The following is a 57,671-nucleotide window of genomic DNA, read 5'->3' as shown; positions in this document are numbered from 1 at the left end:
CCGACGAGGACTGGTCGTTCGCCGTCAACCCGGGCACCCCGGTCGGCGCCAAGTTGCCCGGCGAGCAGATCGTCGCGTTGGCCAACTGGGCCGCCGAGGTGGGGCTCGGCGACGACCTGGAAGTGGACCAGGTGGAGGCGCCGGCCGTGGCCGAACCCGCCGCCCGCCCCCGGTACGCCCCCGCGGCGGTCGACCCGACCCGGCCGACGGTCATGCAGAAGGCCATCGCGCCCAGCCAGCTCGCGTACTACCTGGATCGTGGGTACGACCGGGTGTCCGGGTTCGTGCACCGGGCCGGTGAGCTGTCCCACCTGACCACACCGGCCCAGCTGCACGAGGCGCTCGGCCTCAGCTACCCCGGGTCGCCGTTCGCCCCGGACGCCGAGGAGATCTACGTGTTGCGCTGGCCGGCGCACCGGCCGAGCCTCTACCGCATCCCGTACGGCGGTCAGAACGAGCCGGCGATGCGGGCCATGGAGGGCTGGGTCATCGAACGCCCGCCGTTCCGGGGCAACGGCTTCGCCCCGGGCGAGAGCAGCGACGTGGTGGCGGAGTTCAAGGTGGACAGCGCCCGCCTGCCGCACGGGGCCCAACTCTGGCGGATCGGCGCGGACGGCACCGAGCGGGTGGTCGCGGAACTGGACACCGACTCGGTCACCTGGCGACGCGTCGGGGAGGCGTGATGCGCGACGGTTACGTGGCCCGTTGGCAGGGCCGGGAATACCAGGCCAGCCCCGACGGCGACGACATCCGCCTCTACCAGCCCGAACCGGGCGAGGGCTTCGAGGAGGTCCGCGCAGGCCGTTACGTCCGGGTGCTGCCGGCGAGCGAGATCGAGGACCTGGCGTACGTGCGGACCACCTGCACCTGGCAGGGGCAGCCGTTCATCGTGCTCGGTGAGCACGACGCCTGGCTGCGGGTGGAGTACACGGGTGGTCGCTGGCCGGTGGCCGAGGCGATGCGGCTGGAGGTCTTCGACTTCGGCGTCTACCAGGGTTGGGCGCCGGCCGCGGAGGTCACCGACCTGCGGGAGCAGCGGGTCTGACCGATCAGGTCTTCGCCCACCGCAGGATCTCGCCGAGCACCAGCTCCGGTGCCTCCAGGTGCGGGAAGTGCCCCACCCCGTCGAGCAGTCGCCACTCGTACGGGGCGACGACGTACCGGCCGGAGCCCAGAGCGGTGCGGGGCAGGGAGGCGGTGTCCAGGGCGCCGTGCAGTTGCAGGGTCGGAGTGGACAGCGGCTTCTGCATCAGGCGCACGAACCGGTAGCCGTGCAGCCGCAGCAGCGAGCGGAACGCCCAGCGGTACCCCTCCAGCGCGCAGAACGCGGCCTGCGGGATGCACATCGCCTCCCGGCACCGCTCGGCGTACGCCTCGAAGTCCGGCCCGGCCACCCACTGTGGGCCGCCCCAGCGGCGCATGATGTCGCCGACGGCCGCCGCGCCATCGCGGGTCAGCACGTGCTCGTAGCGGGGTAGCTGGAACTTCAGCGCCGGGGTGGAGGCGGTGAACTGCCCGCGCGGGTCGGCGAAGATGGCGGCGCGCAGTCGCAGCGGGTGCGGTGCCCCCAGCACGACGAGCCGGCGGACCAGCGACGGGTGGAACGAGGCCACCGTCCAGGCCACCATGCCACCGAGGCCGCTGCCGACGATCGTCGTGGATCGTTCGCCGAGCGCGCGGATCAGCCCGGCGATGTCGGCGGCGAGGGTGTAGCCGTCGTACCCCCGGGGTGGTTTGTCGCTGGCGCCGTAGCCGCGCAGGTCGACGGCGACCGCCCGGAAGCCGGCGTCGGCGACCGCCGGCAGCATCTGGTGCCAGGCCCACCAGTGCTCCGGGAAGCCGTGCAGGAAGAGCACCATCGGTCCGGTGCCGGCCTCGACCACGTGGAACCGGCTGCCGTTGGCGCCGACGAAACGGTGTGTCCACGGCCCCTCGGTGAGGACACGGGACTCGTCGACGGCTCCGTCGCGCTGGTCGGTCATGGCAGACAGCCTAGGACCCGGTTGCCGCAGGTGGCCCCGGTGGTCGCGTTGAACAGGGGAAAGCCCCGGGTTGTCCCGTACCGGGGCCAGGGGAGCTGGCTCGACAAAGGGGCGACGCCCGGGCAGATGAACCTGCCCGGGCGTCGCTGGTTGGTGCGGGATCAGTGGTCAGCTGACCCGGATCTTCATCGAGGTGCCGTCCTGCTCCACAACCTTGATCTTGACACCGGCTGCGGGGAGCTTGACGCCGTGGTTCGGCAGCTCCTCGTAGAAGTACTTCTTGGTGTCGTCGAACAGCGGCTCAGCGGCCTGGCCACGGATGTACTGCGGCTGGCTGTTGAGGTGCAGCGTGAACGAGTCGGCCTTCTTCAGGCTGAACGGTGCGTCGTACACCTGGACGCGGGCCCGCCACGGAGCCCCCGTGAGGTTGTAGATCGGGCGCGGGTGCGCGTCGATGTACAGGTTGCGGCCCTCACCCGGGTGACCACCCGGGTTGGACTCCGACGCCGGGGCGGTGTTGTTGTCCGACCAGCGGGTGTTCCAGTACGAGATGAGCAGGCCCTCCTGGTACGCGTAGTGGTCCACCCAGTCCGGGCGGGTGTTCGCGTAGCCGAAGAAGTACGGGCCGGTCTTCAGGTACTTGTCGTACGAGACGTACGACCGGTTGCCGGCGATGTAGTAGTTGTCGAACAGCCGGGTGTAGGTCGCCCCGACCACCTGGAAGTCCTCCAACGCCCAGCCGGCGTCGGTCTCGGCGCCGTCGCTGAACACGGTCTGGCCGTCGGCGGTCACGGTGATCGCGTCGGCGAAGAAGCCGCCCTCGGAGACGCCGAGGTCGGTGACGTAGTGCAGGCGGACCTGCGCCACCTTCCCGGCGACCGAGGTCAGCGGGATGTTGATGTCCGTCCAGGCGCCCTCGCTGCTGCCGGAGAGGGCCGGGCGGCCATTGCCGTCCTCTCCGATCGGCGAACCGTTGACAGTGCCGTCCAGGTCGGTCCAGGTCACGCCGCCGTCGGTGGACGCCTCGAAGTAGAGGTAGTCGTAACCGGCCTCGATGCTGTACTTGCCCTTCAGCGACAGTGCCGCCGAAGACTTCCCGGTGAGGTCGAACGTCCTCGTCATGGTGCTGTCGAGATTGTCCTCGTTACCGGAGAAGTACTGCTTCGAGCCCTCGATCGGCGCGCCGTAGTCGAAGGTGTACTCCCGCTGGGGCAGCACGACCACCGCGGCCTGCGCCTTGTCGGAGTTGTACTCCTGCGGGCCGAGTTCCAGCGTGCGCTTCTGACCCGCCACGATGACCTCGTAGTCGAGCCAACCGAGCTGGAGCTTGTTCCACGCGCCGAGGTCGCCGCCCCGGTCGCCGATGCCGACGTCGTTCTTGGCGGCGAGCCGGCTCTGGGCCATCAGGGTCCAGTGCTCGTTGTTGTTGTCCGCCGGGCCGTAGTCGTCCGGCAGGCCCAGGTCGTGGCCGTACTCGTGGTAGAAGACGCTGCGGCCACCGTTTTCCGGCTGGATCGTGTAGTCGCGGATCCAGACGCCGGTGTTGCCGATCTGGGTGCCGCCGATCGGAAGGTTCGGCGGGCCGACGGGCGAGCTGTTGTAGGCCGACCAGCGGTGGCTCCAGATGGCGTCCTCACCCTGCTGCGGGTCACCGTCGGCCTGGTCGCCGCCGGAGTGGACGATCTGGAAGTGGTCGATGTAACCGTCCGACTCGTTGAAGTCGCCGTCACCGTCGTAGTCGAACCGGTCCCACTGGTCGAAGGACCGCATCTCCTCGGCGATCTGCGCGTCCGTCCGGCCCTTGGCCTTCTGGTCGGCGACCCACTGGTTGGCGGCGTCGCGGACCAGCGCCCAGGTGTTCGAGCAGACGTTGTCGGGGCAGACGGCCAGATCGTCCCGCGGGTCCGGCTTCTGGCCGGGCTTCGGGTCCGGGATCGGGTCGTCGGAGCGACCGTAGCGGGCCTCGTTGTACTTGACCTTGACCCAGTCGGTCACCTCACCGTCGACGGTGTAGCGACCCGAGGACTGTGCCTCGTAGTACTGCTTGAGCGACTCGTCGCCCGGGTTGGTGCCGAAGTAGACCTGGCGGAAGTGCTCCGGGCTGAAGTCCGGCTGCCAGATGGTGGAGTTGTCCACGGCCCGGTTGGGCTCGGGGATCTTGTTGTGCAGCGGTCCCTCGAACGTCGTCGGCCCGGCGATGTCCGGGTTCATGTCCTTGTCCGGGTAGGACGGGTGCCGCTCGTCCCCGAACTCGGCCAGGATCACGAAGATCTTGTCGGTCCGCTCACGCTTGAGCTCGATGTACTGATCCTTGGTCTTTTTCGCGCCAGCGGCGGAGCGGGCGCCGAAGCCCGACCCGCTCGTCTCGCCAACCTTGACAACCGTGCTTCCGTTGCGCTCGATCGGCTTGCTACGCCCACTCAGCACGTCGCTGAGCCCCTGCTCGCGCAGCGCGCGGCGCTTGTCCTCGAGCTTGTCGGGGAGCTCATCCTTCAGCGCCTGTGGTTCGGCAGCGGCCGGTGCTGCTGCCGGCAGTTTGGGCTGAGGCGCCGCCGAGGCGGACGGGCCGAAAGCCAGGCCCGTCGCCGTCAGTGAGAGCCCGAGCAGACCCACTGCGACTTTGCGCACGTGGTACCTCCGGTGTGAGGGAACCGGCCCAACGGGGGTACGGGCCGGTGGGAGATCGATCCCACTAGTGGGACCATTGGTGAACATAGTTACTGGCGGGACGGGTGGGAAGACGAACGCGTCGATTTGTTGCAAGATTTTGTTGGGAATGGTTTCTGCCGTCACACCCCAGGTTGTCGCCAGGCAGTGTGAGCTGGGTGCACCGCTCCCGATTCCAGGCGCGGGGTTGGGTGTCGATCAAGCACCGGAAGCGGCGCGAGGGCAGATGTCGGCCCTCCGAGTCCGGACACATTGCTCCGCGGACCGGTCTGTCCATCCACGGGCGTCGTCGCCCTTGATCGCTTGGTTTCGAGCTCGGATAGCCGCCGTCTATTACCCGCACGCCGGGGTGCAGGACGGCTGAGCGCGCACGCACTGGTGGTAGTCGGGACCTGACCGAAAGCTACCAGGGGTGTTGACGGGCAAGGCTTTGATCGTTGAGGATCAATCAATCATCGCAGCGAGTCACGGGGGCTTCGCCGCGCGCAACTCCATATCGTCCTGGGCGGCATGTCCAGGACGGGCCTCCGTGACCCATCTCTAGGAGGCCGAGTGGCCGCAGCGCCCGCAGATGTCACACCCCTACTACTGATCCTGGCGATCGCCGCCTTCGTCCTGGTAGGCGTACGCCGCAAGTCCACCTGGCCGGTCCGACTCGCCCTCACCGTGGGCGCGGGCCTGTGGATCGCCCTCGCCGGCGGGGCCATGTGGATGGTCAGCCAGGCCACCGCCGCTGGCACACTCCCGCCGAAGGCGGGTGCTCCGGTCAACCCGTGTGTTACCGGGGCGCCGGCGAAGGCGTTCAACGTCTCGCTGATCAACCTGCCGATCTTCCTCAACCGGTTCGGGGACGTCGTCCCCGAGGGCAGGATGTACATCCTTGACTCGAACATCGCCACGGTGCGGGCCAACTTCAAAAGCGCCGCCGACCCGTCCAAGGCGAACCTCGACGATTTGATCGAGCCGCTCACGCTGCGGGTCAACAAGGGCGACTGCGTCACGGTCAATTTCACCAACCGGCTGAACGAGGCCGCGCCCACGCTGGACCGTACGGTCCGGGACTCGGCGATCTACACCCTGCCGGGGGAGATCAAGAAGGCTGCCGGTTCGAGCACGTTGGGCGCTCGGGAGTTCGCGCCGGCGCTCTCCGCGCCCAGGATCGACTTCGATCCGACCAAGGCGCCGAACGCCTCCATGCACTTCGACGGTCTGGACTACGACGTCAAGACCGGGGACGGGACCGTGGTGGGCGACAACCCGGACTCCACCGCGGCCCCGGGGGGAAAGATCACCTACCTGTTGCACGCGCAGGCCGAGGGTGAGTACCAGTTCAAGGACGGCGGCGACTTCACCTCCCGGCAGACCCGGCCCGAGGATTCCACCGGCAAAGTGAAGTTCATCGGCTCACACGCCTTCGGGGCGTTCGGTGCCATCGTGGTGGAGGCCAGCGATGCCACCTGGGTTGACTCTCGTACGGGTGGGGCGCTGGCGTCGGGCACTCGGGCGATCATCAAGCGCCCGAACAACAAGGACTTCCGCGAGCACGTGCTCTTCATGCACGACGAGGTGGAGGCCGAACCGGGCATCCTGACCCGCTACTGCAGAGGTGCCTCGGAGGACAAGACTGGCTCGGAGTGCGTGACCCCGACCGCGGCCCAGACGGCGGTCATGACCAAGAACACCCTTCCGGGTCTCGGCGGCGGCGACGCCGACGCGATTGTGCAGTACCACGAGGAAGTGCCGGTCAAGCTTGAGTGGTTCGCCTTCAACTACCGCGCCGAGCCGACCTACAACCGCGAGGAGATCGGCTGCCCTGCGGCAACGGTGGCCGGGCAGGGCTACAAGGCGAACGAGTGCGTCGGTGAGGAAACCTCGTTGTCGTCGTGGATCTACGGCGACCCGGGCGGCGGCGACCTGGTCTTTCCGAACTACCGGGGCGAGCCGACCCAGGTGCGGCTGCTGCACCCGGCCGAGTTCGAGACGCACACCTTCCACTGGCACGTGAACCGGTGGGCGTACGACCCTCAGAACGAGGGTGGGCTGGACTCGATCAGCAGCCCCAACCACGTCACCGCCAAGACCAACATCCTCGACGTTCAGTCGGTGTCCCCGGGCACCAGTTACGACCTGGTGGTGCAGGGCGGTGCGGGTTCGTCGCACAAGACAAAGCAGGCCACCTTCGGCGACATCATCTTCCACTGCCACCTCTATCCGCACTTTGCCACGGGCATGTGGGGGTTGAACCGTACCCTCGACAAGCTCGAGGACGGCACCCGGAAGAACCCGGACGGCACGCCGATCCCGCGGCTGCAGCCACTGGCCGATTTCGATTACCAGACCTCGGTCACCGGGATCAACCCGCCTCCGTCGCCGGACGCGGACAAGACCGGCTTCCCGCACTTCGTACCCGGTGTCTTCGGGTACAAGGCGCCGAAGCCGCCGCTCGGAGTGTCGGAGCGTGCGACGTCCGGTGTCTTCCCGCCCACCGTCAAGGAGAAGGCCGCGGCCGACCCCGGGGCGCAGGTGCCGGGCGGCTTCTTCCAGAACCCCTGCCCGGCCGGCAGGCCGACGAAGACCTTCGACATCTCTGCCATCCAACTGAACAAGGTGTACAACCCGACAGCCAAGTGGCGAAATCCGCAGTCACGCGTCTACGTGCTCGACTCGGAACGGGACGCGGTGCTGGCCGGCCAGCCACCGCAGCCCTTCTCACCTCTGCTCAACGTGGGTGACTGCGTGGTCTACAACCTGACCAACCGACTACCCATGACGTACGGCGGCACCGTCTTCGACCGGCTCCAGACCACCAACGAGGTCGGCCTGCACCAGCACATGGTCCAGTTCGATGTGCTCTCCTCCGACGGCGCCGCCAACGGCTGGAACTACGACCAGGGCGCCGACGGTGCGGCCAGCGGTGTCGGCCAGACCATCACCTACCGCGACTTCGTGCACGAGAACACATCCACGAACTCGTTCCACGACCACTTCTTCGCCAACGTCCACCAGGACGCGGGGCTCTTCGGCGGTGGCACCATCCATGACGCCGGATGCACCTTCCGCAGCCCGACAACGAACCAGGCGGTCGCCGTCGGCACCATGGTCTCGGTGGTCTGCGACAGCACCACTGACTACAACGGCAAGGAGACTGACGGGTACGACTACCGCAACGTGTCCCTCTTCATCGAGGATCACGTGCCGATGTTCAAGGATCCGGATCCGAGCACCACCAACGACGACCAGTTCGTCACTCCGTACGGGGTGCCGATCCAACCGGCACCGTTCCCTTCGAGCCTCGACGACCAGGGCGTGATGGGCATCAACTACAGGTTGGAGCCGTTCGAGGCGCGCCGAGACAAGGACCCGTCACAGGTGTTCGCGGCGCCAGATGAGTTCTCCGGGAACCCATACACACCCATGCCAATGGCGTTCAAGGGTGACCGGATCAAGTGGCGGCTGTTCCAGCTTTCCCAGGAGGAGTCCCACGGCTTCAACATGGAGGGCAGGTGGAAACAGGAAGCCAACGATGTGAACTCCAACGTCGTCTCCGCGCAGCACATCGGCATCCTCGAATACTTCGACATGCTCGTGAAACCGCAGACCGAGGGCCGCAAGGGTGGCGGACCGGTGGACCGGGACGAGCTCTACTTCCTGGGCGGTTCGGACGACATGTTCCTCGGCGCCTGGGGATATCTACGGGTCATGCGGTGCCAGTACTGGGGATCGTCCCCGGGCGGCGACCCGGACAACCCTCCTCCGCCGCCGAAATCGCTGCTGTATCCATTGCCGGACAACACCGCCAGCGCGCTGGACTGCATCGGCGAGAAGCCGGCGGTCGGCGCTCCGCCTCCCGGCACACCATGTACCACCGAAGCACCGGTGAAGGCGTTCAGTGTGGTCGCGATCAACCGGGACATCACCTACAACAAGGCTGGTGACCACGACCCGAACGGTCTCCAGTACGCGCTGGAATCCGACTGGACGAACGGCACCGTCAAGAACGAGCCGCTGGTCATCCGGGCCAACGCCGGTGACTGCGTGGAGGTCACCCTCAAGAACAGGCTTGATCCGGCCAAGATGGTGCCGAGCTGCTTCGAGGGCGTGGAACCGGGGCAGTTGGGCTACCGCACCAGCGTCCTGAGCTACCCGGGTTGCCTTGACCAGCCGCCGAAGGACGAGGTCAACGTGCCTGGCTTCCTGCCGCTGCCGGTGAGCAACCGGGTGTCCATGCGACCCCAGCTGACCGACCACTGGAGCTACTCCGCGGGCGTGAACGTCGGCGCGACCCACGGTTACGACCGCACGGCAGGCCCGGGGGAGCAGGTCACCTACCGGTGGTCCGCTCCGGTCCCCGGCATGGCGATGCTGCGTGACATGGCAGATCCGATGCACCACGCCTCGCACGGCCTGTACGGGGCACTGATCATCGAGCCGCGCGGCAGCACGTACCTCAACCCGACCACGGGCGCACCGCTGGCCAGCGGTGTCAGCGCGGTGGTCTCCAACCCGAACGGCGCCGACCACCGGGAAAACATCGTGCTGATGAACAGCGACCTGGCGCTGTTCCGCAAGGACACCAACGGCAACGTCGCCGACGACCAGCCGGTGCCGGACAACTTCGACCTGAGCCTGACGCCGAGCGATGTGGCCGATGACGCCGAGGACCAGGGCGAGTTCTCCATCAACTACAGCAACGAGCCCTTCGCGCACCGGTACGCCAACGACCAGAACATCACGAACATCTTCAGCTCGTACGTGCACGGAAATCCGTCGACCCCAATGTTCCAGGCGTACGGGGGGGACAAGACGGTGTTCCACGTCGGCCAGGCCGTCGGTGACCCGCGCTCGACAAGCTTCGCCCTGCATGACCACATCTGGCGGCGTGGGCCCAACGACCCTGACTCGCAGCTCGCGGCGAGCCAGGGGCAGTTCAACCCGGGTGTGTCGTATCAGATCGTGCTGGACCCCGCGGCCAATGGCGGTGCCGGCGGCCGACGGGGCGCTGCGGGTGACTACCTGTATCGCTCCGGCACGCTGGCCCGGCACCTGACGGGCGGCCAGTGGGGCATCTTCCGGGTGTATGGGACGGGCCGGACCGGCCTGATCGCGCTCCCGGACCGGCCGATTGCCGGCAGCGGTCCGGCGTAGGTGAGAGGAGGCGCGATCATGCAAGGTAACAAGTGGGTGCAAGCGGGGCGGCGGACGTGACCGCGCTCAGGGAGAGGTTGCGGCTCTCCGACGAGATGCTGGGCCGGCCGGCCTCTGCCGGTAGGCCGGTCCGAGCCGGAAGACCGGTCCGGCCCGGCCGGGGGCCTCGCAAACGGGGGCCGAACCGGTTCCGGCAGGGCATGCTTCTGGGGATCTGCATCGGGATGACGGCCGCGCTGCTGGTCGGGGTGGTCGGCTTCCTGGCCACCCGGCCTCGGGTCGTCGTACCAGCCGCTGCAGAGACTGCCCCAGCCGAACGGCACGGCCAGGGCAACGAGCAGCAGCCGCGGGCAGCGATCTCGATTGACAGTGAGCACCTGGGAAACCTCCAGGTGCGGATCGAGGCGAAGGTCAGCTCGCCGACCAGCTATGACCCGATCACCAAGGGTCAGGTCGTGGCATACACCGACATGGTGGCAATGCCGATGGCGCACAAGTCGAGTCCGATCGTGATGGCTGAGATGTCCGGGCAGCCGGGCGTGTACCAGGCCCTCACCAACGTGCCCATGGCGGGCGAATACAACGTCATCGTCGAGGTGAAGCAGCCGATGGCGTCCACCGCGAACCAGCGGTTGAACGTTGGCACCGTGGAGCAGAAGAAGTAGTAGTGGTGGCAAGGCGATGGGCGGGCCCGGATGGGCCTGCCCATCGTTGTCCCCAGTTTGTGGGGGGCTCCCTTTCACCATCAGAAGCTGGCGCTTTGACAGCCACGCTGGCCAGCGCAAATTCGAACGGGTATCACTGCAACGACTATCTTCGATCAATGTGGTCGGGCTTACGACAGTGGGGCCGGAGGCGTCTCCGCCACCGGCCCCACCGTTAGTTGTCGAGCCGCGAAACCGTTACTTCTTCGCCGGCGTCACGTAGATCATGGCGGACGAGTTGTCCCCGGCCGCCTTCTTGATCGTCAGCGAGACGCCGTAGTTCACGCCCTGGTCGCCGGGGTTGCCGGTGCCCAGCACGATCGCGCCACCGCCCAGGGTCACGCCGTAGAACTCCGGCGCGGGGCTGCCGTCCGGGTGGGTGACCCGGGTGGTGTACGGCGCGTTGTTGCGCGACGGCAGGACCACCGACGCGTCGTTGTCCCGGGCGTAGGCAGCGCCATCGCGCATCTCGATGCCCGGGTACCAGCCCTTGGCGTCGGTGAACGCCTTCACCGGCGCCTGACCCTTGAACTTCGTGCAGTACGCGCTGTACGGCTCGTCCGCCGCCTCCAGGCACTCGGTGAACGGGTACGTCCGCTGCAGCGTGAAGGCCGCGTTCGACGACTGCGGCCGGCTGGGCAGGTTGTCCGTCACCGACGGGTCCTTCACGGCCGCCTCGCCCGTACGCCGCAACGGGTCGAAGTGCGAGTCGACGATGAGCAGGCCGCCCTTCGCACCGTAGCTGGGCAGCGCGGTCATCTGCCCGGTGACGTGGTTGACGTCGCCGAGCGCGGTGTCCCGGTACCAGACCAGCATGCCCGGCGCGTTGTAGGAGATCCGGTCGACCTTCCACGCGTCGTGCGAGTAGATGGTGTCGTAGGCGTACTTCAGGCCCTTGTCGAAGCCGTCGAAGTTGCGCCACTCCGCCAGGTAGTACTGGGCGTGCACCTCGGTGCCGCTGGAGATCGTCCAGCCCTCACCGGTGGTGTCGACGAAGGTGCCGCCGGTGGCCGTCCAGCCGTTGGCGCCGCCCTCGACGTCGTCACTCCAGGTGGTGGCGCCGCCGCCGGTGACCGAGAAGTCGTCGACGAACCAGTTGCGCTCCTCGAACGCCTCGTCGGTGGCGAGACGCAGCCGCACCTGCACGGTCGTACCGGCGTACGCCGACAGGTCGACGTAGTCGTGCCGCCAGCCGTCGGTGCTGCCGGTCAGGCCGTACTTCTTGCCGCCGAAGTCGTTCATCCGGCCGTTCGGGTCCGGGTAGCCGTCCGGCGTGGTGACGACCGTGCCACCCTCGTCGTACACCTTCTGCTCGGTCCAGGTCGTACCGCCGTCGGTCGAGAGCTCGACGAAGCCGTAGTCCCAGTCCTCCTCGATGATGTAGTTGTTCCACATCCAGAACTTCGAGTCGGCCGCCGCCGGCACGTCGACCGAGCGGCTCAGCTTGACGTCGGCCCACTCCTGGTCGTTGTTGCTGTGCCACATCTTGGTGCCGCTGTGCGGGGTGGCCAGCGTCGTGACCTTGTCCGGCAGGTCGACCTTGATGCCGTCCTCGGAGTCGATCGGGGTCCGCGACGTCTGGCCGAGCTTCACCTCGCGCGGGTTCGACCCCGGGCGGATGGTCAGCGGGTCGGCCCAACCGAGCACCCACTTGTCCCAGATGCCCATGTGCGTCGGCAGCGCCTGGAAGATCTCACCCGAGTGCGAGCCCGAGGCCATCAGGTCCCAGAAGTCCACGTCCGAGTCGGCGTTGCCGGACGTGTCGTACAGGTCCGGCAGGCCCAGGTCGTGGCCGAACTCGTGGGCGAAGACGCCGACACCGGCGTCCTCCGGCTGCACGATGTAGTTCGACGCCTTCAGGTTGGTGCCCGGGATGGTGTAGCCACCGGCGACCGTGGAGGAGTGCGCCCACACGGCGTACACGCCCTCGGCGCCGCCACCACGGGACTTGCCCTGGCCGGCGTGCACCAGCACGAGGTGGTCGATCACGCCGTCCGGCTCGAAGACGTTGCCGTCACCGTCGCGGTCGGCCTGGTCCTCGATGTCGTAGTCGGCCCACGGGAAGTTCGGGTCCTTGGCGACGAGCGCGTCGATCGCGTCGGTCGCCAGGCGGCCCGCGCCGGCCGGGTTGTCCGGGTGACCGTTCATCGACTGCTCACGGCCGGGAACCCACGCGCCGGTCTCGTCCTGGAAGCAGCGGTTGGCCGCGTACCAGCCCTCCGAGTGCGGCACGGTGATCCACGGGCTGGCCTGCCCGTCAACCGTGTACGCGTTCTTGGACATCTCCAGGTACATGTTGTGCATGGTGCGACCGGACAGGTCGATGCCCTTCTTGCCGTCCGGGCCCTTCAAGTCCGTGCGGACCCGCTCGGTGATGCCCTTCTTGCTGTAGAGCATCTTGTTGTAGTGCTGCGGCGAGAAGTCCGGCACCCACATCGAGTTGTTGTCCTCGTGGGGCAGGCGCGCCGGGTCCGGGATCTTGTTGTGCTTCGGGCCGTTCTGGACGGTGCCGGGGACGCAGGTGCGGTCCTCGAACACCGTCTTCGGGACCATCACGCCGGTGAAGTCGTCGTTGGCCTTGTCGTTGAACTCGACCAGCAGCGTCAGCAGCTTCGCCGTCTGGGTGGTCGGTGCCTTCTTGAACTTGCGGGGGTTCTGACCCGTCCGCAGCGACTTGGCCTCGTCCTTGGCCAGCTGCCGTGCGGTCACCGGGTTGCCCCGGGCGTGCTTCTGGTCGAACGCACGCGCGGACTCCGCGGCGGGGGTGTAGATGCCACCCTTGCCCTTCACCTCACGGCCGGTGGTGTCCGGCTGCACCTCGGGCTCGGCGTAGTTGATGTAGTGCTCGTCGGCCCCGATCACCGCCAGAGGGGTGCCGGACGGCGACTGGGCAGCCGCGCTGCCACTCACGGTCAGTGACGTGGCGGCGAGGGCGATGGCGGGCAGCGCGACGAGTAGTCGTCGCCGCGCCCTGGACTGCGGTTTGTGGTTCATGCCGCTCCGTTTCTCGGGCATGGGGAGGAGGACGTTGGCGTGGCCGACCATCGAAGCGATGTGTGTCGAACTCTTCCAACCTGCGTGAACCTAAAGCACAACCGGCCGAAAGGACAGAGGTGATCTACGCCTGTGCCCGTTCAGCTTCTCCCGACTCCCCCGACCGACCGATGTGACAGTGGCGAGGCGGCGCGAACCGTACCCGTAAGACGTGACGGAGGGTGGCGGTCCGCACGGACCGCCACCCTCCAATTGGTACGCCTACCGTCAGTCCTCGTCGGACTTCGTGCCGCTCATCCCCGAGGAGATCAGGTCCATCACCGAGGAGTCCTGCAACGTGGTCACGTCGCCCAGCGACCGGTTCTCCGCCACGTCCCGCAGCAGCCGGCGCATGATCTTGCCGGAGCGGGTCTTCGGCAGCTCCGGCACCAGCATGATCTGCCGCGGCTTGGCGATCGGGCCGAGCGTCTTCGACACGTGGTTGCGCAGGTCGGCGATGAGCTGCTCGCCCGCGTCACCGACGATGTCCGTGCTGCCCCGGGGAATGGCGAACGCGACGATCGCCTGACCGGTGGTCGGGTCGGTCGCGCCGACGACCGCCGCCTCGGCCACCGACGGGTGCGACACCAACGCCGACTCCACCTCGGTCGTCGAGATGTTGTGCCCGGACACCAACATCACGTCGTCCACCCGGCCGAGCAGCCAGATGTGCCCGTCGTCGTCCTTCTTCGCACCGTCGCCCGCGAAGTACATGCCCTGGAAACGTGACCAGTACGTCTCGATGAACCGGTCGTCGTCACCCCAGATGGTGCGCAGCATCGACGGCCACGGCTCGCGCAGCACCAGGTAGCCGCCCCCACCGTTCGGCACCGACTGGCCCTGGTCGTCCACCACGTCGGCCACGATGCCGGGCAGCGGCGTCATCGCCGAACCCGGCTTGGCCGCGGTCACCCCCGGCAACGGCGAGATCATGATGGCGCCCGTCTCGGTCTGCCACCAGGTGTCCACCACCGGCAGCTCGCCCCGGCCGATGTGCTCCCGGTACCACATCCAGGCCTCCGGGTTGATCGGCTCGCCGACGCTGCCCAGCAGGCGCAGCGAGGACAGGTCGAAGCCGGCCGGGATGTCGTCGCCCCACTTCATCATCGTCCGGATCAGGGTGGGCGCGGTGTACAGGATGCTCACCCCGTACCTGTGGATGATCTCCCAGAACCGGCCCTTGTGCGGCGTGTCCGGGGTGCCCTCGTACATCACCTGGGTGGCGCCGTTGGAGAGTGGGCCGTACACGATGTAGGAGTGGCCGGTGACCCAGCCGATGTCGGCCGTGCACCAGTAGACGTCCGTCTCCGGCTTCAGGTCGAACACCGCGTGCGTCGTGTACGACGCCTGGGTGAGGTAGCCGCCGGTGGTGTGCAGGATGCCCTTCGGGCGGGCCGTGGTGCCGCTGGTGTAGAGGATGAACAGCGGGTGCTCTGCGTCGAACGGCTGCGCGGTGTGCTCGGCCGACGCGGTCTCCACCGTCTCGTGCCACCAGTGGTCCTTCTCCGACCACGCCACGTCCTCGCCGGTGCGGCGGACCACGAGCACGTGCTCCACCGACGGGGAGTTCGCCACCGCCTCGTCCACAGTGGGCTTCAACGCCGACGGCTTGCCCCGCCGGTAACCACCATCAGCGGTGATCACCACCTTGGCGCTGGCGTCCTGGATCCGGTTGCTCAACGAGTCCGCGGAGAAGCCACCGAAGACCACGCTGTGCGCGGCGCCGATCCGGGCGCAGGCCAACATCGCCACCGCCGCCTCCGGGATCATCGGCAGGTAGATCGCCACCCGGTCGCCGGCGGTCACCCCCAGGTCGGTGAGCGCGTTCGCCGCGCGACAGGTCAGCTCGTGCAGGTCGGCGTACGTGATGGTGCGGGTGTCGCCCGGCTCGCCCTCCCAGTGGATCGCCACCTTGTCGCCCCGGCCCGCCTCGACGTGCCGGTCCAGGCAGTTGTACGCCACGTTGAGCTGTCCGCCCACGAACCACTTCGCGAACGGCGGGTTCGACCAGTCGAGCACCTCATCCCACTTCTTCGACCAGGCCAGCCGATCGGCCTGCTTCGCCCAGAAGGCCAGCCGGTCGGCCTCAGCCTCGGCGTACGCGTCGACGGTGACGTTGGCGTGCGCGGCGAGTTCGGCCGGCGGGGGGAACTGGCGCGTCTCGTTCAGCAGATTGGCCAATGCCTCGCTCATGCCGTGACTCCTCATCCTCGGGGTGACCTGCGTCTCGATGGCACGAGGGTAGTCGCGGGGCCTGCGACCGGCCACGGCTGCCCACTGCGTCGCGCCGAGTGGCCTCCGCCGCGCGCCCGACGGCCCGTTCCCCGCCCGTCCCCGCCGGGGTCGCCGCGCGGGGCGCCTTGATCAACGCAGGTTTCTGGAAATCGCCGTGTCCAGGCCGGGCGGACACCCCGACTTCAACGAACCCGTGTTGACCTTGCCCGTGCCGGGTCGGTCGGGTCGGGTGGCCCGATCGCCTTGCGGCCCCGCCGGGTCCGGCGGGTGGTCCGGGTCGCGTTGCGGGCGGGTGCGGCCCGCCGCGCCGGGTCGGGTCGTTAGCGTGGCGGGGTGACCACCGACCCGCTCGCCCCGCTGCTCGCGCTCGCCGACATCGCCACCGCCGTCGAGCAGGCCCGCGAGCGGTTCGACCAGGCGCTCGGGCACCGGGCGCTGCGCCGGCACGGTGGACAGGTCGCCGCCGAGGTCAGCCTGCGCTGCGCGGTGGCCAGCGCGGCCCTTGAGGGGGCCGGGCACGAGCGCGAGGCGGTCCGGGCCGGCACCGTCACCGACCCGGTGCTCCAGGGGGCACTGCGGGTCGCCGGGGCGCTGCCGGGCCTGAGTGAGCTGTGGCCGAAGGCGCCCCGCCAGGCGCTCGCCAAGCTGCACGTGCTCGCCGCCCGCGACGTCGTGTCGGAGGCCGAGCTGGGCCGCCCGGTCGCCGACCCCGTGGTCGCCACCCGACTCGACGGGCTGGCCGCCCTCGTCGCCGGCGGCACGGAGGTCTCCCCGCTGGTGCTCGCCGCCGTCGTACACGGGGAGTTGTTGAACCTGCGCCCGTTCGCCGGGCCGTCCGGCGTGGTGGCCCGCGGGGCCGCCCGGCTGGTGCTGCTCGCCAGCGGCCTCGACCCGCGTGGCCTGCTCGCCGTCGACGTCGGGCACCGCGAGCGGGAGCCCGAGTACGTCGGTGCGGCCGGTGCCTTCGCCACCGGCACCCCGGACGGGCTGCGCTCCTGGCTACGCCACTACATGGCCGCCGTCGAGGTCGGCACCGACCAGCTCACCGCCATCGGAGACGAGATCCTCGCCGCCGCCTAAGCGGCGATCAGCCCCGCCGCCCCGGTGCGGCCCGTCCTCCCCGACGTCGATCTTGGGGTTGTGGTGCCTCGCAAAAGGTGCCAATGCGCCGAAGGCGCCCACCACAAGTCCAAGATCGACGTGAGAGTGGACGGGACGGGACGGGGGTGGGGTGGGGTGGGGTGGGGGTTAGGCGGTGGTGGCGGCTCGGGTGCGGCGGTGCCGGCCGTACCAGGCTATGCCGATGGCCACGCCCACCCCGACCCCCAGGGCCGCCGCGGCCACCGGGACCGCCGGCCGTTCCCGCAGGCGCCGGCCCAGCGGGATCGGGTGCCGGAACTCCAGCACCGGCCACGCGTTCTCCGAGGCCAGCTTGCGGAGCTGCCGGTCCGGGTTGACCACACTCGGGTGGCCGACGCACTCCAGCAAAGGGCGATCGCTGTACGAGTCGGAGTAGGCGTACGAATCAGCCAAGTCGTAATCCCGGGCGGCGGCCAACTCGCTGACCGCCTCGACCTTGCTCGGGCCGGCCGCGTAGAACTCGACCTCGCCGCTGTACCGGCCGTCCCGCACCGTCATCCGGGTGGCGATCACGTCGGTCACCCCGAGCAGTTCGCCGATCGGCCGGACCATCTCCTCGCCGGACGCCGACACCAGCACCACGTCCCGCCCAGCCGCCTGGTGCTCCTCGATCAGGGCGGCGGCCTCGGCGTACACGTAGGGGTTGATCAGCTCGTGCAGCGTCTCCGCGACGATCTGGCGGACCTGCTCCACCTGCCAGCCCTTGCAGAGCGCGGCCAGGTAGTCCCGTGTTCGGGCCATGGTCTGCTCGTCGGTGCCGCCCAGCCGGAACATCAGCTGCGCGTACGCCGACTTGACCACGTCACGCCGGGTGATCAGCCCATCCCGGTAGAACGGCCGACCGAACGCCAGGGCGCTCGACTTGGCGATGACGGTCTTGTCCAGATCGAAGAAAGCGGCACTTCGGCCCACGGCGCGAAAGTCTAGCCGGATGGTCTATCGTCGGCGGGTGCCCGGGGTCATGCCACCCCTCAGACCTGCGGGCTGGCAGCATCATCTCCGCTCCGCGTGATCACGCTCACACTCTGCGAGGAGATTTTCGCAGTGAGTGGAGTCGGCACCACTCGACGTGACGGGCCCGCTCAGGCAGACTTGTCCGTACGACGAGCTTTCACATCCTCGAAACAGGCAGACCCTCAGCGGTTGCACCCCCCGTGACCGCTGAGTGGTTCGGCTCGACCCCCCCGGAGCCGAACCTCCGACGACCCCCGTCTCCCCCCGACGGGGGTCGTCCCTTTCTGCTGGAAACGCTCCACCGCTCGGACAGGTCTCCTCCCCACCTCGTCGTGCACCATGCGATCGCCGCTTGGCGTGTAATTTGCCGAACGGGACGAGCTGAGGAGGAAGCAGGTGGCTGCTGGTGGCTTCTCGACGAAACGGCTGGCTCGGCTGCGGGGTCTCCTTGAGCACCACGTCCAATCCGGCTTCGTCCCAGGCATGGTGGCCGTCCTCGCCCGGCACGGCGAGGTGCACATCGAGGCAACGGGTCAGCTCGCGTTCGAGGGCCCCGGGTCGCGGACGCCGATGGCGGTCGACACGATCTGTCGCCTGGGCTCGATGACGAAGCCGATCGTCGCCGCGTGTGCGATGACCCTCGTCGAGGACTGCACGCTCCGCCTCGACGACCCGGTCGACGATCTCCTTCCAGAGCTGGCGGACATGACCGTGCTCGCCGATCCCCACGGTCCACTGGACGACACCGTCCCGGCGAACCGCCCGATAACGCTGCGGGACGTCCTGGACGGCACCCTTGGCACCGGTATGGTCCCCGCCGAGCCGGGAACGGTCCCGATCGCCGACGCGCTGAACGCACTCGAATATCCGTCGCCGGACGAGTGGATCCGCCAGCTCGGTGACCTTCCGCTCGTCCACCAGCCAGGTGAGCGCTGGATGTACGACACCGCCGCCAACGTGACCGGTGTGCTCATCGCCCGGGCCACCGGCATGTCCTTCGGGGATGCCGTGGCCGAGCGGGTCTGCAAGCCGCTGGGAATGGCCGACACCGCCTTCAGCGTGGGTAGCGCGAGCATCGGCCGGTTCGCGACGGCGTACGAGCAGGACAACGCCACCACCGGCGAGCTGGTCGTCGAGGACGCTCCCGACGGGCGGTTCAGCCGACCGCGGATGTTCGAGTCCGGTGGCGGCGGGCTCGTCTCGACCGCCCAGGACTACCTCGCCTTCGCCTCGGCTCTGCTTGCCGGCGGCGCCCACCGTGGCGAGCGGGTGCTGTCGCGGCCCGCGGTCACACTGATGACGAGCGACCACCTGACCCCGAACCAGAAGGCCATCTCCGGGTTCTGGCCCGGATACTTCGACGCCATCGGTTGGGGCTTCGGAATGTCGGTCCGGACCCGCCGCACCCACCTCGGGCCCTCGGTCGGCAGCTACGGATGGCCAGGCTTCTATGGCACCGCCTGGTACAACGACCCCGCCGAGGACCTGACGACGATCGTGTTCATGCAGCGGGCGCACGCGGGCGACCAGCGGTTGCCGATGTGGCACGACTTCTGGACCACCGTCTACCAGGCGATCGACGACTGACCGCGGCGTTCGTACCCCGGTGGGCGGCACCCGCCCTCGACCGCGCGGTAATCCCCGGGGCCCTCAGCGACACAAGCCAGGGTGAGAGTCGCCGAGGCAATGGGGGTTCGGGTGGGTCCACCGAAGAAGCGGGACGAGCGCTGGTTCACCAGCCTTTACGCCGCCGAATACGAGCACATAGTCCGATACGGCCTTCGCCGGCTCGCTGACCGGGATGCGTCCGCGGAGCTTGCCCAGGAGGTCTTCGTCGTCGCCTGGCGTCGCCGGGTGGAGGTGCCGGAACGCAGCCTGCCCTGGCTGTACGGGGTGGCCCGGCGCCTTCTGGCGAACCAGTGGCGGTCGCGACGCAGCGCACCGGACCTCCTCTCGATCACCGATGTCGACCTCGAGCGACTGGCCGGATCGTCGGGTGCCGACACGAGCGTCGGGGTCGCCGACATCTGGACCGCTCTGGCCAACCTCAACGACCTCGACCAGGAAATCCTCCGGCTGGTCGGCTGGGAGGAGCTGACGGTGTCCGAGGCGGCAAAGGTTCTCGGTTGCACCGGGGCGACCGCCGCGGTGCGCCTGCATCGCGCCCGCCGCCGTCTTGCCGAAGCGATGTCGGACCGGCCCGCGCAGGCCCGGCGCAGCCCGGTTTTGGTCACCATTCGAGAGGATCTGTGATGTTCGGAGCAGAGCGAACCCGTACTCTTCTCGGCCCGGCCGACCCGGCCCGGAACGCCGCCGTCGGGCCACCGCTGGTCTCGGCGCGCGAGCTGATCGACCGCGCCGACGCTACCGAGACGGTGGCCGGGCGTCGTCGCGTACGCCCGACCCGCCGGCTGGTCCTGGCGGCCGGCACGCTGGCGGTCGCGGCCGGCGCCGTGGCGGTGCTCCAGCCGTTCGGCGGGGTCGCACCGGAGACTCCGGGCGAACCGGCGGCGGCAGCGGGGTTGGTACTCGTGCCGGTCGCGTACCAGTTCGACGCGGATCCGCCGGCCGCCGGCCCGCAGTTGCGCATGCTGGCCGACAAGATCAAAGACGCGGCGTACGACCACCAGAGCGGGCGCTACATGTATCACCACTCGAAGCTGTGGGGCGATCCGGTGATGACGTCCGCCGACGGCCGCCACCACGTGGCCTTCGCCAGCGAGACGAAGATCTGGCAGGCCGCCGACGGGACCGGCAACCAGGCCAGCTCTCAACTGGAGCCGCAGTACCCCGACCAGGAGTCTCGGGACTACTGGCAGCGCGAAAGCCTTGGGCAGCCAGCAGCCACCGGGACCCCCGCACCGGGTGTCCTTCCGCTATCGCCCCGGGAGCTCAGGCCGCCGTCGGCCGTCCCGTCCGAGCTGCGGGAGCTGCTGAAGGTCGAGTACGGCGCGGGGGCGGCTAGTAAGGAGGTCAGCACGGTCTACGGGCGGTACGTCGTACCGCGTGCGACCCGAGCGGCGATCCTGCGGGTCCTCGCCGATGTGCCCGGCTTCCGCTGGCGGGGGCAGGTCACCGACCGCGCCGGCCGGCACGGAGTGGCCATCACCTTCGACGACCGCGAGCACGACCAGCAATCACTTCTGATCTTCGATCCGAAGACGGGCGAATTGCTCGCTTATGAGCTGTTGACGCTGTCGCCCGTGCGGATCAGCTCGTACAAGGTGATCCTCGATACCGCCTGGACCAACCGGGTCGGCTGACCGCCGACTTGCGGGGCCGCTCCTTTGGGAAGCGGCCCCGCTGTTTTCCCGTAGTGGCAGTAGCTGCGGCGTTGCCTGTGCTTTTAACAGATCAATTGTGTCGGCGGGGGTTTTCCACAGGCCACCAGGTTGTCCACAGGCGACGACATCGGGTCGGCTCGTGGGGCGAATTCCGAGCAGGGTCGGCGGCATACCAGAGCCCGACCGCTGGAGGCCGCGATGCCACCCCGTACCACGGTTCCGCCGATCCGCCGGCTCCCGCTGGTCGTCACCGGCGACGACGATCTGCTCGACGATGTGCTCCGGCTCGCCGCCGTTGGCGGCACCGAGGTGGAGCTCGCCCGCGACCCGGCGGCTGCCCGTACCCGTTGGCTTCCCGCGCCCCTGGTGCTGCTCGGCGCCGATCAAGCACAGGCCTGTCTGCGCGCCCGGTTACCGCAGCGGCCCCGGCTGGTGCTGCTCGGCCGGGCCGGTCAGCTCGACCCCGGCTGGCAGGTCGCCGAGCTGATCGGGGCCGAGCACGTCGCCACGCTGCCGGCCGCGGAGCCGTGGCTGGTGGATCGGTTCGCCGAGCATGATCCGGACCGTCCGGCCGGCGTCGGCGCCCGGGTCGTCGCGGTCCTCGGTGGCCGGGGTGGTGCGGGCGCGAGCGTGCTCGCCGGTGGTCTTGCGGTGACCGCCGCCCGGGCCCGGCTGCGCACCCTCCTGGTCGACGCCGACCCGCTCGGTGGTGGCCTCGACCTCGTGCTGGGCTGGGAGCAGTTGGAGGGCCTGCGCTGGCCGTCGCTCACCAGCGCCGACGGGCGGGTGGACGCTCCGGCGCTGGTGCAGGCCCTGCCTAGCAGGGGTGATCTCGTGGTGCTCTCCTGGGACCGCGGCGAGATGCTGGCGTTGCCGGCGACGGCGATGGCGGCGACCGTCGACGCGGCCCGGCGTGGGCGGGACTTCGTGGTGATCGACCTGCCCCGACAGTTGGACGACGCGGCCGTGGTGGCGTTGCAGGCCGCCGATCAGACGTTCGTCGTCGTACCGGCCGAGTTGCGAGCCACCGCGGCGGCCACTCGGGTGGTGGCCGCGGCTGCCCCGCACTGCGCCGCACTCTCGGTGGTGGTGCGCGGGCCCGCCCCGGGGCGGCTGCGGGCGACCGAGGTGGCACGCGCGCTGGGCCTTCCCCTGGCCGGCACGCTGCGCCCCGAGCCGGGGCTCTGCCGTGGGCTGGAGCGGGGCGAGGCGCCGGCCGCCGGGGGCAAGGGCCCACTGGCCGCGCTCTGCCAACGGATCGTCATCGACCTCACCGGCGCGCCGGCTACGGGTGCGGCATGACCGCCGGGCCGGAGGACGGCACCCTCGCCGCCCGGGTACGGCAGCGGATCGCCGCCGCCACCACCCCGGTCACCGCGGCTGCCATCGTCTCGGCGGTACGGGCCGAGCCCACCGCCGCGGTGCTCGGTGACACGGCCATGCTGCGGATCGCCGACCGGGTGCGCGACGACCTCGTCGGCGCCGGGCCACTGGCGCCGCTGCTCGCCGACCCGGAGGTCACCGACGTCCTCGTCAACGGCGTTCGGGTCTGGGTCGACCGCGGATCGGGGCTGCACCAGGTCGCGGTGCCGGTGGGCTCGGTGGAGGATGTCCGCCGGTTGGCGCAGCGGCTGATCGCCAGCGCGGGACGGCGACTCGACGACGGTTCCCCGTACGCGGACGCGCGGCTTCCCGACGGCACTCGACTGCACGCCGTGCTGCCGCCGGTGGCTACCGAAGGTCCCTACCTGTCCCTGCGAACCTTCCGGCACCGGCCGTTCACCCTCGACGAGTTGGTGCACCAGGGGACCGTGCCACGACCGCTGGCGCCACTGCTCGCCGCCGTCGTCGCGGCCCGCCTGGCGTACCTGGTGACCGGGGGCACGGGGTCGGGCAAGACGACCCTGCTCAACACCCTGCTGGGGATGGTGCCGGCCACCGAACGGATCGTACTGGTGGAGGACGCCGCCGAGCTGCGTCCGGGGCATCCGCACGTGGTGGGGCTCCAGGCGCGTACCGCCAATGTGGAGGGCACGGGCGTGGTCAGTCTGGCGGACCTGGTCCGGCAGGCGTTGCGGATGCGCCCGGATCGGCTCGTGGTCGGGGAGTGCCGGGGCGGTGAGGTGGTCGATCTGCTGGCCGCGCTCAACACCGGCCACGACGGGGGTGCCGGCACGTTGCACGCCAACACACCGTCGGACGTGCCGGCCCGGTTGGAGGCCCTGGGCATGCTGGGTGGGCTGCCGCGCGCCGCGCTGCACGCCCAGGTGGCCGCCGCGTTGCAGGTGGTGTTCCAGGTGCGACGTGGCGACCAGGGCCGCGTGCTGGAGTCGGTCTGCCTGCTGCTGCCCGAGGGGCCCGAACGGCTGGTGACCGTGGTGCCCGCCTGGGTGCGCGGCAGTGGGCTCGGGCTTGCCGCCCGTGCCCTCGGGGCGCTGCTGCGGGAGCGAGGGGTGGCGGTGCCGCCCATCCTCAGCGAGCCCTGGCCCGGATCGGCGGGTCCGGCATGACCGGCGAGACGATGCTGGTGGCGGCGCTGCTCCTGGCCGCCGCTGCGCTGGTGGCGTGGCCTGTGTGGAGCATTCGAGCCCGTCGACGTCGCGTCCTGACGCTGGGACGCAGGGGCGGCGGTGTCGATCCGGACGACGCCCTGGTGCAGTGGATCAGGGAGCTCGGTCGTACGCCGGACGGGCCGGTCGACGGCACCGGCGTTGCCCCGACCTCGGGTCATCCGGTCGGCATCGCCCACGAGCCGGGTGCCACCGCGGGTTCCAACGGAACGCGGACGGCACTCGGCTGGCCCGACCGGGACGTCACCCGCAGCCCGAGGTGGCTTGGAGCGGCAGGCGCGTTCAGGCGTCCGGAGGGCCTGACCCGCCCGCCGGCTCGTCGGGATCCCCGACGCCCGACCGGCGCGGCCCCCCAGGAGGTGGCCATTACCTCGTTCGGTGCGGGCCGACGGACTGCCGCATCGGCGGCCACGACCACGATCGGTGTCAGCGGTGTGGATGTGGGCGGTCGGAACGACGTCTCTGGCACGGTAACGGCCGCCGATGGGCTCGGCGACCTGGACATCGGCTGTCGGGGCGACGCGTCCGGTGTGCCGGTGGCCGGCGGGTGCGCGATCGCCGACTGCCGGGACCACGGGCGTGTCGGCCGGACCGACCGAACGCCTCCGTCGTGGCGCACCTCGCGAAAGACGACCCGACTGCTGCCACTGGTCGGTCTGCTCGGCGGCGGTGTGGGTGCCGTGGTCGGCGGTCCGGTGGCCGCCGTCGCGATGGCCGGGTACGGCACGCTGGCCGTGCGCGCCGTGCTGCGGTGGCGAGTGAACCGGAGCGCCGAGCGGAGCCGACGACGTGCGCTGGACCAGCTCTGCGGTCTCGCGGCGGACCTACGGGCCGGCCTGCCCGTCCCACACGCGCTGGAGGTCGCGGCCATCGAGCGTGACGGGGCAGCCCGCCTACGTCAGCTGACCTCGGCGGCGGTGCGGTTGGCCGACCGGACCGGCGCGCCGCTGGCGGAACTCGTCGAGCGGATCGAGGCGGACGCTCGGGCGACCGACCGAGGGCTGGCCGCAGCGGCGGCCCAGGCGGCCGGCGCCCGGGCCACGGCGTGGCTACTGGCGGCGCTGCCGATCGGCGGGATCGGGCTTGGGTACGGGATCGGCGTCGACCCCATGGCGGTGCTCCTGCACAGCACGGTCGGCGGAGCCTGCGCGGTCGCCGCGGTCGCCCTACAGGTCGTGGGCCTCCTCTGGGCGGAACGGCTGGGCGCAACACCGGGGCGGGCCGAATGACGCCCCGGAATCGAGCCAGCCAGCCCAACTACGCCGGCCGGACCAACTCGGCGAGCCAGCTCAGCTCGGCGAGCCAGCCCGGCTCAGCCAGCCAGCCCGGCTCAGCCAGCCAGCCCGGCTCGGCAAGCCAGCCCAACTCCAGTCTGCGGCGGCGGCCGGATGTGATCCGGCTCGTGGCGGTGCTGGGTGGGCTCGCCGTGGCCATCGTTGTCGAGGGCTGGTTCGGGCTGCTCGGCGCTCTTCCGGCCGTGTTCCTGCTTGATGTCCTGCTGCGCCGGATCGAGTCACCCGCTGTTCGCAAGCGGCGGCAGCAGGAGGCCGCCGCCCTGCCGCTCGCCGCCGACCTCCTGGCCGCGGCGATGCGGGCGGGCGCCCCGGTGGATCGCTCGGTGCTGGCCGTCGCCGAGGCCCTGGACGGGCCGCTTGCCGGCCGGTTGGCCCGGGTTGGCCGCACCCTGCTGCTCGGTGGTGGCCCAGCGGAGGCATGGGCCGCGCTGGACGGCGTGCCCGGCGCGGAGCGGCTGACCGCGGCGACGTTGCGCTCGGCCAACAGTGGTGCCGCACTGGCCGGTGCGCTGACCCGGCTCGCCGACGACCTGCGCGCCGACCGGGCCACCGCCGCCGAGGCATCGGTCCGCCGGGCGGGTGTGCTCATCGTCCTGCCGCTGGGGCTGTGCTTCCTGCCGGCGTTCATTCTCGCCGGACTCGTGCCGGTGATCGTCGCCGTTCTCGGCGACGTGCTCTGACCCATCGAGAAGGGAAACAGTCATGCGCAAACTCATCGGTCGCCTACGCGGCGATGCCGGAATGAACACGGCCGAGTACGCCGTCGGCACTCTCGCGGCGGTCGCCTTCGCCGGGATCCTGTTGAAGGTGCTGACCTCCGGCAACGTCCAGTCGGCGCTGACCGCCGTCATCGACCGGGCCCTGAAGTGATCGAGCGCCGGCGGGCCGGCCGCGATTCAGGGTCGAGCGTTTTCGGGCTGGCGGCACGCGGCGGGCGGAGACATCGCGTCCTCGTACGGGCTGCCAGCGGGGACCGGGGATCCTTCACCGCCGAACTGGCGGCCGGCCTGCCGGCGCTGCTCCTGCTCCTGCTGGCCGGCCTGACCGCGGTCAATGCGGTCAGCGCTCAGGCGGGCTGCCTGCACGCGGCCCGGGAGGCGGCGCTCGCCGCCGCCCGGGGTGCGGACGGCAGCGCGGAGGGTGGTCGTGCGGCGCCGCCGGGGGCAGTGGTGTCGGTGTCCGTCGACGGCGACCGGGTGCAGGCGACGGTACGGGCGCCCGTCCGAACGCTGGGCGGCCGGCTACCGCGAATCACCGTGGTCGCCACCGCAGTCGCCGCCGTCGAACCGGGCGCTCACGAGGGGAGTGGGTAGTGCCACGAACTGGTGACCCGTCACACCGCGCCGGTCGCCCGGCGGCTGCCGGAGGGCTCGTTGATGGTCGGCCGGACCCGCAGCGAGGTGGCGCGACGGTTCTGCTGCTGGCGATGGGGCTCGCCTTCGTGGTGTTCGGGACGTTCGGCGCCGCCATCGTCGCCGCCGGAATGGCGAGGCAGCGGGCGGCCGTAGCGGCCGACCTCGGCGCGCTGGCCGGGGCAGCCCGGGCACTCGACGGCGACGCCGTGGCTTGCGCGTCCGCGTCCGACCTCGCCGTTCGCAACGATGGCCGGCTGGTCGACTGCCACCTCGACGGGCTGGACGTGCTGGTGACGGTCGAAGTGGCGTTCACGCCACTACCCGGCCTGACCCGGGTGGCCGCGGCGAGCGCCCGCGCGGGCCCGGTGCGGGGCTGACCCTCGCGGCGGCCCCGCTGCACGCCACCAATGCGGCGGCGGGCGCGGTCGGAGCAGGCGCGGTCCGAGCTGGGGCGGCCCGGAGATGGGGCGGTCCGAGCAGGGGCGGCCGGAGCTGGGGCTGGCCGGAGCTGAGTTCGGCCGGAGCGGGGGGCGACCGGGGCGGTGTTGGCCCCGGGCAGGGCGCTGGCAGAGCAGGGTGCGCGGCCTGTGGATCGTCGGGCCTGATCCGGGTCGCGGCGTCGAGCGCAGGTGCGGATTCGGTGCGCGGCTGAAGGAGCCAGGGCCCTGGTCGGATTGGTGGGCACTATGGAGCTGAATCGTTTACGACATCAAATGTGATGCGTTTACGACATCAGCTCCAAAGGGGGAGCGGACCGCGTCAGGGGTTGAGTCACCAACGGCGTGTCGGCCGCATGTGCGGTCCGACAACGTGGCGCCCGCATGTGCGGTCCGACGGTGTGCCGGCTGGAAAAAGGTGCCGACGGCTTGCCGGCCGGGACTGGTCGAGGTCCAGGTTCCGGCCGGCAGCCGAGGAGTGGGTGGCCGCGACGGCGACCGCGGAGGGTCACCGCGCTGCCCTGGTCCGGGCCCGGGTGTGTCAGCGGGCCTGGAGCGCGTCGAGGGCGACGGCCATCGCGATTACCAGGCGGCGGTCGATCTGCGGGTTCTGTACCTCGACGACGTACTTGTCGCGCAGGCCCCACTTCTTGACCACGGTGAAGACCGGCTGGCCACCTGCGGTGAAGTCGAAGTGGTACGGCAGCCAGGACAGCGAGTCGACGAACCGACGCAGCAGTGCCACCGGCATGCTGCGCTCCTGGCCCGTCACCTGCGGCAGGCCGGCCTGCTCGACGTGCCAGGTGGACCGCAGCAGCGATTGGGCGAAGTCCTTGCGGAACAGGCCGATCGGGTTGCCGGCCGCGTCGGTGACGTCGTACGTGGCACCGAGGTCGATGCGCTGGCGGGCCTTGAAGCCGAGCAGCGGCTGCTGCTTGGAGTCGTCCGTGTAGATGGTCACCTGCTCCTTGAAGGCGAGCCGCTTCTGCTGCGCGAACGCCAGCAGCTCACCCTCGGTGCCGTCCGGGGAGACCGCCCGGACCTCGTACTGGTTGACCATCATGCGCAGTCGCTGGCGGATGTGGAACTGGTGCTGGCCCTGCAAGTTGTCGAGCTGCATGTGTGAACTCCTCTGGGGTTGGTGCGCCGGAGTCTCGCACAGCCCGACAAGCGTCGCGCCCCTGCCGCCCGCGATCAGTTGCTGCTGGGTAGCCGTCGAGGCCCGCCGGACGACTACCCAGCACGGAGTGATCACTGGTGCCCTAGCAGGATCACTCCAGAAAACCTCAGCGGCTGTCGGCGGACGTCGCGGCGCGCAGCGCCCAGGTGTTCAGAACCTGGTGGATGCCGCGCAGCCGCTCGTTGATCTGTTCCAGCCGTTCCGCCTGGGCCAGGGCGGCCAGTGCCGACCCCAGCGCGATCTGCTGGTCGAGGGTGAGATTGTCCTGGTCGATGGTGTAGAGCAGGTCGACGGTCTCGGCGATGGTGTCGGCCACAGCTTCTCCTCGGGCACGGGGGGCGATCAGCAACATAAGCATCGATGGAAGCGCTCCCAAACCATTGTGCCCCGTGCCATGCCGATTCATGCAAGCTGCTCAGGCCGGCAGGTTCGACAGCACCACGTCGAGGACCCGGATCGCGTCCGGCTTGGAGAGGGGGTTGTTGCCGTTGCCGCATTTCGGTGACTGCACGCAGGACGGGCAGCCGGTCTCGCAGCCGCACTCCGCGATCGCGTCCCGGGTGGCGCGCAGCCACGCCGCCGCCGTCCCGTACGCCCGCTCGGCGAACCCGGCGCCGCCCGGATGCCCGTCGTAGACGAAGACGGTCGGCGCCTCGGTGTCCGGGTGCAGCGCGGTGGAGAGCCCGCCGATGTCCCACCGGTCGCAGGTGGCCATCAGCGGCAGCAGGCCGATCGCGGCGTGTTCGGCGGCGTGCAGCGCACCCGGCACGTCGGCCGGCTGGACCCCGGCGAGGGCCAACGACTGCGGTGACAGCGTGAACCAGACCGCGACCGTGCGCAGCTCCCGGGTGGGCAGGTCCAGCGGCCGGGTGTCGATCACCTCGCCGGTGGCGATCCGCCGCCGCTGGTACGACACCACCTGGCTGGTCACATCCACCTCACCGAGGAACATGCCGACCGGCCCGGCGTCCACGTAGGAGCGCACCGACACCACGGACAGGTCGGTGACGTCCCGGGCGTGGGTGGACCAGTCCGGCTCCTCGGCGTGCACCAGCGCGCAACCGTCGGCGAGGTCCAGCTGGTCGACCACGTACGAGACGCCCTGGTGCAGATAGACCGCGCCGGAGTGCAGCAGGAAGTGTGACGAGCCGCCGTCGACCGTGCCGAGCAGCCGGCCGGTCGACGACTCCACCACAGCGACCGGGGCGCCGCCCTCGCCGCGCAGGTCCACCTCGGGCCGTTCCCGGTGCCGCCAGTACCAACCGGTGGGCCGTTGCCGCAGCGCCCCCGCCGCGACCAGCTCGTCCACCGCCTCCTTCGCCCCCTCGCCGAAGAGCGCCAGGTCGGCCGGGGTGAGCGGCGCCTCCACCGCGGCGCAGGCGAGCTGCGGTGCCAGCACGTACGGGTTGGCCGGGTCGAGCACCGTCGCCTCCACCGGCGCGCCGAAGATGGCCTCCGGGTGGTGCACCAGGTAGGTGTCCAGGGGGTCGTCCCGGGCCACCAGCACCGCGAGGGCCTCCTGGCCGGAACGCCCGGCGCGGCCCGCCTGCTGCCAGAGAGACGCCCGGGTGCCCGGGTAGCCGCAGATCAGTACCGCGTCGAGCCCGACCAGGTCCACGCCCAGCTCCAGCGCGTTGGTCGAGGCCAGGCCGAGCAGGTCGCCGTGCAGCAGTGCCCGTTCCAGCTCGCGCCGCTCCTCCCGCAGGTAACCGCCCCGGTAGGCGGCCACCCGGTCGCCGAGCCCCGGCACCGCGTCGTCCAGCGCCCGACGCGCGTTGGCGGCCACCACCTCGGCGCCCTTACGGGAGCGGACGAACGCGAGGGTGCGTACCCCCTCGGCGACCGTGTCGGCGAGCAGGTCCGCGGTCTCGCGCAGCGCCGACCGGCGGACCTGGCGAAGCTCGTCGTGGTCGCCCGTCGCCTGCGAGGGCGCCGGAGGTGAGGAGCCGTCGCCCGTCGCCTGCGGCGGCACCGGGGAGGACGAACTCGAGTCGGGTGGCAGCAGCGGCGGCTCCCAGAGCGCGAAGGTCACCCCGCCGCGGGGGGAGGCGTCCTCCGTGACCGCCGTCACCGGCAGGCCGGTCAGCCGTCCGGCGGCGGTGGCCGGGTCGCCGGAGGTCGCCGAGGCCAGCACGAACACCGGGGTGGCCCCGAACCGGGCGCACTGCCGACGCAGCCGACGCAGCACGTGCGCGACGTGCGAGCCGAACACGCCCCGGTAGGTGTGGCACTCGTCGATCACCACGTACGCGAGTCGGCGCAGGAAGCCGGACCACTGGGCGTGCCCGGGCAGGATGCCGTGGTGCAGCATGTCGGGGTTGGTCAGCACGAACCGGGAGTGCCGGCGGATCCACTCCCGTTCGGTGCGCGGAGTGTCCCCGTCGTAGCAGGCGGGGCGTACCCCCTCCAGCTCCAGCGCGGCGACGGCGCGTAACTGGTCCGCGGCGAGCGCCTTGGTCGGCGCCAGGTAGAGCGCTGTGGCCCGGGGGTCGGCGAGCAGGGTGGCCAGGGCCGGCAGCTGGTACGCCAGTGACTTGCCGGACGCGGTGCCGGTGGCGACGACGACGTGCTGGCCCTCGTACGCCAGGGTGGCCGCCTCGGCCTGGTGCTGCCAGGGCGCGACCACGCCGCGCCGGGCGAACGCCGCGCGTAGTTCCGTCGGTGCCCACGACGGCCACGGCGCGGGCACCCCGGCGCGGGCCGGTACCCGCTCGACGTGGGTGACCGGGTCGGCGGCGCCCCGGGCGCGTAGCCGGCGCAGCAGCTCGACCGGCGCTGGCCCGGGGCCGGGACCAGCGGATACGGTGGCCGCGGACGACGACTCCAGGTCGTGGCGCGGCGTGCGGCGCGCTGAGCTGAAGTCGTTGGAGGTCACGCCCTGCACTCTCGCACTGGTGTTCGGAGATGAAAAGTCGGACACCGGGGTAAGGGGTAGCCTCCGCTGGCGTCCGCAGGCCGTCCCGGCGGTAGTGGTTAGATGCCCACGAGAGTTTACGGCTCTGGCGAGGAGGACCGATGGAGCTGTCACTGGCGACCCGCACCGTGGGCGAGCACACGGTGCTCGAGGTCGGTGGTGAGGTGGACGTCTACACCGCGCCCCGGCTCCGTGAACGACTCCTCGAACTGATCGACGGTGGTGCTCGTCACGTGGTGGTCGACCTCGGTCGGGTGGATTTCCTCGACTCCACCGGGTTGGGCGTGCTGGTCGGCGCGCTCAAGCGGCTCCGCTCGGCCAGCGGTTCGTTCGCCCTGGTCTGCGACAAGGAGCCGCTGCTCAAGATCTTCCGGATCACCGCACTGGACCAGGTGTTTCCGCTGCACCCGACGGTCGACGCGGCGATCAGCGCCGACTCGGCGGGCGCCGGCGCGTGATGGCGACAGTCAAGCTCTCGTTCTCGCCCGCCCCGGTGCACGTGCGCACCGCCCGCCTGGTCGGCGTCGCCGTCGCCCGTCGGGCCGGGGTCCGGGAGGACCTGCTGGACGAGGTTCGCCTGGCCATCGGTGAGGCGTGCACGCGCGCGGTGGCCCTGCACCGGCAGTACGGCTTGGCCGACCCGGTGCTGGTGGAGATGTCCGACGGTGGCTCGTACGCCGTGCGGGTGGTGGACCGGGCGCCGATCGAGGCGGGTATCGGTCTGACCGCGCTGCCGCCGGACGAGCTGGCCAACGAGTCGCTCACCGATGAGGCGCTGACCACCGGCGTCGGCTTCGCGCTGCTCGCCGGCTTCGTCGAGGACCTGCAGGTGCGCCCGGTCGACGAGGGCATCGGCACCGAGGTACGGATGGTGTGGCCGGTCGGCCGCTGATTAGTTCCGCTGCGTAGGCCGCGTCCCCTGCCGGGGATGCGGCCTTCTTTGCATGGATCGGGCCCTATATCAGATTTCGTTTCATAACACAGCGACGAAGATCATCGCGACACGGTGCCACCTGGATGTGACCTCCAACACTGCGGAGGGCTACAGTACCCGGGTTGTCAGCAAGTGACCCATCCCGCAGCCAGCGGGTATGGGTGTTCATCGCTGGTCCGCTGGTGGGTTGGCGCGCGCTTGCGAGTCCGCATCCAGGCGTCGGTCAGTGCGTCTCCACTCACCGGCGCGATTGTTCGGTAACAGGAGGACACAGATGTCCGAGACCTTGGCCGCCGACGGCGGCGGGCTTTCCCTTACCGGAAGCAATGTCACCTACGTCGTCATCGCCGCGGTTGTCGCGCTGGTGGCGCTCGGTTTCGCTGCCGCCCTGACAAAAACGGTGCTGGCCGCTGGTAAGGGCACCGAGAAAATGCAGGAGATCTCGGGGGCGGTCCAGGAGGGCGCCTCGGCCTACCTGCTCCGTCAATTCCGCACCCTGGCGATCTTCGTCGTCGTCGCCGTGGTGCTGCTCTTCCTGCTCCCGGTGCACGACACCGGTGGCAGTGAGCTCGCCGTGAAGCTCGGCCGCTCGCTCTTCTTCGTGGTGGGCGCCCTGTTCAGCGCGTTCATCGGCGGAGCGGGCATGTGGCTGGCCACCCGGGCCAACCTGCGCGTGGCCGCCGCCGCGAGGGAGCGGGCGGGCGGCCGCGAGGCGGCCATGAAGATCGCCTTCCGGACCGGCGGCGTCGTCGGCTTCCTCACCGTCGGCCTCGGCCTCTTCGGTGCGGCGCTTGTCGTCCTCGTCTACCGGGGTGACGCGCCCACAGTCCTGGAGGGCTTCGGCTTCGGCGCGGCACTGCTCGCGATGTTCATGCGGGTCGGCGGCGGCATCTTCACCAAGGCCGCCGACGTCGGCGCCGACCTGGTCGGCAAGGTCGAGCAGGGCATCCCCGAGGACGACCCGCGCAACGCCGCCACCATCGCCGACAACGTGGGCGACAACGTCGGTGACTGCGCCGGCATGGCCGCCGACCTGTTCGAGTCGTACGCCGTCACGCTTGTCGCCGCGCTGATCCTCGGCCGCGCCGCCTTCGGCGAGCAGGGCCTGGTCTTCCCGCTGATCATCTCCACCATCGGCGTGCTGATCGCGATCGTCGGCGTCTTCATCACCCGGCTGCGCGCGTCCGACCGTAACGGCCTGACCGCGATCAACCGGGCCTTCTACCTGTCGGCGGTGCTCTCCGCGGTGCTGGTGGCGATCGCCGCCTACGCGTACCTGCCGGCGACCTTCGGCGAGTTCGACAGTGGCCTCACCGACGCCTCTGGCAACCCGCGACTGGTGGCCATCGGCGCGGTCGTGATCGGCATCGTGCTGGCCGCCGCGATCCAGGCGCTGACCGGCTACTTCACCGAGACCAACCGGCGACCGGTGCAGGACATCGGCAAGAGCTCGCAGACCGGTGCGGCGACCGTGATCCTGGCCGGCATCAGCATCGGTCTGGAGTCGGCGGTCTACTCGGCTCTGCTGATCGGCGCCGGCGTCTTCGGCGCCTTCCTCCTCGGCGGCAGCTCCATCACGCTCTCGCTGTTCGCGGTGGCGCTGGCCGGCACCGGCCTGCTCACCACGGTCGGCGTGATCGTCGCCATGGACACCTTCGGGCCGATCTCCGACAACGCCCAGGGCATCGCCGAGATGTCCGGCGACATCGACGAGCACGGCGCTCGGGTGCTGACCGAGCTGGACGCGGTCGGCAACACCACCAAGGCGATCACCAAGGGCATCGCGATCGCCACCGCGGTGCTGGCCGCGACCGCGCTGTTCGGCTCGTACACCGACACGCTCAGCAGCGCGTACGCGACGGCTGGCGTGGGCGACGTCGGCAACGAGATCCTCAACGCGCTGAACGTGGCGAACCCGCGCAACCTGGTCGGCCTGATCATCGGTGCGGCGGTCGTCTTCCTCTTCTCCGGGCTGGCCATCAACGCGGTGTCCCGCTCGGCGGGTGCCGTGGTGATGGAGGTCCGCCGGCAGTTCCGTGAGCTGCCCGGCATCATGGACGGCACCCAGCGCCCGGAGTACGGCAAGGTCGTCGACATCTGCACCCGGGACGCGCAGCGCGAGCTGATGACCCCCGGTCTGCTCGCCATCCTGGCGCCGATCGCGGTCGGCTTCGGCCTCGGGCCCGGTGCGCTCGCGGCGTACCTGGCCGGTGCGATCGGGGCCGGCACCCTGATGGCGGTGTTCCTGTCCAACTCCGGTGGGGCCTGGGACAACGCCAAGAAGCTGGTCGAGGACGGCGCGTACGGCGGCAAGGGCTCCGAGGCGCACGCCGCCACGGTCATCGGCGACACCGTCGGTGACCCGTTCAAGGACACCGCCGGCCCGGCGATCAACCCGCTGATCAAGGTGATGAACCTGGTCTCGCTGCTGATCGCACCCGCCGTGGTGGCCTGGAGCGTCGGCGACGAGCGCAACGTCGGCCTGCGGGTCGGCATCGCCCTGGTCGCGACGCTGATCATCGTGGCGTCGGTGGTGTTCAGCAAGCGCAAGGGCATCGCGATGTCCGACTCGGACGCCGATGGCAGCACCGGCGCGGGCAGCACCGATCACCGCCCGGAGACGGTCAACGCCTGACCCAGGAACGGTCCCGGGGTCCCCGGTCGACGTAGCCCGTCGACCGGGGACCCCGGCCGTCCGGCCCGGTGCCACACCTGGCCAAAGGCCGTACGCTGCAACGCATGCGTACGTGCCGGGCGTCTGCCGCCGGAAAGCTCACGGTGGTCCTGGCCACGATCGTCGTCCTGGCCGGCTGCGGCGGGGGTCCCAGCCCACGGGCGTGGGCGGCCTCGGTCTGCGGCGCCCTCACCCCGTGGCGCTCCGAGATCAACAAGCTGACCAGCAGCACCGATGAGCAGATGACCGCGCAGACCACGCCGGCGCAGGCCAAGGAGAACCTGGTGCGGCTCTTCGACGGGGCGGAGCAGGCCAGCGAGGCCGCGCGCCGCAAGGTGGAGAAGGCGGGCGTCCCGGAGGCCGACAACGGCGAGGCCATCTCCGCGGGTTTCCGCAGTTCGCTGGGAAAGATGCGGGACGCGTACGGTCGCGCCCGGGACACCATCGACGGCCTGGGCACCGGCGAGCCGACCGCCTTCTACGACGGCGTGCGGGCCGCCGTGGAGACCCTCAACAAGGAGTACGACGCCAGCGCGCTGGACACCAGCAAGCTCAACTCCGAGGAGTTGAAACAGGCATTCGACGAGGTGCCGGAGTGTCGCTGAGCGGGCTCGGTGACACCGGGAAGGCGCAGCCGCCCCCGGCGCTGTTTCCCGCGCCCGAGTCCGACACGCCCGCTCCCGGGCGACGCCGCGGCGGCGCGCCGCAGAACGGCCCGCCCCAGAACGGCTCCACCCAGAACGGCCCGCCCCAGGGTGACGACGCGGGCCGGCAACTTGTCTTCTTCGGCGCGGATGCGGCCGAACCGACCGTCGCCGACCTGGCCGGGCTGCTCGCCGGGCCGGGTGAGGTGGTCCGGATGGGCGGCACCGCCCGTCTCTCGGTGCAGGTGGACGCCGCCTGGCGGGTGCACGTGCTCGTCGCCGAACTGGCGTCGCGCGGGCTGGCGGCCAGCTGGGAGCCGACCGAGGGCGAGCGACACGCCGTCCGTACGTCGTACACCCGGGTCTTGAAGCCGCTCGCTGCCGCCTGGCTGCACGGTACGACGAAACGCCCGCCGGCTGCCTTCCATCTGACCGGCCGGCGGTTGCGGCTGTGGCTCGCCGCCGCCGGGACGCCGGAGCCTCCCGACGGCTTCCTGCTGCGGCTCGGCGCCGACGACCAGGAGTGTTGGGAGCCGATCGGCGTGGCGCTCGGCGCGGCGGGGCTGGCCGGGACGTTGCTCGGCCCGGGTGAGGGCGGCCCGGCGTACCGGATCACCGGCCGCCGCCGGTTGGCCCGACTCGCCGAGTTGGTCGGCGGACCGCCCCGCGCCGCACCGCCCCACGCCTGGCCCACCTAACCCACCCCACCCGTCACCGGGTCGATCATGGAGTTGTGGTGGGGGACGTATCGCGTGTCCGGGGTTAAAACGCCCACCATAAGTCCATGATCGACGGGGTTGGGCAGCGGCCCGGGGGTGGGGCGGCCGGGTGTCCGGTGCCGGACAGCCGGCGGGTTGAACCAGGTCGAAAACGGGCGGGTCGGACCTCGGTCGTAGGCCCGCCATCGTCACAGTGACCCGCTTCGAGCCCTACCCACGGTGTACGGTGGCGCCGTCCGACAGTGCCGAGCGCGGTGGGGCGGCGTCGACCGCCGCGCCGAAGCGGTTTGCGGCCCGCGAAACCCGAAACGCGGACGGCGCGTTACGTTGGACATCCGGACCGCCGGTGCGACGGCGGGGTCGAAAGCGGTCGCTGTCCGGGCGCCGGCAGACCACGAGCAGGAGTGAGGTCGGGGAGAGACGTGCCAAGCAACGCTGGAACCACCCGTCTGGTCATCGTCGAGTCACCGGCGAAGGCCAAGACGATCTCGGGCTACCTTGGCCCGGGGTACGTCGTGGAGGCCAGCTTCGGTCACGTCCGCGACCTTCCGCGCAACGCCGCCGACGTGCCGGCCAAATACAAGAAGGAGCCCTGGGCCCGGCTCGGGGTGGACGTCGACAACGGCTTCCAGGCCCTCTACGTCGTCTCCGCCGACCGTAGGCAGCAGATCAGCAAGCTGGTGAAGCTGGCCAAGGAGGTCGACGAGATCTTCCTGGCGACGGATGAGGACCGCGAGGGCGAGGCGATCGCCTGGCACCTGGTCGAGACGCTCAAGCCCAAGGTCCCGGTCAAGCGGATGGTCTTCCACGAGATCACCAAGCCGGCGATCCAGGCGGCGGTGGCCAACCCCCGGGAGATCGACCGCGATCTGGTCGACGCCCAGGAGGCCCGCCGGATCCTCGACCGCCTGTACGGCTACGAGGTCTCCCCGGTGCTGTGGAAGAAGGTCATGCCGCGGCTCTCGGCAGGCCGGGTGCAGTCCGTGGCGACCCGCATCGTGGTCGAGCGGGAACGGCAGCGGATGGCCTTCCGCACCGCCGAATACTGGGACATCCTGGCCACCCTCGCGGTGGCCAACGCCGGTGAGGGCCCGCGCGCGTTCAACGCCACCCTGATCGCCCTGAACGGCGACCGGATCGCCACTGGTAAGGACTTCGAGCCGACCACCGGTCGCGTCCGGGCCGGTGCTGGCGTCGTGCACCTCGACGAGAGCGGCGCCCGGGGTCTCGCGGCCCGGCTGGAGGGGCGTCCGTTCGCCGTCACCCGGGTCGAGGAGAAGCCCTACCGCCGTCGCCCGTACGCGCCGTTCATCACCTCGACCCTGCAGCAGGAGGCGGCCCGCAAGCTGCGCCTGTCCTCGCAGCAGACGATGCGCACGGCGCAGCGCCTGTACGAGAACGGCTACATCACCTATATGCGTACCGACTCGGTCAACCTGTCCGAGACCGCCATCTCGGCGGCCCGCCGACAGATCGTCGAGCTGTACGGCGAGCGCAGCGTTCCGCCGGAGCCGCGTCGCTACACCGGCAAGGTGAAGAACGCGCAGGAGGCGCACGAGGCGATCCGCCCGGCGGGGGACAACTTCCGTACCCCGGGCGAGGTGGCCAAGGAGCTGTCCGCCGAGGAGTTCAAGCTCTACGAGCTGATCTGGCGGCGCACCATCGCCTCGCAGATGACCGACGCGGTCGGCTCCAGCGTGTCGGTGCGCATCCGGGCGGTCTCCACCTCGCAGGAGGAAGCCGACTTCGGCGCCACCGGCAAGACCATCACCGACCCGGGCTTCCTGCGGGCGTACGTCGAGTCCAGCGACGACGAGAACGCGGAGGCCGAGGACGCCGAGCGCCGGCTGCCCACCCTGGTCAAGGACCAGCCGCTGACCGCCGACGAGCTGGCCGCGCAGGGCCACCACACCCAGCCGCCGTCGCGCTACACCGAGGCGTCGCTGGTCAAGGCCCTGGAAGAGCTGGGCATCGGCCGCCCGTCCACCTACGCGTCGATCATGCAGACGATCCAGGACCGGGGGTACGTCACCAAGCGCGGCCAGGCGATGATCCCGACCTTCCTGGCCTTCGCGGTGATCGGGCTGATGGAGCGGCACTACCCGCGCCTGATCGACTACGACTTCACCGCCACGATGGAGAACGAGCTGGACGAGATCGCCGGCGGTGACCACGCGGCGGTCGACTTCCTCACGGCGTTCTACTTCGGCAGCTCCAACGGTGCCGGTGACCAGGACATCGCCCGTTCCGGCGGGCTCAAGAAGCTGGTCACCGAGAACCTCAGCGACATCGACGCCCGCAGCGTCAACTCCATCCCGCTCTTCACCGACGACGACGGCCGCGAGGTCGTCGTGCGGGTCGGTCGGTACGGGCCGTACCTGCAACGGGAGCTGCCCGGCGGCGAGCAGCCGGCACCGGCTGCCGGCGAGGGCGAGGAGGGCGGCACCCAGGGTGACCGGGCGCCGATCCCCGAGGGCCTGGCCCCGGACGAGCTGACCCCGGAGAAGGTGCACGAGCTGTTCCTCGGCGGTAGCGGTGAGCGCAAGCTCGGCGACGACCCCGCCACCGGCGAACCGATCGTGCTCAAGTCCGGCCGGTTCGGCCCGTACGTGTCCAGCGGCGAGCGGAAGTCGTCGCTGCTGCGTACGCAGACCCCGGACTCGCTGACCCTGGAGGAGGCGCTGAAGCTGCTCAGCCTTCCCCGGCTGATCGGTGTCGCGCCGGACGGCGTCGAGGTCTTCGCGAACAACGGCCGCTACGGCCCGTACGTCAAGCGGGGCGAGGAGTTCCGTTCGCTGGAGTCCGAGGACCAGATGTTCACGGTCGGCCTGGACGAGGCGCTGGCTCTGCTGGCCGCCCCGAAGGCCCGTGGACGGCGAGCCGCGGCACCGCCGCTGCGCGAGATGGGCGTGGACCCGGCGACCGAGAAGCCGTTGGTGATCAAGGACGGCCGGTTCGGCCCGTACGTGACCGACGGGGAGTTCAACGCGTCGCTGCGGCGTGGGCAGACGCCGGAGGCGCTGACCATCGAGGAAGCATCCGAGATGCTGGCCGAGAAGCGGGCGAAGGGTCCGGCGCCGCGCAAGAAGGCGGCGGCGAAGAAGGCGCCCGCCAAGAAGGCCACAGCCACCAAGAAGACGGCGGCCGCCAGCAAGTCCACGGCCGCGAAGAAGACCACCACGGCCAAGGCGACGACGGCGAAGAAGGCTCCGGCGAAGAAGGCCGCCCCGCGCAAGGCCGCCACCAGCACGGAGTAGCCCCCCGCGCCGGGTGGCGCTCGTTCCGACGCTCCAGATCTTGGACAGTTTCCGTCTTGCCTGAACGGAAACTGTCCAAGATTTACTTTGTGGTGTTCCGGGTCACGCGAGAGGCTGAGGCCTTCGCGGTTTTGCCGGTACCGCCGTACCGTATGGCCATGCCGACGAGTCGTGAGCCGTGTCCGCCGGGGTCGAGATGATCCGCAAGAGGCGCGCGGGCGGGGAGAAGCGGGATGCCGTTCTCGACGCCGTGGCCGGCGTGCTGGCCACCCGTGGGTACGAGAACACCCGCTTCGCGGACGTATCGGCGGCCGGCGGTGTCGCGATCAGCACCCTGCAGACCTACTTCGGCTCCCGCGAAGACATGATCATCGAGGCCATGCAGGTGTTCACCGACCGGGAGGTGGAGGCTCTGCGGGCCGTCTCCGCCGGCGAGGACGATCCGTGGCGACGACTGGTCGCGTTGGTCGACCGGAGCCTGCACAACTCGGAGCAGACCCGGCAGGTGCTGGTGGAGTTCTGGCGCTCCGCCATGCGCGACGACGAGCTGCGCGACTACAGCGCCACCGTCCAGGAGCGGTACCGGGCGCCCTTCCTGGCCGCCGTCCGGGAAGGCGCTGCCCGGGGTGCGTTCACGCTGGCCCACGACGCCGAGGCGGTGACGGACCTTCTGCTCTCGGCGCTGGCCGGCCTGATCATCTTTCGCGTCCAGCACGCCCCCACGCCGGCGCCCGTGGGCTTCCGCGATGTCCTCCTGACCCAGCTTCGGCTGATGCTGGGGGTCAACGGCTCCCAACCCGAACGGATCGAGGCACGATGACCACCGTCGAGATCACCCGTTTCCGCGTCCCCGCCGAGCGCGCGGACGCCCTGCTGGCCGCGCGGCCGGCGATGCTGCGCGACTTCCAGGCCGATCGTGCCGGCTTCCTCGACGCGCGACTGATCCGGCTGGCGGCCGACGAATGGCTGGACATCGTCTTCTGGGCCTCCTCCGAGGACTACGCCGAGTCCCGCCGCCGGGGCGCCAACCGGCCCGGCATCCAGACGTTCTTCTCCCTGATCGACTCGGTGATCAGCAGCGAGGAGGGCACCACTACCGACCTGGACCAGCCATGATCTGGACCGCCGGTTTCCGTACCGGGGTACTCAGTCCGTACGAGCAGCTCCAGTTCAGCGAACCCCGTGGCTTCGCCGACCAGACCGTTCGTCAGGTGCTGCACCTGGCCGGCGGCGGGGAGGCCTTCCGGGTACGGCTGACGAACCGCTACGGCCGTACTCCACTGACCATCGCGGCTGCCACGGTCGCCGTCGGCGGGCAGTGGGCCGCCCTCACCGTCGACGGCGTGGAGCGTCACGTCATCCCGGCGGGCGAGGAGGCCGTCACCGACCCGGTGGAGATCCCCGTCGCGGCCGGCACGGATCTGGTGGTGAGTCTCTACCTTCCGGAGCGGACCGGTCTGGCCACCCATTCCCACAAGCCGGCGGAGCTCGCCCAGATCGTCGACGGCAATCACGTCACGTCGCCCTTGCTGGTGGGGGCCGAGCAGGTCGAGGCCAGGTTCTACCTCGCGGGCGTCGACGTGCTCGCCCCACGGGGCACCGCCGTCGCCGTGGCCTTCGGCGACTCCTGGTTCGAAGGGGTCGGCACCACGACGAGCGCGAATCGTCGTTCGGTCGACGTTCTCAACCGCCGGCTGAAGCGCGGGTGGGTGGTCAACCAGGGCATCGCCGGAAACCGTCTGCTGCGCGACGGCGTCGGCGAACACGCGCTGAAGCGCTTCGACCGTGACGTTCTCTCCATCCCGGCCCTGACCCACGTCCTGGTCCACTTCGGTATCAACGACCTCGGTCTTCCGGCCATGCTGGGCGAGCCGCCCGTCACCGCCGACGCCCTCGTCGCGGGGTTCCGCGCGCTGGCCGACCGTGCCCACACCGCCGGCCTGCGGATCGTCGCCGCCACCATCGGCCCGTTCGCGGGCGCCGGCCCGGAGATCAGCACCCCGGCGGGCCTCGCCACCCGCCGCGAGGTGAACGACTGGATCCGTACGACGGACGCCTTCGACGGCGTCTTCGATGTGGCGCGGGCTGTCGCCGACCCATCCGCCCCCGACCATATTCACCCCGCGCTGGACAGCGGCGACGGTATGCACCTGAACGACAGGGGCGCCGAGGCCATGGCCGAGGCGGTGAACCTGGACGACCTCGCGCTCTAGCGCTGGGCGGCGATCGACAACTCGTACCCGACGGGAGCTCTCAGACCCCGAGGACGTGGGTCAGGTGGTCGTTGGTGAAGACGCGGTCGGGGTCGAGCCGGTCGCGGACGGCCTGGAAGTCCGCGAAGCGGGGGTACGCCGTGGCCAGCGAGGCGGCGTCGCGGTAGTGCAGCTTGCCCCAGTGTGGGCGACCGCCCAGCCCGGCGGCGACCTGCTCGAAGGCCCGGAAGTACGGCTCGTACGGCATGCCGACGTACTGGTGCACGGCGATGTAGGCGTTGTCCCGGCCGTAGCCGTGCGACAGCCAGATGTCGTCCGCGGCGGTGAATCGCACCTCCACCGGGAAGAGCACCTTGAACGGCAGGCCGTCCACGATCCGCTGGAGCGCGGCGAGCGCCTCCGGCAACGCCTCGCGGGGTAGGCCGTACTCCATCTCCACGAAGCGGACCCGGCGCGGGGTGCAGAAGACCCGGTCGGAGCGGCCGGTGTACCGGCGTTCGGTGAGGGCGCGGGCGGAGACCGCGCTGATGCCCGGGGCCAGCGCGGGCACGGCCCGGCCGAGTCGGCAGGCCCCGGCGAAGACCCGGTTGGACAGGAAGTCGTCGTCCACCCAGCCGCGCCAGCGCGACAGCGGCCGGTCGTTGGCGGGCACCCGGTCGTTGGCCTTGACCTGGACCCGGGACGTGTACGGGAACCAGTAGAACTCGACGTGGTCGTGCCGGCCGATCAGCTCGGGCAGTTCGCCGAGCACGTCGGCCAACTCGGCCGGGCGTTCGTGGGCACGCAGGACGAAGGCGTCCACGCAGCGCAGGGTCACCTCGACCAGGACGCCGAGCGCGCCGAGTGACACCCGGGCGGCGGCGAGGACGTCGGGATGCTCGTCGGCGGAGCAGCGCAGCACCTCGCCGGTGCCGGTGACCAGGGTGATCGCCTCGACGAAAGTGGAGAGGCAGCCGTAGCCGGCGCCGGTGCCGTGGGTGCCGGTGGAGATCGCCCCGGCGACGGTCTGCGCGTCGATGTCGCCGAGGTTGGGCATCGCGAGGCCGTGTCGGGCGAGCAGTCCGTTGAGCGCGTGCAGGGTCATTCCCGCCGGTACGGTGACCAGTCGATGCGCGACGTCCACGCTGACCGTGGTGTCCAGGTCGGACAGGTCCATCCGGCGGTCGTCGGCGAGCGCGACGGCGGTGAACGAGTGGCCGCTGCCCGTCACCCGGATCCGACCGCCGTCGGCGGCGGCGGATCGGACGGCTTCTGCGACGTCGGTCGGCGAGCCGGGGCGCAGGATCGCGCTGGCGCTGCCACGCTGGTTCCCGGCCCAGTTGGACCATCCAGCCCCGAGCGGTGCGGTGCGGACCATGCGCGCTCCTCATTCATGAATATGAACTGACTTCATATCAGGAACGTTCTAGCTGGTAAATACCGCAATTGCGATCCGCTCGTTGTACCGGTAGTCACGGACTCGTGACGTGGAGATATGTTCATCCGTCGAAGGGGGGTGGCGCAGAGTGTCCACACCAGCCGCCACGACCGGGCCGCTGCGCCGCGTACCGGTGCAAGGTCGAAGTGTCGCGCGGGTACAGCGCATGTTGGATGCCTGCGCCGAACTCGTCGACGAGGTGGGGTACGAGGGGCTGACCACCACCCTGCTCGCCGAACGGGCCGAGGTGGCGATCGGGTCGGTCTACCAGTTCTTTCCGGACAAGCGGGCGATCGTGCAGGCGCTGACCCTGCGGACCATGGAGTCCTACCTCCAGCGCCTCGACGAGCGGTTCGCGTCCGACGAGATGACCCACTGGTGGGACGGCGTCGACGCGGGCATCGACGAGTACATCACGATGCACCGCACCGTCCCCGGCTTCCGTACCCTGCACTTCGGCGACGTGGTCGACCTGCACCTGCTCGACGAGCAGCGGGACAACAACGGCGTGATCGCCGACCAGTTGGCCCGGGTGCTCACCGAGCGTTTCGGGCTCACCGACGTGCCCAAGCTGCGCTTCGTGCTGGAGATCGCGGTCGAGGCGGCGGACGCGCTGATCAAGCTCGCGTTCCGCCGGAAGTCCGACGGCGACGAGCGGGTGCTGCTGGAGGCGAAGGCACTGATCCGGGAGTACCTGCACCGCCAGGTCGACGGCCCGGACAACGGCCGGTCCACCGCCGGAAAGCAGGCCGAGGCGGCCCAGCCCGCCTGAGTCGGCGCGAGGCGCGGGCCTCGGCCGGCGGTGGGGGCGGCTGTCCGGTCTCAGAGGAAGGCCTGCCCCTCACCCCGGTAGGTGGGGGTGGTCGCCACGACCGCATCCCCCTCGATCAGGTGCAGCTCGTTGACCCGTTCACACAGCTCACCAGCCTTGGCGTGCCGGAACCACACCCGGTCGCCGACGCGCAGCTCGGCCGCCGCCGCTCCGGACAGCGGAGTCTGCACCTCGCCGGCGCCCTCGGTGCCGACCAGCTTCAGCCCCGCCGGTAGCCACGGTCGGGGCAGTCGACTGTCGGCCGCCGGGCCGGAGGCGATCCAGCCGCCGCCGAGCACCGTCGCCAACTCCGGCGTCGGTCGGCGGACCACTGCGCAGGCGAAGAACGCCGCCGGGGTGGGCCGCCAGGCGCGGTAGGCGTCGAACAGCGTCGGCCCGTACAGGCCCGATCCCGCGGTGATCTCGGTGACCGCGGGATCGGCGCTGGTCGCGGCCACGCTGCCGGTGCCGCCGCCGTTGACGAACTCCAGGTCGGCGTGCTCGCGTACCGCGGCGACCGCCGCACCACGGCGGGCCAGCAACTCGCGGTACGAGCTGCGCTGGGCCAGCCTGATCGCGCCGGCCAGCAGCGTCTTGCCCGGCGGCGCGTCGCCCAGGCCGGCGATCTGCGCCTCGTACGACATGAGCCCGACCAGCCGGAAGCCGGGCCGGCCGGCGACGGCGGCGGCGAGCGCGCCGGCTGCCCGCGCGCTGTGCACCGGTGAGCGGCGGACGCCGACGTGCACCCGACCGCGCAGCGGTCGCCAGGAGGCGTCCAGATCCAGGCAGAGTCGCAGTTCGGCGCGCTGCCCCGGCGCCACGACGGCGTCGATGAGGTCGAGTTGGCCGGTGCTGTCGATCATCAGGGTGATCGCGGCGGCGAGCGTCGGGTCGGCGCCCAGCTCGGCGAGGGCGGCCCGGTCCGCGCTCGGGTACGCGACCAGCACGTCGTCGCTGACGCCCGCGCGGACCAGCCAGATCGCCTCGGGCAGGGTGAACGCCATCACGCCCTGCCAGCCGGGCCGCGCGAGGGCCCGGCTGATCAACTCCCGGCTGCGGACCGACTTGCTGGCGAGGCGGACCGGCTTTCCGGCGGCGCGATCGGCCAGGGCGACCGAATTGGCGTCGAAGGCGGTGAGATCGACCACCGCGTACGGGGGGTCGAGGTGGGCAGTCGCCCGATCCAGGCGCTCGCGAAGTTTGTCGCTTTCGATGGCCACGTGTGCACGCTAACTGTCCGACGGAGAATGCGAAATACCCTCGCGTACGTCCGGGCTGCGGTCGGTACCTCCGGCGGCCTAGGCTCAGCGAGCAGGAGAATGTCGCCCGGGGGGTGACCCCCACCGGGTCTAGAGTGTTGCACCGGAGGTGCCCAGCGATGGGCCGGCACGTGGAGGTACGGCCATCGAAAGCCAGAACAGCGGCGAGTCGCCCGGCGTGTCGCGCTCGAGCGACCAGTCGGACAACGCCGCCCAGCAGCCCAACGGCGGTCAGGTAGATCCGTCCGGTTATGCCGCGATTCGCTCCGTGCTGCGCATCCGGCCGTTCCGCCGGCTCTGGATCGTGCTCGGCGCGGCCTCCTTCGGTGACTGGCTCGGCCTGCTGGCCACCGCGCTCTTCGCCGCCTCGCAGGTGCAGGGCAGCACCGCACAGGGCGCCGCGTTCGGCGGGGTCACCGCGATCCGGCTGCTGCCCGCGCTGGTGCTCGGCCCGGTGGCCGGCGTCTTCGCCGACCGGTTCGACAGGCGCTGGACGATGGTCATCTGCGACCTGCTGCGCTTCGTACTCTTCGCCTCCATTCCGCTCTACGCCCTCAGCGGCGCCCCGGGTGGCCTGGTGGTCGGCTGGGCGCTGATCGCCACCTTCCTGATCGAGTCGCTCACCCTGCTCTGGATCCCGGCCAAGGAGGCCGCGGTCCCCAACCTGATCCCGCGGGCCCGGCTGGAGGCGGCCAACCAGCTCACCCTGATCACCACGTACGGCCTCACCCCGATCGCCGCCGCCATCGGCCTGGCCGTGCTCGACCGTGGCGTCCGTGGTGCCGTCGGCGGCGACCTGCCCTCCTGGGCCGAGCCAGCCCAACTCGCGCTCTGGATCAACTCGTTCTCCCGGCTCGCCACCGCACTGGTGGTGGCATTCGGGATCAAGGAGATCAGCGAGGCGCAACGCGGTGAGGCCGAGCGTGCCGAGCAGAGCATGTTCCGGCAGTTCTCCGAGGGCTGGAAGTACATCGGCCAGACCCCGCTCGTCCGTGGCCTGGTGCTGGGCATCTTCGGCGCGTTCGCCGGTGGCGGCATCGTGGTCGGCACGGCCAAGTTCTTCGCCAACTCGCTGGGCGCCGGCGACGCGGCGTTCTCGCTGCTCTTCGGTGCCATCTTCGTCGGCCTGGCGCTCGGCATCGGGCTCGGCCCGATGGTCGTCAAGGAGATGTCCCGGCGCCGCTGGTTCGGCATGAGCATCGTGCTGGCCAGCGCCGCCGTGATGACCCTCGCCTTCGCCATCCACCTGTCCATGGCGATCGTCGGCGCGGTGCTGGTCGGCGCCGGCGCCGGGATGGCCTTCCTGGCCGGCACCACGCTGCTCGGCGGCGAGGTGGCCGACGAGGTGCGCGGCCGGGTCTTCGCGGTGGTGCAGATCGGCACCCGGCTGGTGCTGATCCTGGCCATCGGGCTCAGCAGCGTGTTGGTCGGTGTCGGCGGCTCCCGCAAACTGACAATCGCCGACCTCGGCATCTCCGTCTCCTCCACCCGACTGCTGCTGCTCGCCGCCGGTGCTGCCGGCATCTTCGCCGGGATCAGCGCGTTCGGCCAGATGGACGACAAGAAGGGCGTTCCGGTCCTCGCCGACCTCTGGGGCTCCATCCGGGGCCGTCCGCTGATGCCCTCCGAGCCGTTCGTCTCCGCCGGGCTCTTCGTGGTCTTCGAGGGCGGCGAGGGCGCGGGGAAGTCCACCCAGCTCACCGCACTCTCCGAGCGGTTGCGCGGTCACGGCCGCGAGGTGGTGGTCACCCGCGAGCCGGGGGCCACCGGCGTCGGTCGGCGAATCCGGTCGCTGGTGCTGGACACCTCCGGCGACGACGCGCCGTCCCCGCGCGCCGAGGCGCTGCTCTACGCCGCCGACCGGGCGCACCACGTGGCCACCGTCGTCCGGCCCGCACTGGTCCGGGGCGGCGTGGTGATCAGTGACCGGTACGTCGACTCGTCCCTGGCGTACCAGGGCGCCGGGCGAACACTCCCCGTCGACGAGGTCTCCTGGCTCTCCTCCTGGGCCACCGGTGGGCTCAAGCCCGACCTGGTGGTGCTGCTGGACGTCGAGCCGCGCACCGGCCTGTCCCGGGTGACCTCGCGCAACACCGGCACCGACCGGCTGGAGGCCGAGTCGGTCGCCTTCCACGAGCGCGTCCGGTACGCGTTCCTCGACCTCGCCGCCGCCGACCCGAAGCGCTACCTGGTGCTCGACGCGTCCCGGCCGGCCGAGGAGATCACCCGGCTGGTGGTCCGGCGGGTCGAGGAGATGCTCGGCAAGCCTGGCGGCATCGTGCACCCGCGGCCGGCGCAGGGCCCGGACACCTCGGTGCAGCCTGAGTTATCCGACGCGGAGCTGGTGACGATGGAGCACAAGACCTGATGCCGGACGTCTTCGGCGACCTGGTCGGTCAGGACGAGGCGGTGGTCGAGCTGCGTCGCGCCGCCGCCGCGGCAGCCGCCGTGCTGCGTGCTGGCGCGGCCGACCGGGCACCCGCGTTGGTCGCCGCCGTCCCGGCCAGCGGTGACGCGGTCGCGACAGACGACGCCGCGACCGGCGGGCTGGACCCGTCCGCCGGGATGACGCACGCGTGGATCTTCACCGGCCCGCCCGGCTCCGGCCGCTCGGTCGCCGCCCGGGCGTTCGCCGCCGCACTCCAGTGCGTGCACGGCACCGGGTGCGGTGAGTGCCCCGGCTGCCACACCACGATGGGCGGCACCCACGCCGACGTGCGGATGGTGGTGCCGGAAGGGCTCTCCATCGGCGTCGGCGAGATGCGCGCGCTGGTGCTCCGCGCCGCCAGCACCCCGTCCGGCGGGCGCTGGCAGGTGGTGGTCATCGAGGATGCCGACCGGCTCACCGAGGCCGCCGGCAACGCCTTGCTCAAGGCGATCGAGGAGCCCCCGCCGCGGACGGTCTTCCTGCTCTGCGCGCCGTCCACCCACCCGGACGACATCTCGGTGACCATCCGGTCGCGCTGTCGGGTCGTACCCCTGCGGCAGCCGCCGGCCACCGCGGTGGCCGAGGTGCTGGTTCGTCGGGACGGCATCGCGCCCGACGTGGCGCAGTGGGCGGCGGCCGCCGCGCAGGGTCACGTGGGTCGGGCCCGCCGGCTGGCCCGCGACCCGGAGGCCCGCACACGGCGCGAGGCGGTGCTCGCGGTGCCCCGCCGGTTGACCGGTGTCGGCGCGGCGTTCGACGCGGCGTCCGCGCTGATCGAGGCCGCCGAGGCGGAGGCCGAGGCGTCGGTCACCGAGGCCGACACGACCGAGCGGGCGGCGCTGGAGACCGCGCTCGGCGCGGGCGGCACCGGCCGGGGCGCGGCCGGTGCCATGCGAGGGGCTGCCGGCCAGCTCAAGGAGCTGGAGAAGCGGCAGAAGTCCCGGGCCACCCGGGCCCAACGGGACGCACTGGACCGGGCGCTTGTCGACCTGGCGGGCTTCTACCGGGACGCGCTCACCATGGCGCTGCGCGCACCCGTCGCCCCGGTGCACACCGACACGGCCGCGCTGGCCGGCGCCGGCGCGCAGAAGTGGGACGCCGAGGGGTCGCTGCGCCGGCTGGAGGCGGTGCTCGCCTGCCGCGCGGCGATCGAGGCGAACGTCAAGCCGCGGATCGCGGTGGAGGCGATGATGCTCGCCCTCTGGAAGGGCTGACCCGCGCTTCTCGGCGTTGTCCACAGGCATCGACAGGTCCGATTGCTGTGCGGTACGGTCCGTGTGCCGTGGTGACGGTGGCAGCACACTGAGTGATGGATCACCCGGGAGGAGTCGGCCGATGCCGCGGGGGGAGATCGACGAAGCCTGGATCGAGGAGGCGGTGCGACGCTACCGCCGGATCGAGTCCCTCCAGGCCGAGTTCGACCAGGCGGTGTCGACCGTCGAGGTGACCGTCCGCTCGCCGGACGGCCTGGTCGAGGTGGTGGTCACCGCCGGTGGACGGATCACCGACGTCCGGTTTCTCGGGCCGCTGCACACCCGCAGCCCGCGCGACGTGGCCGGTTCCGTGCAGGCCGCGGTCACCGCGGCGGCCGACGCCGCCGAGTGGGCCCGGGAAAAGCTGCACAACGAGACGTTCGCCGCCTACCGACCGCTCGCGGGGGCCTGAGATGGACACACTGCGCGCGCTCTCCGCCCGACTGGACGAGGCGAGCGCCACCCTCACCCTCGTTTCGCACACCGTCACCGCCAGCGATCCGGCCCAGGCCGCGTTCGGCGCCGACGCGCCGGGCCGCCCGGGCGAGATCGGTCGGGCGCTGCACCGGCAGTGGACCACCGCCACCGACGACCGGGCCCGCGAGGCCCGCGCCGCCGCCGGTCGACTGGCCGCCGCCGCCGCGGCGGTGCGGGAGGCCGCCGACCGCTACGCCGAGGTCGACCGGGCGGCCCGCCGCCGGCTCGCCGGGGAACCGTGATGGACGCGCTGGACCGGCTCGCCGAGCCCGGCCTCGACCTGCTCCGCCGGGTGGACACACTGATCGCGGCCGGCGTCCCCGAAGGGCACCGGGTCTGGCCGCTGCTGCGCCGCATGCAGGTGCTGCCGGGCGACGCGGTCCGCAGCTTCCTCGACCTGCACCCGGTGCCGCTCGCCAGCGCCGGCCACGCGGTGCGCCGGCTCGTCCGGGGGTACGACGAGGTCTCCACCGCACTCACCGACTCGGTGCTCTGGTCCGGCCCGGCCGCCACGGCGTACGGGCAACAGCGGGCGGCGCTGCTGCGCCACCTCGACGAAGGGCCGGACAGCCTGGTGGGGCGCCTCGAATCCACCGCCGGTTACGCCGACGCCCTCGCCGACTGGGTGGAGGGCAGCCGTCTCGCGCTGGCCCGCACGTTGGCCGACGTGCTCCGCTCGGCCGAAGCGGTCGCCGTGGTCGCCGCCACCGCCACCGGTGCGTCGACGCGCCCCGGGCCGGTCGGGCCCGGTGTGGCCGACGCCGCCGAGATCGCCGCACGGGTGCTGGCGGTGCTCTGCGTCGCGTACGACGGCGCCGAGACGCTGCTGCGACAGTGGGCGCCGAGCCTGGCCGAGACCGCGTGGCGTCCGCCCACGGACGGGCGACCCCGCTACGACCAGCCCACCCGGGTCGGCTGGTAACCGGACCTCGTTCCTTCGGCCGTGACCGCGTCGCCTCGGGGCCTCGCTCCTCCGGCTGTGGCCGCGTCGCCTCGGGCCTCGGTCCCCTGGCCGTGGCCGCGTCGCCCGGATCTCGGTCCGCCGGCCGTGGCCGCGTTGGCTCGGACAGGCCACGGCGTCGCTCGCGGGCGCTCGGCCGGAGCCGGCGCCCACGGCGACGCCGTGGTCTTCCCCCTGCACCCCCCGCAGGTCTGCCTCCACTCAACGCCGCCGAGGCACGTCTTGTCTCCTGCCCGGCCCCGGATTCAACCGTCCGGGCGAGGAGCAACGGCACGACGGGACGCCCGGCAATCGGTCAAGTCGACGGTCATGAATGGCAGCGGGCCGTAGCCGGCCGCTGCGCCTTACGCCGTGACCCGTCGTAGGGTGGGGGGATGGGCATGCTCTGCGCGGTCAGCTTCAACCGGTACGGGCGCCTCTACTACCTCGACCCCGGTGAGTTGCGTCCGCAGGTGGGCGATCGGGTTCTGGTGCCCACCGATGACGGGCCCGAGGTGGCGGAGTGCGTATGGGCCGCGCAGTGGGTGACCGAGGACACCGACGGTTTCCCCCGCCTGGTCGGGCTGGCCGGCGACGACGACCTACGCCGGGATGAGGCGTTGCGTCGGCGGAAGGCCGAGGCGAAGGTAGCCGCGAAACGGCTGATCCGATCGCACGGCCTGCCGATGAAGGTGGTGGCGGTCGACCATGTGCTCGGCTCCGCCGAAAGCGGCGGTGAGCGCAGCACCGTGTACTTCACCGCCCCGCACCGGGTCGACTTCCGCTCCCTGGTCCGCGACCTGGGCGCGACCCTGCACTGTCGGGTGGAACTGCGCCAGCTCTCCGCACGCGACTCCGCACGGGTGCAGGGCGGCATCGGCTCCTGCGGTCGGGACCTGTGCTGCGCCACCTTCCTCACCGACTTCGAACCGGTGACCATCCGGATGGCGAAGGACCAGGACCTGCCGCTCAACCCGCTGCGCATCTCCGGCGCCTGCGGCCGGCTGATGTGCTGCCTCAAGTACGAGCACCCGCTGTACCAGCGTTTTCAGGAGACCGCCCCGGCGGTCGGCAGTCGGGTCTCCACCCCCGAGGGTGACGGCCGGGTCGTCGGCCACAGCGTCCCGAGAGACGCGGTGACCGTACGCCTGGACGCGGACGGCTCCCGCTGCTCCTGCTCCCGAGCCTCCGTCTGCGCCCCCCGCCAAGCCCACGACCAGCACTACACCCCCTAACCCCCACTCCCAGTCCCACCCGGCCCCCTTCCCGGGTGCGCCCTCCCTGCGTTGATCATGAAGTTATTGCCATCCCGGGCGGCGTGTCGGGGCAATAACTTCATGATCAACGGCGGTGGGCGGGTGGGGTTAGTGCAGGACTGTGGGGGGTTCGGTTAGGTGGGGGATCAGGGGGGATTTGGGGATCAGCCAGCTTTGGGTGGGGGACTGGTCGGGGTTCACCTGCCAGTCGCGGGAGACCCGGTCCACCCCCAGCGGGTAGATGGTCAACGTGCCGTCCGGGTCGATGCGCAGCCGCAGGAACGACTTGGAGTCCTCGATGCCCTGGCCGGCGAAGAGTTCATTGACGTTCACCCCGAACGAGCCCGCCACCAGCAGGTACGCCGCCACCAGCTGGCTGGCGACCAGACCGATCACCGGGCCGTAGAGCACCGCCGCGGCGGCTGCCGGCAGCGGCCACGGCCAGTCGTAGAACGGCAGCGCCAACCACGCCCAGGTGCCGGCCGCCGCCAGGGCCACCTGCGCCACGCCGTGGCCGACGCCGAGGATCCAGTGCCGCGCGTGACGCTTGCCGCTCGCACTCGGCGGCTTGGCGAACAGGGCCGCCGCCAGCACCGTCACGAGCACCATCACCACCAGTGGGACGCTGAACAGCCGCTGGTTGGTGCTGTCGGCCCAGTTCGCCGTCGCACCCGCCATGGCCAGCATCAGCAGGGTGTGCAGGGTGCCGAGCAACGTGGTGAAGCCGGGATTGCGGAACGGCAACCGGGGGAAGATTCCCCAGCCGTAGCGGCGGGACCGCGCGGCGTCCGGGTAACGGGCCACCAGATCGTACGGCTGGGCCGAGCTGGCCTTGCGGGCCAGCGTGTCGCGCGGTGGCACCTCGATCCGCTCCGGCAGCTTGTGCGTGGGGTAGAGGTACGCGCCGCCACCACCGCACGTGATCAGCTGCCGGTCCGGCCCGGAGTAGCGGGCGTAGTGGTGCAGGTCGCCGGAGAGCAGCAGCCGCACCCGCGCCCCGGTCGGGTCGATGATCGTACGGATGAAGTAGTCGATCGAGTCGTACGCCGTGGGGTTGTCGGCGGCCTTGACCCAGGTCGGCGCCGGCGCGGCGATGATCACCTTCGACTCCGGGCCGAGCCGCCGGGCGACCTCGTCGAAGTAGGCCAGCTGCGGGTCGTCGAGGTACGAGCCGGACTGGTCGTCCACGCCGAGCAACCACCAGCCGGCCGGCAACTCCACGGCGAAGTACGACCGGGACTGCCCGGTGCTCCAGCCCGCGAAGTTGCGGTCCCTAGAACGGACGAACAAGCGTAGGAACGCGGTGAGGCCGTCGTACCAGTCGTGGTTGCCCGGCACCGCGAAGAGCGTGGGCTTCTCGACCGGCGCCACCGGCAAGGCGGCCTGGTAGGGGCCCTTGCACCGGTCCTCGTACGCGGCGTAGGCCGCCGACGGGTACACCTGGTCGCCGCCCATCACCAGGGTCTGCGCCCGGGGCAGGCGGTGCCCGTCGACGGTCAGCTCGGGCTGCGCCAGCAGGTACGCCACCGAGTAGGTGGCGTTGAAGCCGTCACCCAGGTCGGCCACGTAGTCGAGCCACAGCCCGCCGTCCGGACCGACCTGGCGAAAGACGCCGTCGCCGAACGCGTTCTGCAACTCGCGCTTGTCGAGGTACGCCCCGAACAGCACCGCGAGTAGCGTCCGGATGCCGGTGCTGATCAGCAGAAACGGTGCCAGCCACGGCACCGGCTTGCGTGGCGTGAAGCCCAACTCCAGTGGGTCGGTGCTGCGCGGCCGGTGGGCGGCGCGCTCACCGGCCGGAGCGCGGTCAGGGCGTTCGGTGGGCTCGTCCCGACGGTCGGGGTGGTCGCGTTCGTCGCTCACCCGCCGCAGCGTAGTCCCGGACCCGATCATCCGCTGTCCGGTAAGCGTCCAGATGGCAGCCGGTGTCCGGTTGGTGCTGGCCGGGACGGCGGGGGTATCCCGTTCGGTCGGTGCCGCCGCGGTGCCGTACACTTGCTGATCGTTGCCGCCTTAGCTCAGTCGGCTAGAGCGACGCACTCGTAATGCGTAGGTCGACGGTTCGATTCCGTCAGGCGGCTCGGTACGGAAGCCCAGGTCATCGGCCTGGGCTTCTGCCGTTCCCAAGGCCCCTACTGCACGCGACTGCTCGGCCGATAGGGTCCCGGCGCTGCCTGGTCCTCTCGCCTGCCCAGCCCCACCACGTGCCCTGACGGATCCGTCCCGGCGCACGCACGGCAGTCGGCCTTGGTTCCTCGGTCGTCCTGGTTGCGGCCGGTGACATCTGAGTGCCCGGGGCCCCACTCAAACTCAGGCAGAGAACGAACCATCGCCGCCAAGACGCCATGCACGAGGGGAAGGCCGGCCAGCTCGCTGATCCCGACCCAGGCGATGTCGTCATGCTCGTCAGGTGCACGGTTGGTCGGAGTGCCGACCCAGTCGCCGACGTGCCAGACGCCCACGTGAAGGGCGTCCTCGCCACTGCCGGCATGCAAGACGCCCAACCGTGAAGCGGACTCCGCCGCAATCTGAACCCCGAGTTCCTCGTGCATCTCACGCGCGAGGGCTTGCAGCTCCGACTCACCCGCTTCGACTTGCCCACCGGGCAGATCCCAGACATCTGGGTAGGCCCGTTTGGTCGGCAGGCGGTGTGCCAGCAGGACCGCGCCGTTTTCAACGAGTGCGCCTGTAACGACGACATGCATGAGGGATTGGAGCACAGGGATAGGACAAGCTGGCTCCGCCAGAGGGGACCAGATGACCCGCTTTGCCGGGGACCTCACACACTTCCTCCGCGCGTAGCGGCGGTCCGCATCAGCTGCCTCTTACCGCAGCAGGTCGGCGTCGCCCGTCTCCTGATCGACCGCCACCCGCAGCGGCCATCCGAAACTCACAACGTGGCAACGTCGCGCACCGGTCACGGTCATCACCTGCTCGACGGTCACCCCCTGCACGCTCGGCGGTTCGCGCAGATCCTGACGCTCGGCGAGGCGGCCGGCCAGGAATCGCATCGCGATCTGGACCGCCTGCTCAGTGTCAACCACGAGACGACGGTACGGAGTGGAGGTCCAACCCGGCCATCCACGGGCCGTCGCCCCGTCCCCGCCGTCACGGCCGTGGGTTCGTTGGGGCTCGGCCACCGCACGTGATCTCATCTGCGCCATGAGGGTCAAATGTTCAGTAGGCCACCGTTGCGCAGGGCGTCGTCCTTGATCGCGATGAGATTCGCGGAGACGTACGGAATGTTGTGTGCCTGGTGCCATTCGCTGGGGAAGTAGGTGACCAACCGCGACGTCTGAAATCGGCACTTGATTTCAGGTACGAACCGAGAATATTTGGCGTCCGTGAAGTACCAGAACGAGTTTTCGTTGTAATACGCCACATGGGTCGGATCCTGGTAGGCACCTCGGCCGTCGGTGCTGGGGGTCAGCGACAACAACATCCCGTTCGGTGCGAGCAGTCGGTACAGCTCGTTGAACAAAGCGATCTTGTCCGGGATGTGTTCCAGGAAGTCCACCGCCCGGATGACCCCGACGCTGTTGTCCGGCAGGTCGACGCCTTTCGTGATGTCGCAGACGATGTCGACACCCGAACCGTCGTGGTAATCCAGACCGAGATAGCCTTCCGGCTTGTTGTGGGCTGCACCCAGGTCGAGCGCCAGGAGTCCCTGCCGCCGCGACCAGGCCAGCGCATTGGGTTGAATGTTCCGGTCGTAGATCTCCACCGTGCGCTGCTGGATGCGGGCGTTGACATCCGGAATGCGCTGCGTGTTCTTGGCGTGCATCCGTTGGAGGTACAGGCACTTCTGAATGTGATGGAACTCGCTCACCTGATACATCCGAGCCATGAGATCGGCGTCGTCCGCGACATCGAGCGACTCGTCGTACCCGCCGACCTTCTCGTAGATGTCCCGGCGGAATGCCCGTACGTGGTTCGGTGCGTACCAGATGTAGCTCACATTGTGTGGTGTCGGTGGCAGTGCCCGGCAGACCAGCACTTCGCGTCCGTCCACCTTGTCGTCGTAGTGCCGCCAGCCGAACGAGCTCGCGAAACGGTCTTCAGAACGGCCGCCGTCCTCCTGGATCTGGGCGGTATCGCTGTAGACGAACCCCACCTCAGGGTTGGAGTCGAAGGCGTCGACGATCTCTTGCAGGCAGTCGCTGCTGAGTAGGTCGTCGTCGTCAAGCTCGACCAGGATGTCACCGGCGGCCTCGGCGCAGGCGTACCCCTTCACGGCGCCGACGCCGTTCAGGTTGTCCTGGACAATGAGCCGGATCCGGTCGTCCTGCCTCTCGGGCCGCCAACGCGACCCCTGGTTGAGGATGACCACCCATTCCCAGTCGGTGAAGGTCTGCGCGACGAGCGATTCGAAGCACTCGTCGATGAAGCGGGTGCGGTTGCTCCCCGTGAACACCGTCACGCGAGGTGTACGCATTGAACCGATCACCTACCCGCCGGAGTCGAGGATCGAGCGGTAGGGGTCGGGCGGTACTTCGCAGGAACGGCTTCGGTGAGCCCCTTGTCCAGACGGATCGCGGTCTTGAAGGCGTCCCGGGCTGCCGCGTCCTCACCGGACTGGGACAGCAACATGCCCAGTCGGAGGTAGGCGGTTGACGACTTGTTGTCGATCGACACGAGCTTGCGGTAGATGTCTATCGCCGTCGTGGGCGCCTTGCCTTCCAGTGCGATGGCCTTGTTGTAGAGGGCAGGCTTGTAGTTGGCGTCCGCCGCCAGTGCCTTGTCGTAGTTGCTGATCGCCTCGTCGGCTTGGTTGCGCGACTGGGCAATGTAGCCGAGGTTGAACCAGGCGAACTTGTTGTCGGCCTCGGCGTCCAGCAGCTTCTCGAAGGTGGCCTTCGCCGCGTCGAAGTTGCCGGCCTGGCCCTGCTCGACACCGAGCTTGAGCAGGTCAGCCGGCGTAGCTTCGGCGCCGCCGTTCGTCTTGTCGGTGTTGCCGGCGTTGTTCGTCTGCGGCTTTTCGGCGGGCTTGTCGCTGCATGCCGTGACTCCGGTCAGCAGGACCGCACCGCAGGCGAGCGACCCGAATATCTGACGCATGCTCATTTCTCCTCCTCGACGACAACGGGGCGGTTCGACCTGCTGTTCGGCCGGTTGGCCTCGCTACTGTTGGACGTCGCCCGGCCCGACGTGTTGGACTGCGTCAATGCCAGCGGTGTGGCGAGTGAGATGCAGGAGACCCAGATGTCGGCGCCTCCGCCGGTAAAGGTGAACTGGTAGCCACTGGTCGACAGCGGCTGGATGAGCACCGGGTTTACGCCTGCACCCGAGAGCTGATATCCGGTTCCGACAGCGATGTCTCCGGGCTCGCAGCCGAAATTGACAGGGGTGTCTGCAATCACGGTCAGCGGACCCTGGATGTAGGCGGCCTGGATTCCGTTGCCCGCCACGCCCTGCGCGCCTTGGGCGCCTGCGTCGCCCTGCGGGCCTTGGGCGCCTGCGTCGCCCTGCGGGCCTTGGGCGCCTGCGTCGCCCTGCGGGCCTTGGGCGCCCTGGAAACCTTGAGCACCCTGTGCGCCTTGTACGCCGGCGTCTCCCTGGGCGCCCTGCACACCTTGGGCGCCTTGGAAACCTTGTGCACCGGTGGCGCCTTGAGCGCCTGTGTCGCCCTGTGGGCCTTGGGCGCCGGTGGCGCCTTGGAAGCCTTGGGCACCTTGAGCGCCTGCGTCGCCCTGCGGACCTTGTGCGCCGGTGGCGCCTTGAGCACCCGCGTCGCCCTGGGCGCCTTGAGCGCCTGCGTCGCCTTGCGGGCCTTGGGCGCCGGTGGCGCCTTGGAAGCCTTGGGCACCTTGGGCGCCTGCGTCGCCCTGTGGGCCTTGTGCGCCGGTGGCGCCTTGAGCGCCCGCGTCGCCTTGCGGGCCTTGAGCGCCGGTAGCACCTTGAGCACCCGCGTCGCCCTGGGCGCCTTGAGCACCTGCGTCGCCTTGCGGACCCTGGGAGCCGGTGGCCCCTTGGAAGCCTTGGGCGCCTTGGGTGCCTGTGTCGCCCTGTGGGCCTTGGGCGCCGGTGGCGCCTTGGGCGCCTGCGTCGCCCTGCGGACCTTGAGCACCGGTGGCACCTTGAGCGCCGGTGGCACCTTGAGCGCCCGCGTCCCCCTGCGGGCCTTGGGCACCGGTGGCGCCCTGGGCGCCTGCGTCGCCCTGTGGACCCTGGGCGCCGGTGGCGCCTTGAACGCCCGCGTCGCCTTGGGCGCCGGTGGCGCCTTGGAAGCCTTGGGCGCCTTGGACGCCTGCGTCGCCCTGTGGGCCTTGAGCGCCGGTGGCACCTTGGGTGCCCGTGTCGCCCTGTGGACCCTGGGCGCCGGTGGCGCCTTGGGCGCCCGCGTCGCCTTGCGGGCCCTGGGAGCCGGTGGCGCCTTGGAAGCCTTGGGCACCTTGGACGCCTGCGTCGCCCTGTGGGCCTTGGGCGCCGGTGGCGCCTTGAGCGCCCGCGTCGCCCTGCGGACCTTGAGCGCCGGTGGCACCTTGAGCACCCGC

Annotated in this window: 47 protein-coding genes, 1 tRNA gene and 1 pseudogene (1 of these 49 only partly in view); 33 read left to right on the top strand and 16 right to left on the bottom strand. The window is 70.6% G+C overall.

Annotation, left to right across the window (positions count from 1 at the left end; all coding sequences use genetic code 11):
* Positions 1 to 683: the 3' portion of an SseB family protein gene (locus tag ACIBD9_RS03390; RefSeq protein WP_396714112.1), read on the top strand. 2,185 nt of this gene lie to the left of the window's left edge; only the last 683 of its 2,868 coding nucleotides appear in the window; its start codon lies beyond the left edge, outside the window; its stop codon occupies positions 681 to 683.
* Complete coding sequence (locus ACIBD9_RS03385) at positions 680 to 1,045, top strand: hypothetical protein (protein ID WP_030486287.1); 366 nt, start codon at positions 680 to 682, stop codon at positions 1,043 to 1,045. The genes ACIBD9_RS03390 and ACIBD9_RS03385 overlap by 4 nt, the downstream gene beginning before the upstream one ends.
* Before the next feature lie 4 nt (positions 1,046 to 1,049).
* Here the strand turns inward: ACIBD9_RS03385 and ACIBD9_RS03380 are convergent, their stop codons facing one another.
* Together ACIBD9_RS03380 and ACIBD9_RS03375 are read right to left on the bottom strand one after the other, a co-directional pair.
* Complete coding sequence (locus ACIBD9_RS03380) at positions 1,050 to 1,982, bottom strand: alpha/beta fold hydrolase (RefSeq protein ID WP_396714110.1); 933 nt, start codon at positions 1,980 to 1,982, stop codon at positions 1,050 to 1,052.
* Positions 1,983 to 2,150: 168 nt separating this feature from the next.
* Positions 2,151 to 4,595 (bottom strand): immune inhibitor A domain-containing protein, encoded by a 2,445-nt coding sequence (locus tag ACIBD9_RS03375; RefSeq protein WP_396714429.1) that lies wholly within the window; start codon positions 4,593 to 4,595, stop codon positions 2,151 to 2,153.
* A gap of 606 nt (positions 4,596 to 5,201) precedes the next feature.
* Between ACIBD9_RS03375 and ACIBD9_RS03370 the strand changes: the two genes are divergently transcribed.
* Together ACIBD9_RS03370 and ACIBD9_RS03365 are read left to right on the top strand one after the other, a co-directional pair.
* Positions 5,202 to 9,794: a hypothetical protein gene (locus ACIBD9_RS03370; RefSeq protein ID WP_396714108.1), complete on the top strand. Its 4,593-nt coding sequence runs from the start codon at positions 5,202 to 5,204 to the stop codon at positions 9,792 to 9,794.
* A gap of 224 nt (positions 9,795 to 10,018) precedes the next feature.
* Positions 10,019 to 10,459 (top strand): FixH family protein, encoded by a 441-nt coding sequence (locus ACIBD9_RS03365; protein ID WP_396714106.1) that lies wholly within the window; start codon positions 10,019 to 10,021, stop codon positions 10,457 to 10,459.
* Positions 10,460 to 10,696: 237 nt separating this feature from the next.
* On the opposite strand, the gene ACIBD9_RS03360 is transcribed toward ACIBD9_RS03365, so the two are convergent.
* Positions 10,697 to 13,492, bottom strand: coding sequence for an immune inhibitor A domain-containing protein (locus ACIBD9_RS03360; RefSeq protein WP_396714104.1), 2,796 nt, complete (start codon positions 13,490 to 13,492; stop codon positions 10,697 to 10,699).
* A 267-nt stretch (positions 13,493 to 13,759) separates the two neighbouring features.
* Positions 13,760 to 15,724, bottom strand: coding sequence for an acetate--CoA ligase (acs, locus tag ACIBD9_RS03355; RefSeq protein ID WP_396714102.1), 1,965 nt, complete (start codon positions 15,722 to 15,724; stop codon positions 13,760 to 13,762).
* Positions 15,725 to 16,099: 375 nt separating this feature from the next.
* Here acs and ACIBD9_RS03350 point away from each other — a divergent pair, with 375 nt between their 5' ends.
* Positions 16,100 to 16,846, top strand: coding sequence for an oxidoreductase (locus ACIBD9_RS03350; protein ID WP_396714100.1), 747 nt, complete (start codon positions 16,100 to 16,102; stop codon positions 16,844 to 16,846).
* A gap of 168 nt (positions 16,847 to 17,014) precedes the next feature.
* Here ACIBD9_RS03350 and ACIBD9_RS03345 read toward each other — a convergent pair whose 3' ends face one another.
* A complete protein-coding gene (locus ACIBD9_RS03345; RefSeq protein ID WP_030486293.1) occupies positions 17,015 to 17,818 on the bottom strand; it encodes an HAD family phosphatase in 804 nt (267 codons plus the stop codon).
* A gap of 438 nt (positions 17,819 to 18,256) precedes the next feature.
* Between ACIBD9_RS03345 and ACIBD9_RS03340 the strand changes: the two genes are divergently transcribed.
* From ACIBD9_RS03340 to ACIBD9_RS03295, 10 genes are all read left to right on the top strand, one after another.
* Complete coding sequence (locus ACIBD9_RS03340; RefSeq protein ID WP_396714098.1) at positions 18,257 to 19,447, top strand: serine hydrolase domain-containing protein; 1,191 nt, start codon at positions 18,257 to 18,259, stop codon at positions 19,445 to 19,447.
* A gap of 111 nt (positions 19,448 to 19,558) precedes the next feature.
* Entirely contained in the window at positions 19,559 to 20,113 is a 555-nt protein-coding gene (locus ACIBD9_RS03335; RefSeq protein WP_396714096.1) for an RNA polymerase sigma factor, read from the top strand.
* Complete coding sequence (locus tag ACIBD9_RS03330; protein ID WP_396714094.1) at positions 20,113 to 21,123, top strand: CU044_5270 family protein; 1,011 nt, start codon at positions 20,113 to 20,115, stop codon at positions 21,121 to 21,123. The genes ACIBD9_RS03335 and ACIBD9_RS03330 overlap by 1 nt, the downstream gene beginning before the upstream one ends.
* Before the next feature lie 219 nt (positions 21,124 to 21,342).
* Positions 21,343 to 22,446: a septum site-determining protein Ssd gene (ssd, locus tag ACIBD9_RS03325; RefSeq protein WP_396714092.1), complete on the top strand. Its 1,104-nt coding sequence runs from the start codon at positions 21,343 to 21,345 to the stop codon at positions 22,444 to 22,446.
* Positions 22,443 to 23,654, top strand: a complete 1,212-nt coding sequence (locus ACIBD9_RS03320; protein WP_396714090.1) for a TadA family conjugal transfer-associated ATPase — start codon at positions 22,443 to 22,445, stop codon at positions 23,652 to 23,654. Before ssd ends, ACIBD9_RS03320 begins: the two co-directional genes overlap by 4 nt.
* A complete protein-coding gene (locus ACIBD9_RS03315) occupies positions 23,651 to 24,943 on the top strand; it encodes a hypothetical protein (RefSeq protein ID WP_396714088.1) in 1,293 nt (430 codons plus the stop codon). Before ACIBD9_RS03320 ends, ACIBD9_RS03315 begins: the two co-directional genes overlap by 4 nt.
* Positions 24,940 to 25,689: a type II secretion system F family protein gene (locus ACIBD9_RS03310; protein WP_396714087.1), complete on the top strand. Its 750-nt coding sequence runs from the start codon at positions 24,940 to 24,942 to the stop codon at positions 25,687 to 25,689. Before ACIBD9_RS03315 ends, ACIBD9_RS03310 begins: the two co-directional genes overlap by 4 nt.
* 22 nt (positions 25,690 to 25,711) lie before the next feature.
* Positions 25,712 to 25,879 carry a DUF4244 domain-containing protein gene (locus tag ACIBD9_RS03305; RefSeq protein ID WP_151492073.1) on the top strand — a complete coding sequence of 56 codons (168 nt, stop codon included), beginning with the start codon at positions 25,712 to 25,714 and terminating at the stop codon, positions 25,877 to 25,879.
* Between the two features lie 47 nt (positions 25,880 to 25,926).
* Positions 25,927 to 26,322, top strand: a complete 396-nt coding sequence (locus ACIBD9_RS03300) for a TadE family type IV pilus minor pilin (RefSeq protein ID WP_396714427.1) — start codon at positions 25,927 to 25,929, stop codon at positions 26,320 to 26,322.
* The gene (locus tag ACIBD9_RS03295; RefSeq protein WP_396714084.1) at positions 26,322 to 26,741 is read left to right on the top strand and encodes an Rv3654c family TadE-like protein; all 420 of its coding nucleotides are present in this window, start codon (positions 26,322 to 26,324) and stop codon (positions 26,739 to 26,741) included. Before ACIBD9_RS03300 ends, ACIBD9_RS03295 begins: the two co-directional genes overlap by 1 nt.
* 601 nt (positions 26,742 to 27,342) lie before the next feature.
* Here ACIBD9_RS03295 and ACIBD9_RS03290 read toward each other — a convergent pair.
* The 3 genes from ACIBD9_RS03290 to ACIBD9_RS03280 all read right to left on the bottom strand — a co-directional run bounded on the left by ACIBD9_RS03290 (position 27,343) and on the right by ACIBD9_RS03280 (position 30,808).
* Positions 27,343 to 27,921 (bottom strand): hypothetical protein, encoded by a 579-nt coding sequence (locus ACIBD9_RS03290; protein WP_366341509.1) that lies wholly within the window; start codon positions 27,919 to 27,921, stop codon positions 27,343 to 27,345.
* Positions 27,922 to 28,087: 166 nt separating this feature from the next.
* Positions 28,088 to 28,297 carry a hypothetical protein gene (locus ACIBD9_RS03285; RefSeq protein WP_091395467.1) on the bottom strand — a complete coding sequence of 70 codons (210 nt, stop codon included), beginning with the start codon at positions 28,295 to 28,297 and terminating at the stop codon, positions 28,088 to 28,090.
* 99 nt (positions 28,298 to 28,396) lie between these two features.
* Positions 28,397 to 30,808 (bottom strand): DEAD/DEAH box helicase, encoded by a 2,412-nt coding sequence (locus tag ACIBD9_RS03280; RefSeq protein ID WP_396714425.1) that lies wholly within the window; start codon positions 30,806 to 30,808, stop codon positions 28,397 to 28,399.
* A gap of 188 nt (positions 30,809 to 30,996) precedes the next feature.
* Between ACIBD9_RS03280 and ACIBD9_RS03275 the strand changes: the two genes are divergently transcribed.
* The 9 genes from ACIBD9_RS03275 to ACIBD9_RS03235 all read left to right on the top strand — a co-directional run bounded on the left by ACIBD9_RS03275 (position 30,997) and on the right by ACIBD9_RS03235 (position 41,336).
* A complete protein-coding gene (locus tag ACIBD9_RS03275; protein WP_091395433.1) occupies positions 30,997 to 31,353 on the top strand; it encodes an STAS domain-containing protein in 357 nt (118 codons plus the stop codon).
* Complete coding sequence (locus ACIBD9_RS03270) at positions 31,350 to 31,787, top strand: ATP-binding protein (RefSeq protein WP_030334228.1); 438 nt, start codon at positions 31,350 to 31,352, stop codon at positions 31,785 to 31,787. The genes ACIBD9_RS03275 and ACIBD9_RS03270 overlap by 4 nt, the downstream gene beginning before the upstream one ends.
* A gap of 316 nt (positions 31,788 to 32,103) precedes the next feature.
* Positions 32,104 to 34,464 (top strand): sodium-translocating pyrophosphatase, encoded by a 2,361-nt coding sequence (locus ACIBD9_RS03265; RefSeq protein ID WP_396714082.1) that lies wholly within the window; start codon positions 32,104 to 32,106, stop codon positions 34,462 to 34,464.
* A gap of 104 nt (positions 34,465 to 34,568) precedes the next feature.
* On the top strand, positions 34,569 to 35,108 hold the full coding sequence (locus ACIBD9_RS03260; protein ID WP_387170908.1) for a hypothetical protein: 540 nt from the start codon (positions 34,569 to 34,571) through the stop codon (positions 35,106 to 35,108).
* On the top strand, positions 35,099 to 35,845 hold the full coding sequence (locus ACIBD9_RS03255; protein ID WP_396714080.1) for a hypothetical protein: 747 nt from the start codon (positions 35,099 to 35,101) through the stop codon (positions 35,843 to 35,845). Before ACIBD9_RS03260 ends, ACIBD9_RS03255 begins: the two co-directional genes overlap by 10 nt.
* A 443-nt stretch (positions 35,846 to 36,288) precedes the next feature.
* The gene (gene topA, locus ACIBD9_RS03250) at positions 36,289 to 39,123 is read left to right on the top strand and encodes a type I DNA topoisomerase (RefSeq protein WP_396714078.1); all 2,835 of its coding nucleotides are present in this window, start codon (positions 36,289 to 36,291) and stop codon (positions 39,121 to 39,123) included.
* A 178-nt stretch (positions 39,124 to 39,301) separates the two neighbouring features.
* Positions 39,302 to 39,943, top strand: coding sequence for a TetR/AcrR family transcriptional regulator (locus ACIBD9_RS03245; RefSeq protein ID WP_396714077.1), 642 nt, complete (start codon positions 39,302 to 39,304; stop codon positions 39,941 to 39,943).
* Complete coding sequence (locus tag ACIBD9_RS03240) at positions 39,940 to 40,239, top strand: antibiotic biosynthesis monooxygenase (protein WP_387170915.1); 300 nt, start codon at positions 39,940 to 39,942, stop codon at positions 40,237 to 40,239. The genes ACIBD9_RS03245 and ACIBD9_RS03240 overlap by 4 nt, the downstream gene beginning before the upstream one ends.
* Positions 40,236 to 41,336 carry an SGNH/GDSL hydrolase family protein gene (locus ACIBD9_RS03235; protein WP_396714074.1) on the top strand — a complete coding sequence of 367 codons (1,101 nt, stop codon included), beginning with the start codon at positions 40,236 to 40,238 and terminating at the stop codon, positions 41,334 to 41,336. Before ACIBD9_RS03240 ends, ACIBD9_RS03235 begins: the two co-directional genes overlap by 4 nt.
* Positions 41,337 to 41,376: 40 nt before the next feature.
* On the opposite strand, the gene ACIBD9_RS03230 is transcribed toward ACIBD9_RS03235, so the two are convergent.
* Complete coding sequence (locus ACIBD9_RS03230; protein ID WP_396714072.1) at positions 41,377 to 42,693, bottom strand: D-arabinono-1,4-lactone oxidase; 1,317 nt, start codon at positions 42,691 to 42,693, stop codon at positions 41,377 to 41,379.
* Between the two features lie 226 nt (positions 42,694 to 42,919).
* Between ACIBD9_RS03230 and ACIBD9_RS03225 the strand changes: the two genes are divergently transcribed.
* Positions 42,920 to 43,525 carry a TetR family transcriptional regulator gene (locus ACIBD9_RS03225; protein WP_366630458.1) on the top strand — a complete coding sequence of 202 codons (606 nt, stop codon included), beginning with the start codon at positions 42,920 to 42,922 and terminating at the stop codon, positions 43,523 to 43,525.
* 50 nt (positions 43,526 to 43,575) lie between these two features.
* On the opposite strand, the gene ACIBD9_RS03220 is transcribed toward ACIBD9_RS03225, so the two are convergent.
* Positions 43,576 to 44,784 carry an amino acid deaminase/aldolase gene (locus ACIBD9_RS03220; protein WP_396714070.1) on the bottom strand — a complete coding sequence of 403 codons (1,209 nt, stop codon included), beginning with the start codon at positions 44,782 to 44,784 and terminating at the stop codon, positions 43,576 to 43,578.
* Between the two features lie 307 nt (positions 44,785 to 45,091).
* On the opposite strand from ACIBD9_RS03220, the gene tmk reads away from it, so the two are divergent.
* The 6 genes from tmk to ACIBD9_RS03190 all read left to right on the top strand — a co-directional run bounded on the left by tmk (position 45,092) and on the right by ACIBD9_RS03190 (position 51,156).
* A complete protein-coding gene (gene tmk / locus ACIBD9_RS03215) occupies positions 45,092 to 47,191 on the top strand; it encodes a dTMP kinase (RefSeq protein ID WP_396714423.1) in 2,100 nt (699 codons plus the stop codon).
* Positions 47,191 to 48,465 (top strand): DNA polymerase III subunit delta', encoded by a 1,275-nt coding sequence (locus tag ACIBD9_RS03210; RefSeq protein ID WP_396714068.1) that lies wholly within the window; start codon positions 47,191 to 47,193, stop codon positions 48,463 to 48,465. Before tmk ends, ACIBD9_RS03210 begins: the two co-directional genes overlap by 1 nt.
* A 121-nt stretch (positions 48,466 to 48,586) precedes the next feature.
* Positions 48,587 to 48,916: a YbaB/EbfC family nucleoid-associated protein gene (locus ACIBD9_RS03205; RefSeq protein ID WP_007454690.1), complete on the top strand. Its 330-nt coding sequence runs from the start codon at positions 48,587 to 48,589 to the stop codon at positions 48,914 to 48,916.
* Position 48,917: 1 nt separating this feature from the next.
* Positions 48,918 to 49,223 (top strand): hypothetical protein, encoded by a 306-nt coding sequence (locus tag ACIBD9_RS03200; RefSeq protein ID WP_358135510.1) that lies wholly within the window; start codon positions 48,918 to 48,920, stop codon positions 49,221 to 49,223.
* Positions 49,223 to 49,903, top strand: coding sequence for a hypothetical protein (locus tag ACIBD9_RS03195; protein WP_238659465.1), 681 nt, complete (start codon positions 49,223 to 49,225; stop codon positions 49,901 to 49,903). Before ACIBD9_RS03200 ends, ACIBD9_RS03195 begins: the two co-directional genes overlap by 1 nt.
* Before the next feature lie 413 nt (positions 49,904 to 50,316).
* Positions 50,317 to 51,156 (top strand): regulatory iron-sulfur-containing complex subunit RicT, encoded by an 840-nt coding sequence (locus tag ACIBD9_RS03190; RefSeq protein WP_363609146.1) that lies wholly within the window; start codon positions 50,317 to 50,319, stop codon positions 51,154 to 51,156.
* Between the two features lie 129 nt (positions 51,157 to 51,285).
* On the opposite strand, the gene ACIBD9_RS03185 is transcribed toward ACIBD9_RS03190, so the two are convergent.
* On the bottom strand, positions 51,286 to 53,070 hold the full coding sequence (locus tag ACIBD9_RS03185; protein ID WP_396714421.1) for a metallophosphoesterase family protein: 1,785 nt from the start codon (positions 53,068 to 53,070) through the stop codon (positions 51,286 to 51,288).
* 114 nt (positions 53,071 to 53,184) lie between these two features.
* Here ACIBD9_RS03185 and ACIBD9_RS03180 point away from each other — a divergent pair.
* Positions 53,185 to 53,258: transfer RNA gene (locus ACIBD9_RS03180), tRNA-Thr, on the top strand.
* Between the two features lie 51 nt (positions 53,259 to 53,309).
* On the opposite strand, the gene ACIBD9_RS03175 is transcribed toward ACIBD9_RS03180, so the two are convergent.
* The 5 genes from ACIBD9_RS03175 to ACIBD9_RS03155 form a co-directional block, all read right to left on the bottom strand.
* Positions 53,310 to 53,882 (bottom strand): NUDIX domain-containing protein, encoded by a 573-nt coding sequence (locus ACIBD9_RS03175; protein WP_396714065.1) that lies wholly within the window; start codon positions 53,880 to 53,882, stop codon positions 53,310 to 53,312.
* 120 nt (positions 53,883 to 54,002) lie between these two features.
* Positions 54,003 to 54,221, bottom strand: a complete 219-nt coding sequence (locus tag ACIBD9_RS03170) for a hypothetical protein (RefSeq protein ID WP_396714063.1) — start codon at positions 54,219 to 54,221, stop codon at positions 54,003 to 54,005.
* Between the two features lie 125 nt (positions 54,222 to 54,346).
* On the bottom strand, positions 54,347 to 55,597 hold the full coding sequence (locus ACIBD9_RS03165; protein WP_396714061.1) for a glycosyltransferase: 1,251 nt from the start codon (positions 55,595 to 55,597) through the stop codon (positions 54,347 to 54,349).
* Positions 55,598 to 55,620: 23 nt separating this feature from the next.
* On the bottom strand, positions 55,621 to 56,241 hold the full coding sequence (locus ACIBD9_RS03160) for a tetratricopeptide repeat protein (protein ID WP_396714059.1): 621 nt from the start codon (positions 56,239 to 56,241) through the stop codon (positions 55,621 to 55,623).
* Positions 56,238 to 56,585 carry a hypothetical protein gene (locus ACIBD9_RS03155; RefSeq protein ID WP_396714057.1) on the bottom strand — a complete coding sequence of 116 codons (348 nt, stop codon included), beginning with the start codon at positions 56,583 to 56,585 and terminating at the stop codon, positions 56,238 to 56,240. Before ACIBD9_RS03155 ends, ACIBD9_RS03160 begins: the two co-directional genes overlap by 4 nt.
* 129 nt (positions 56,586 to 56,714) lie before the next feature.
* Here ACIBD9_RS03155 and ACIBD9_RS03150 point away from each other — a divergent pair.
* A pseudogene (locus ACIBD9_RS03150) lies at positions 56,715 to 57,671 on the top strand (hypothetical protein); the annotation flags it as partial.

This window comes from Micromonospora sp. NPDC050784, assembly GCF_044456765.1.
Lineage (GTDB): Bacteria > Actinomycetota > Actinomycetes > Mycobacteriales > Micromonosporaceae > Micromonospora > Micromonospora foliorum.
This window is presented reverse-complemented; position numbering and strand designations above follow the sequence as displayed.

What these genes read in the sequence shown, in the direction of transcription:
- ACIBD9_RS03275 (WP_091395433.1), top strand. Translation starts at nt 30,997, where the DNA reads ATGGAGCTGTCACTGGCGACCCGCACCGTGGGCGAGCACACGGTGCTC.
- ACIBD9_RS03210 (WP_396714068.1), top strand. Translation starts at nt 47,191, where the DNA reads ATGCCGGACGTCTTCGGCGACCTGGTCGGTCAGGACGAGGCGGTGGTC.
- ssd (WP_396714092.1), top strand. Translation starts at nt 21,343, where the DNA reads ATGCCACCCCGTACCACGGTTCCGCCGATCCGCCGGCTCCCGCTGGTC.
- ACIBD9_RS03360 (WP_396714104.1), bottom strand. Translation starts at nt 13,492, where the DNA reads ATGAACCACAAACCGCAGTCCAGGGCGCGGCGACGACTACTCGTCGCG.
- ACIBD9_RS03240 (WP_387170915.1), top strand. Translation starts at nt 39,940, where the DNA reads ATGACCACCGTCGAGATCACCCGTTTCCGCGTCCCCGCCGAGCGCGCG.
- acs (WP_396714102.1), bottom strand. Translation starts at nt 15,724, where the DNA reads ATGAGCGAGGCATTGGCCAATCTGCTGAACGAGACGCGCCAGTTCCCC.
- ACIBD9_RS03290 (WP_366341509.1), bottom strand. Translation starts at nt 27,921, where the DNA reads ATGCAGCTCGACAACTTGCAGGGCCAGCACCAGTTCCACATCCGCCAG.
- ACIBD9_RS03305 (WP_151492073.1), top strand. Translation starts at nt 25,712, where the DNA reads ATGCGCAAACTCATCGGTCGCCTACGCGGCGATGCCGGAATGAACACG.
- ACIBD9_RS03160 (WP_396714059.1), bottom strand. Translation starts at nt 56,241, where the DNA reads ATGAGCATGCGTCAGATATTCGGGTCGCTCGCCTGCGGTGCGGTCCTG.
- ACIBD9_RS03185 (WP_396714421.1), bottom strand. Translation starts at nt 53,070, where the DNA reads ATGATCGGGTCCGGGACTACGCTGCGGCGGGTGAGCGACGAACGCGAC.
- ACIBD9_RS03265 (WP_396714082.1), top strand. Translation starts at nt 32,104, where the DNA reads ATGTCCGAGACCTTGGCCGCCGACGGCGGCGGGCTTTCCCTTACCGGA.
- ACIBD9_RS03260 (WP_387170908.1), top strand. Translation starts at nt 34,569, where the DNA reads ATGCGTACGTGCCGGGCGTCTGCCGCCGGAAAGCTCACGGTGGTCCTG.
- ACIBD9_RS03365 (WP_396714106.1), top strand. Translation starts at nt 10,019, where the DNA reads ATGACGGCCGCGCTGCTGGTCGGGGTGGTCGGCTTCCTGGCCACCCGG.
- ACIBD9_RS03195 (WP_238659465.1), top strand. Translation starts at nt 49,223, where the DNA reads ATGGACGCGCTGGACCGGCTCGCCGAGCCCGGCCTCGACCTGCTCCGC.
- ACIBD9_RS03225 (WP_366630458.1), top strand. Translation starts at nt 42,920, where the DNA reads ATGTTGGATGCCTGCGCCGAACTCGTCGACGAGGTGGGGTACGAGGGG.
- ACIBD9_RS03235 (WP_396714074.1), top strand. Translation starts at nt 40,236, where the DNA reads ATGATCTGGACCGCCGGTTTCCGTACCGGGGTACTCAGTCCGTACGAG.
- ACIBD9_RS03175 (WP_396714065.1), bottom strand. Translation starts at nt 53,882, where the DNA reads ATGCATGTCGTCGTTACAGGCGCACTCGTTGAAAACGGCGCGGTCCTG.
- ACIBD9_RS03230 (WP_396714072.1), bottom strand. Translation starts at nt 42,693, where the DNA reads ATGGTCCGCACCGCACCGCTCGGGGCTGGATGGTCCAACTGGGCCGGG.
- ACIBD9_RS03320 (WP_396714090.1), top strand. Translation starts at nt 22,443, where the DNA reads ATGACCGCCGGGCCGGAGGACGGCACCCTCGCCGCCCGGGTACGGCAG.
- ACIBD9_RS03330 (WP_396714094.1), top strand. Translation starts at nt 20,113, where the DNA reads ATGTTCGGAGCAGAGCGAACCCGTACTCTTCTCGGCCCGGCCGACCCG.
- ACIBD9_RS03315 (WP_396714088.1), top strand. Translation starts at nt 23,651, where the DNA reads ATGACCGGCGAGACGATGCTGGTGGCGGCGCTGCTCCTGGCCGCCGCT.
- ACIBD9_RS03200 (WP_358135510.1), top strand. Translation starts at nt 48,918, where the DNA reads ATGGACACACTGCGCGCGCTCTCCGCCCGACTGGACGAGGCGAGCGCC.
- ACIBD9_RS03205 (WP_007454690.1), top strand. Translation starts at nt 48,587, where the DNA reads ATGCCGCGGGGGGAGATCGACGAAGCCTGGATCGAGGAGGCGGTGCGA.
- ACIBD9_RS03380 (WP_396714110.1), bottom strand. Translation starts at nt 1,982, where the DNA reads ATGACCGACCAGCGCGACGGAGCCGTCGACGAGTCCCGTGTCCTCACC.
- ACIBD9_RS03190 (WP_363609146.1), top strand. Translation starts at nt 50,317, where the DNA reads ATGGGCATGCTCTGCGCGGTCAGCTTCAACCGGTACGGGCGCCTCTAC.
- ACIBD9_RS03310 (WP_396714087.1), top strand. Translation starts at nt 24,940, where the DNA reads ATGACGCCCCGGAATCGAGCCAGCCAGCCCAACTACGCCGGCCGGACC.